Below are 47,305 nucleotides of genomic sequence, written 5' to 3' on the forward strand. Positions count from 1 at the left end.
TTGAAGATTTGAGTGAGTTACTTTTTGATTTATCTAGTTCAGATAAACCTGTTAAATGCCTCGCATGATGTCAGTCAATAGCCTTCATAGCCTTGATTTAACCTCTCGACAATTAATCCACCCTGCCTAGCCCCCCTTAAGAAGGGGGGGACAAGATGTGCATTTAAATTTTGGGGGAAGGGGCGATATTTAGGGAATAGTTTCAGAATTAGTTTATCTTAAATCATGCCTACTTGACAACTAGGGCGATCGCCCCTTTTGGAAGGAGTCAAAAAGTGCGATCGCCCTTTACAACTTTTTCTCAACCAAGGGCGATCTCTACCAATTAATTACCGTTAAACTTGTTACCTTTCCAAACTCTCGATCGGCTGTCACCAAAGTTGCTGAATTTTGGATTGCCATTGCTGCAATAACCGCATCTGGAAGTTTCAAGCGATGTTGCTGGCGAATTTCAATTATTTTATCAATCAAAATAGCATCCATCGCCCCTAAACCAAGAACCTCCACTCGTTGCAGAAACTGCTCAAAAATCTGACGATCGTCTTGAGTCAGCCCAGGAAATACCAGAAACTCTATTTTGCTAATAACTGAAACTCCGATCCAATCAGCATCTTTAAGCAATTCAACCAGTTGAATATTCCCTTGAAGCAAAGCTACGATCGCATTCGTATCCAACACATAGCGATTACCACTCATCGCGTAGATTCCTCTGCATTGTTACTGCATCTCCCTGCCAGGTTAATCGCCCCACCAAATCAGAGAAATCATAGCTGGGTTTCTGGTTCCCATCTGACGAAACCGGATTCAAAACAACTAAAATTTCCCGTTCTTTTAGCAATCGTAACGCAGCCAGAATCACTTCAGAAGCAGATGAGTACCTACCGTTTTTGATTGTTGATTGAACAAATTTCTCTAGTTCAGGAGTTAAGGATATATTCATGATGTTGAGTCACCTATTTGAGTCAACTACTCTTCCCATAATAACAAAAATTATCCAATTTTGTTATTTAACATTTTTGGCTGCGGGAAGATGGCGCGATCGCCTTGCTTGTAAGCGCAGATTAGGGAGATCCCCTTTGGAATAAATCAAAAAGGGCGATCGCCTTTTTGGTATGGAAAGGTCGATCGCACAACACAATCTAGTCAAACAGCATTTTGAGCAGAGGGAAAGCTTAACAATAGAGAATTACTGCTGAATAATTTTAACAATCTTAGCGATCGGCAATTCTCTGGCTAGTAATTTGACAAAGAATTAGATCGTCTCCTGCCAAAGTTGCGATAACCAAAGCCGGTCGGCGCTTGGCTTGTGTTAAATCGGAAAATGGGAATGGAACAACTACTACATCACCTTTTACAAATTCTGCCATGCTTCATCCTCTTCTAACTTTAGCCAGTCTTTTTCCAAAGAAGATTCACTGAGCAAGCTTGCTTCTAACTTATCTTTATTGTATTTTAATTTGAGGAATTGCAGGAAATTCCAAACTTCTTCTAATATAGATTCGGGAATATTCTCTACTTCCTTAATGAGTAATTCTTTAGCGTTCATCTCATTTACCTATAAAAACATACTAATTGAGGTCATGCGTAACTTCTGTCTATTATAGCATCGTTGAGATTATCAGCTCATGGCGCAGATTCCTCTGCCTTCTCCGGCTCAACATCACGAACTTTAGCCAACTATAGCGCGATCGCCTTGCTTGTAAGCGCAGATAAGCGAGATCCCTTTTGGAATAAGTCAAAAAGTGCGATCGCTCAGCACGTCGATCGTTATTACTCAACCAGCAACAAGACGAATAGATTCAATGTGTCGATCGATTTCCTCATCCGTGCAACCGACTCCATTCTGCCACAGTTCATATTCACTGAGGTCGATATCTTCATTCCAAACCAGTGCATAACCACCAGGTTCAATTTTAAAATTCTTGAAAAACCCAGGATTGTGCAAGCTCAAAAACATCGGATTGTCTAATAACTTAGAGATGTCATACTTCTTGATTTCCTGATTGGTAAACTTAACTATCAAGGTGCGATCGTCAATAACTTTAGCAGAAACAATGCGCTCAGGTTTCATAAAACAATCACAGTTATTTTAATGGTGGCAGTTTACTAAATTCTTGGCTATTCCACATATCCAGCAGTTCTTTCTGGTACAACGTAGCCCATTCTATTACCAGCTTTTGAGCCAGATTCGGTAAATCTCCTTCAATAATCTCTAGAGATTCAATCCCAATTAAAGCATTGTACTCACCGTAAACTGCGTGAAAATGAGGAGGTGGACGATCTCCAAAGAAGATTTTGATAATTATTCCGTAAAATCGTGCAACTTCTGGCATAAAGCTCTGCTAAACGACGATATGAGGATTATTGTATATGAAGCAGGAACAAGAATAACTAACAACTACCACTGCGGCCGCAAAGCCATCAAAGCAGTAGCTTCTTCGCTCGGTAATGGCTTAGCAAAAAAATAACCTTGACCGTATTCGCAGCCGATCGCCCTTAACTTAGCTAATTGCGCCGCCGTCTCCACACCCTCAGCAATCACATCCATCCCCAAAGCGTGGGCTAGGGTGACTATTGTTCGGACGATCGCCACATTTTCCCCCTCGCCCAATTCCATCAGCCCGACAAATGACTTATCAACCTTCAAAGTATCCGTCGGAAACCGACTCAAATAACTTAGCGACGAATAACCAGTGCCAAAATCATCAATTCCCAATTTGACATTTAACGCTTTCATTTGCTTCAAAACTTCGATCGCCGATTCGACATCATCCATCACTACACTCTCTGTAATCTCCAACTTCAAACTCTCGGCACTCAAACCCGTTTCTGCCAAAATAGCCTGAATGCGATCGACCAAATCCGGCTGAGCAAACTGCTTCCCAGATAAATTTACACTCATAATCAAAGGGCGATCGAAATTAAACATTTCCTCCCACAGCCGCAACTGCCGGCAAGCTTCCTCCAGTACCCACTCACCAAGCTGCACAATTGCCCCCGTTTCCTCAGCCACCGGAATAAACTTGAGCGGCGAAATCAATCCCCGCTGGGGGTGCTGCCACCGCACCAAAGCCTCAAACCCAATAATCTTCCCGCTAGCCAAACACACAAAAGGCTGGTAGTGCAGCAAAAACTCCCGACGCTTTAGGGCCATCCGCAAATCTGTTTCCAACCGCAACCTCTCCAAGGCCAAATCGTGCATCGAAGCATTAAACACCTGATACCTTCCCGTTCCCAAAGCCTTCGCCCGGTACATCGCCGTGTGGGCGTCTCGCAGCAAGTGTTCCGGCTGTTCCCGGGTGGTAGCAGCGGGTTCGCCTCCCACTGCAATTCCGATACTCGCCGTGACAAACACCTCCTGCCCTCTCACTTCAAAAGGCACAATTAAAGCTTGGTGAATGCGATCGGTCAAATCGATCGCACTCCCGAGATCGACATTCCTCGCCAAAATCGCAAAATCGTCACCCCCCACCCGCGCCACAGTATCCGCGCGAGCAATACTTGCCCTCAGCCTCCGCACCACGGCGATCAACAGTTCGTCCCCTACCAAATGACCTAGAGAATCATTAATTACCTTAAATCGGTCTAAATCAATAAACAGCACTGCAAACAGATAGCTGTGGTGGCCTTTATTGTGGGCGATCGCCCGCCCCAAACATTCCACAAACAAATCCCGGTTCGGCAAACCCGTCAGACAGTCGTGAAAAGCATCGTAAAGCTTCCTGTAAGCGCTGATGCAGACACCAGTCACTACCAAACCCAAACCGGGCGACACCAGCGGCACCCACCCACCCCCAATAAAAATCGCAAAACTAATTCCCAACAGCCCCATCAACAGCGCACCCCCAACCAATGCTGCCCTCGCCGGGTGCTGAATCCGCCAAGCCACAACCCCGCCAAGCACAGCCCAAGAAGCGTTCCACAAAATTTCTGCCCATTGCGGCCAGATCCAAAACAGCGATCGCCCCTCCAAAACGGCACTCAATATTTGGCTGAGCATTTGGGCGTGCAGGATCACCCCCGGCATTTTCGGAGTTTGTTTTTGAACCGGACTGTAGGGCGTCAGAAACACGTCTCTGGTACTAGGTGCAGTCGTTCCGATCAGCACAATTTTGTCCTTGATCCAGGTTGGGTCAATTTCCCCCTTCAATACCTGCGAGATACTGACTTGTCGCGCTACATTATTGGCAGAACGGTATTTGAGCAGAATTTGGTAGCCTCTGGCATCAAGATTTGCATAGCCGCCGCTGTCAGATTTTAAAGGCACAAATTCTGCTTTGCCCCAGTTGATTTGGTGGGGATGGACAGGGCTATCTGTCGGCTGCACGCTGTTTTTGAGATACAGCAAAGCCAGTTGCAGAGAAAACGACGAAACAGTAGTCTTGTTTGCTTGCGAGACTGAGAGTAAATGGCGGCGCACCACGCCGTCAGCGTCGAGCACGAAGTCGTTAAAACCGATTCGATCGCGCGGTATTCCTTGGGGCGCCGGGACTCCCGGACTTTCTGCATCGCTCATTTTGGCGATCGCCACTACATTCGGTGCTTTCAGTTGGGCCAGCAATTCTTCGTTTCCCGGTGGTTGTGGCAAATCTCGGTACAAGTCCAAACCGATGACTTTTGGCTGGTACTTTTGCAATTTTGTCAAGGTTTGGGCGATCGCACCGTCGGAAACCGGAAATCTCCCCAAAGCTTGAATATCGGCCTCGGAAATTCCCACGATCAGCAGCCTCGGATCGGGGCCCGCATCGGACTGCAAGCGTACTAACGAGTCAAAACTGCCCAATTCCCAGCTTTGCAGCCATCCCAACCGTTGAACTCCCAGATTCAGCAGCGTTACAGTAGCACCCGCCAGCATTGCAGGCAAAATTCTGACCCGGCGGCCTGGAGAACTCAGATCGAGGCCAGTGGCGACAGACAGTACAGAACGAAGATTTCGAGAGAATTTGGGAGTCACAGAAAAAATATATGGGTGCAAATTCGCTTCGCACAAGTCTGTTCCACAGAATTGAGCTTATTATGAGATTGAGTGTAATTTTTTCAGAAATTGTGCCGAAACCGAGTTTATTTAAGTTAATCACTCGATTTTGTCAAGTATTTCGGGAGGGGAAACCGGGTTGTTGAAGATTTGCCGACAAGTCCTGTTTTTTATTCCCCTGTTTCCCCAAATTCCCACAAGCGTTAAAATTTAGTCGATCGAAGTTTCAGGATATTTTTGAGATTATGGCGAATCAACTTCCGATTCCGGTGATTGTTAACGGTGCTGGCGGCAAGATGGGCCGCGAAGTAATTAAGGCGATCGCAAATGCTGATGACATGACTTTATTTGGGGCTGTAGACCGTTCTCCTGAGTGCCTCAACGCCGATGCGGGGGAATTAGCCGGATGCGGCCCGTTAGAAGTTCCGGTAACAGACGACTTGCAAGGAATGCTGGTATTAGCATCTCAGGAAAAGCAATTAGGCGTGATGGTAGATTTTACGCACCCTTCGTCTGTTTATGAAAATGTGCGATCGGCTATAGCTTATGGTATACGGCCAGTAGTTGGGACTACAGGATTGAGCAGCAAGCAAATTGATAAGTTAGGTGAATTCGCTGACAAAGCCAGCATCGGCTGTTTGATTATACCCAATTTCTCGATCGGCATGGTTTTGCTACAACAAGCAGCCGTCACCGCATCTCAGTATTTTGAACACGTAGAAATTATCGAGCTGCACCACAATCAAAAAGCCGACGCTCCCAGCGGCACGGCGATTCAAACTGCTCAAATGCTAGCAGAATTGGGAAAAACTTTCAATGTGCCAGAAGTTGAGGAAACCGAAAAAATAGCTGGAGCTCGCGGTTCTGTAGCCGATGAAGGGATTCGGATTCACAGCATCCGTTTGCCCGGTTTAATTGCTCATCAAGAGGTAATTTTTGGCGGTGCAGGCCAAGTTTATACTTTACGACACGATACGAGCGATCGGGCTTGTTATATGCCGGGAGTTTTGTTATCGGTGCGAAAAGTGCTGGAATTGCGATCGCTCGTTTACGGATTGGAAAAAATCTTGTAGTCAGTTGACAGTTGTCAGTTGTCAGTTGACAAACGTTGATGGTTGATAGCTGACAGTTGATAGTTATTGTAGGGTGCGTCAGGGCTGAATGTTTTAACAACAGACTAATAACTTTCCCTGACAAACCTAAGTTTAATTAGCTTCTTCGTTCTTAAGTTATTGTAGGGTGCGTCAGGGCTGAATGTTTTAACAACAGACTAATAACTTTCCTTGACGCACCTAAGGTTAATTAGATTCTCCCCTCTTACTTTTTCCTTTTCTATATTGCCTTTTCCTTCTTCCTTCTTCACTCTTCCTTCTTCCTTCTTATTATGCTAATTCCCTTAACTCGCGAAACTTTTCAAGAACTAATTCCCCCCGTGGCTACCGGAGCACAATACAAACATATTTGGGGGAAACCGCCCGATTTTTTAAGGCGAATGTTAATTTCTGCGGTAGCTGTAGTTTTGTTGCTAGTAGTTTATAATTTTGCCGGTTCCGATGTCGGGCCTCTAGTTTTAATTGTCGGATTGATTGCTGGTTTGTACTGGCTGTGGGGGCCGATTTTCTGGGCGAGTTTGCGGAATGCAGAATGTCGTAAATATAAATACTGCGGCTTTTGGCAAGGGCGAGTATTGGATATTTATATCACCGATGAAGTCACAAGTCAAGAAGAAACAGTCAATCAAAAAGGACAACTTGTAATTGTTGACAACCTAGAACCGCGAATTAATTTAGAAGTTGGCGACAAAACCGGATTTACTACTACGCTTCGAGCTCCATTGCTGAAAAGTCATCAAGGAATTGTCCCCGGTCAAGCTGCTTTAATGTTAATCATGTCGAATCAAGAAGATTTGGGCAGAATTGCCAAAGTTTCGGATATTTACATTCCCAGCCGCGATGTGTGGGTGAGCGATTATCCTTATTTGCGTAAGGATTTGTTTGTGGAAATGAGCCAGCAGATTAAAAAAGGCAGACAGAAAAAAGGGCGAGATACTGATGATAATCAAACTAGAGGCGTGAAAAGGCGATCGTCCGCTGATTATTGAACAAAAAAGGTTCGTAGTGAGGACTTTAGTCCGCATCAGGTTCGTAGTGAGGACTTTAGTCCGCATCAGGTTCGTAGTGAGGACTTTAGTCCGCATCAGGTTCGTAGTGAGGACTTTAGTCCGCATCAGGTTCGTAGTGAGGACTTTAGTCCGCATCAGGTTCGTAGTGAGGACTTTAGTCCGCATCAGGTTCGTAGTGAGGACTTTAGTCCGCATCAGGTTCGTAGTGAGGACTTTAGTCCGCATCAGGTTCGTAGTGAGGACTTTAGTCCGCATCCAAATCAAATGAATTGAGGCTGTGGCGTTGTCAATCGTGTTGTTCACAAAGGACAGGGTGCGTCAGACAAAACAACCAGCAATGCAAAAAAATTAGCTTGCTGACGCACCCTACAAAAACCCAAAAACCTTATAATTGCGATCGCACAAAACGTGCTTTCACGACATTACTGCGGCTTAGTTTCCGATGATTTTTGAAGGTTTTGGGCGGCGCGAGGATAAAGATCCTTGATAATCGCCTTAACTTTTGGCTTCTGTTCGGCAGTCAGATTAATTTCAGTCAAAGCTTTACGCATTTTTTTGCCAGACTTCAGCTTAGCATTCAACTCTTTGTATTGCTCAACAGTGAGTACCTTTGCGAGTTGTTTACTAACTTCCTTGCGCTTCTGTGCTCTTTCGGCATTAGAAAGCTTCGGTTTCTGGGAATCTGTTGGATTTGCAGCCACCGTGTCAGATTTAGCATCTTTGGAAGTAGCAGTATCTGCGTCAGATTTAGCATCTTTGGAAGCAGCAGTATCTGCGTCAGATTTAGCATCTTTGGAAGCAGCAGTATCTGCGTCAGATTTAGCATCTTTAGAAGTAGTAGCATCCGCCTTGGTTTCCGATGAAGTGACTGGATTCGCCGCAGTCGCATCGGGCTTAGTAGCATCGGAGGAAACAGCATCCGCCTTTGGTTTCTCTAAACTTACGGTATCTTCCTTAGCTGGATTAGATTCCGAGGCTTCCGGCGGGTTAGGTGGCGCACAAGCAGACAAACCGCCAATTAACATGACACCGGCGAGAATAAATGCTGGTGCGATCGTACTTTTCATGATTTACTCCCTCAAATTAACCTTGTTTCACCAATGTTATAGCGTAAAATCGATAACCGTTCGATCGTTTCGATCGCCACTCTTGCGCGCGGGCGCGATCGCGATCGCACTTTTCGGCCTCATCGGGTTGCGTTTAGCAACAGTGCGGCTGGGTAGAAAACTTTTATTTACCGCCCTCGAATTCAGTTTAATCTTACTGCCGATTGAATCCAAATAGAAATAGGCACGTAGTTGGGATGCGAGCTCTCTTTATATATACGTCTAAAGAGGGCTGAAGCCCAACTACATACCTTTGTTACATTAACTTTCGATGCTTGATATTACTTCTCGGAATTGCCGCGATCGGACTTGTCAAAAAACGCCGTTAGCGAGTTCCAAGCAGACTTGGCAGTCTCTTTCAATCGAGCACCAATCGACTCAATTTCTCCCACAACGACGTGCCAATTCTTTTCAGTTTCCTTGTTAATGTGCTCGACAGCTTGTTCGATGCGATCGCGTTCGACTAATTTATTTTGTTCCACCGCTTCTCGCGCTTGTCGAACCGCCTTCAAATAAGCTTCGCGACTGACTTCGCCGGCATCTTGCACCTGGGCTTGGGCTCGCGTTTTAATCGCATCCACCACCAGCCAATTTTTCTCGGATTCCTTTTTGAGTAGGCTGACAGCCTCAGTCATTCTCTCTTTGGCGATCGACTTATTTTGTTCGATCGCACTTGAAGCCTTCTGGAGGGCTTTCAAATAAGCTTCGCGGGTGAGATCGCCCGCTGCTTGGACTTCGGCGGCGGCGCGTTTTTTAATTGCTTCAAACAAAGCGGCTGTTTCTGCGATCGCCTCCGGCGTAGCATCCGGCATCTCTTTTTTAACAATCGCCGTCGTTTCGGGAGTAGCCTCTACAACTGTTACTTCTACTTCAGTCAAATTTGGTTCAGTCATTGCGATGTCTCCTTTTGTATTCCGCAAACGCAGAATTTGTATGTGTGGCGCCAGAATTAATTCTGGCCTTTAAGACTTTTTACCTGAAAGAATTGGTTGAAAGCCCGCCCGCCGGATCGGGATCAATTAAAATCAGACTATTCATTATTCGATTCCTCGGACTTAACGGTAGAGTTAGCTTTCAAACTGTCAACTGTCAACTGTCAACTGTCAACTGTTGAACCTAGCACCAGAACTCATGCTGGCTGTTAAAACGTTCGATCGATCTGTAGCGCCAGAATTAATCCTAACACTTAATAAGAACCAGGCAATTCTTGTTCCAGCTTCATCAAATTTTCAATCCGCGATTCGGTAGTTGGATGAGTCGAAAACAAACTTCTAAACCAATCACCAGCAGACGAATTCACAATCAACAGCGGTGCAAAAGCTGGATTACCATCTAAGGGCATTTGGCGCGCCCCACTTTCCAACCGCTGCAAAGCCCTCGCCAAAGCCCTTGGATTGCCCGTTAACCGGGCAGCCCCCGCATCCGCCGAAAACTCCCGCGTGCGCGAAATGGCTAGCTGAATGACGGAAGCAGCCACCGGTGCGAGGATAATTGTCAGCAGCAACCCCACAGGATTCGGGCTGTTGCGATCGTCCCTACCCCCAAACCACATACTGTAACTCGCCATTTGCGCCAACCACGAAATCGCCCCCGCCACCGTAGCCGCCACCGCTTGCGTCAGCGTATCGCGGTTGTTAATGTGAGTAAGTTCGTGGGCGATAACTCCTTCGAGTTCGTCCTCTGACAGGATATTCATAATCCCTTCAGTGACTGCAACCGCCGCGTGTTCGGGATCGCGCCCGGTAGCAAAAGCGTTAGCAGACTGAGTAGGAATAATATAAACTCCTGGCATCGGTAAATTAGCCCGCTGCGCCAGTCTTTCCACCATTGTATAAAGTCCCGGCGCTTGGCTGGCAGTTACCGGCACAGCCCCGTAGGCCGCCAAAGCGATTTTATCCGAGTAAAACCACGAACCTAAGTTCATGGCGGCGGCCAAACCAATGCCGATAATTGCACCTCCCGAACCGCCGATTACCCAATAGCTAACGGTAATTAACAGCGCACTTAACAAACCTAACAAAGCAGCAGTTTTAATTTGATTCATTTCGGGACTCTCCCTGAAATCACTAAATTAAGCAATAATCTCGATCGACATTCAATAGTTGTTTGCATGGCATTTCGCCACCGCCTACCAATAACCCGCTTTCTAGTGCAGTATTTGGTGGCATCACAGATAAATTTTGGTTTTGAGTATTTCGATCTGTTCTCCTACATTCTATCTACCCAAGTTGAGCTCGCGTGTAGAATACCGCCAATTTGCAGGTACGGTTTAGCGTACTTTAGTTTTTAGTTGAGTGCATCTGGGTTTTGCACGTATGTGTGTAGGGGCTTTCGCATGACCTCCGTCAATATGAGATTATAACTAATAATTTATATGCGGTCATGCTATAGCCCTATTCAAAAACCAGATGCACCCCTTTAATTTCTGATAAATCGCTCCACCTCAAAATACAGACTACCAAGAAATCCGCTTGCTAAATCTAGAAATTTGAGATTTGGGCTTTTCAATTTTCCAGCGGCCACTGTCCGGCACCGCCAGCATATAACAAGTGGTGAGATTTTTGAGCATCCAGCCAAGATTTAGGAAATTGATATTGAGATAGGAGGATATCTTGAAGCGCGACTTGCATCTGATGCGCGCAGATATCGGGTGGCACTTTACCTGTGCCCGTACCCATGCCGGGAATCGCGATCGTTTCAATGATATGTTTGACCGGCGTTCCGTCTGGAACCGTGCCAAATTTTACGAGAGTTAAAATAGCCCTAGTTGCTAGATAAACATTGACTGTGTCTGTTAAAATTGTCGGTACGCGCATGGTTGGGGCAGCGATTAAATAGGGAATTTCGTCATGATCGGTATCGACAACTTCGGCTAATCCTACCAATAGTTCGCCGTGATGGCGACTCTGAATTAGTTTTTGTAAGCGTTCTTGAACGTGACCACCAAAATATTCCAAAATAGCTAAATCTAAACCGCCGTCCATAAAGCCAAAACTATTCGCTGGACTCACAATCGCATCGCATTTCACACTAAAGATTGAGCCGTGATGTATTTTGACATTATCGATATTGCCGCAAGTGCTTTCCCACGCTCTAACTAAGTCATCATCTACGGCAGCCAGCACAATTTGCATACATACTCTCTATAATTTTTTAAATGGCGATTGCTCTGGCGATCGCCATTTTAATCATACAATATTTTAGATGAGTCCGCTCAATCTAAAATCTAAAATCCTTTGATGCTGCAAGACCCCAATCTCCGCCACCCGATCGCAATTAGTTTCGGTGCCATTGCCGGCGCATTGAGTCGGTATTATATCACCTTGTGGTTTGCCAACCGTTTCGGTACCGCATTTCCCTACGGAACTTTTTTTATCAACATCACCGGTTGCTTGGCTATGGGATTTTTTATCACCCTGATTTTTGAACGGGTGCCGGCGGTTCCGTCAGAGGTGCGGTTAATGATAGCAACAGGATTTTTGGGGGCTTATACTACTTTTTCGACTTACGGTTTAGAGACAACTGTCTTGTTGCGCGATCGGTTTTACAGCTTGGCCACTTTTTACTGGGCTGGCAGTGCCATACTCGGAGTAATTGCCGTTCAGTTAGGCAGCATTTTAGCACGAATTGGCAAATAGATAAAATATCGTTTACCTCTTTCATTAGATATAATCGAGCACCCGTAGGGACAGGGCATTACCAGAAAGAATTGGTTGAAAGCCTCTCCCGGAGCGGGAGAAATTAAAATCAGACTATTCATTACTCCAATCCTCTTCCTTCTAGGTAGAGGTCGCTCTCCCATGGTCAACTGTCAACTGTCAACTGTCAACTGTTGAACGTATCCGGCTTGCGGCTCGTCTAATGAAAAATAATTTATATGAAATCAGTAATTGTAGCAAGAAATTTGAAAATTAATCTAAAAATTAAGTTTTTTCAGCTCGACCAGGTTTTGGCGATCGCTCCTGATTTCAGCTTTAATTGATATCTGGCAGATTTTACCAGAAAGCATTGGTTTAAAGCCCCAAGCCCGATCGCGATAAATTAAAAGAAGAGGATTCATTACTCCAATCCTCTTCCTTCCTTTGTCAAGTGCTGTCAACTGTCAACTGTCAACTGTCAACTGTCAACTGAATGAAGCATTCCCGCCAGCAGGTCTTGCTAAAAATGAGTTAATGAGGTATACGTATGGAAACCCAAGAATCTATTTTAAGACCAACGGACGCAAACTCGTGTCTGCCGACAAATATCAGTTGTGAGTTTGTGAAAATTTTTGGGTAATGACTAATGTTCGCGAGTTCTTAAGCTCGCACTTCTGATGACTGATGATTACTGTTCGCGATCGGGGACAGCACTGATGAATGATGACTTATGACTGCTGACTGATGACTAATGACTAATAACTAATAACTAAAGTTAAATAACAAGCGAGGGAGTTTAGTTGTGGTAGTTAAAATAGCAACAGAGTGCCTCATTACCTTAAAAGGTGTTAGCAAAGCTTACCAGCAGCCCAACGGTCAAAAAATATCTATTTTAGAGCCAATAAATTTAGAACTGCGATCGGGCGAAATAGTAGCTTTGCTCGGCCCTTCCGGTTCTGGCAAATCTACATTAATGCGGATGATTGCCGGATTAATCCCCCCCAGCGATGGTCAAGTTCTCTATCACAATCGTCCGTTAGTCGGCTTAAATCCTGGGATAGCAATTGTCTTTCAAAACTTTGCCCTTTATCCCTGGCTGACGGTACTAGAAAATGTAGAATTAGGCTTAAAAGCTAAAGGAGAATTGCCAGAACCGCGCCGCCAAAAAGCCTTGCGAATGATTGATATTATCGGTTTGGATGGATTTGAAAATGCTTATCCGAAAGAACTGTCCGGCGGAATGCGGCAGCGAGTGGGATTTGCTAGGGCTTTGGCGGTAGAACCGGAATTGCTGTGCATGGATGAACCGTTTTCAGCTTTAGATGTGTTGACAGCAGAAAACTTGCGGTTTGAGTTATTAGATTTGTGGCTAGAAAAAAAGATTCCGACTCAAGCTGTATTAATCGTAACTCACGGGATTGAGGAAGCGGTAATTTTAGCCGATCGCATTGTAGTCCTCGGCCGCAATCCCGGACGAATTCGCGCTGAACTAACCGTGACTTTGCCGCATTACCGCGATCGCAAAACAGCAGCATTCCAAGCCCTCGTAGACCAAGTGTACAAAATTCTGACGAATCCAGAGTTAAGCTGCGAAACAGTGGCTGCACCAACTCAAAGTACCGCTACTGCTGTATCTCAGCCTCAACCCGCCCCCAGCCCTAAATACCAATCTCTGCCGCAAGTCCGCACAGGTGCGATCGCAGGTTTGTTAGAACTCCTCGAAGATCGCAAAGAGAAAGACCTCTACCGCCTCGGTCAAGAATTAATGTTAGAGGTAGACGACATTTTGCCGATCGTCGAAGCCGCCAAATTAATGGAATTCCTAGTAATTCAAGAAGGCGACCTTCTATTAACACCAGTTGGCATTCAATTCATAGCCGGCGGAATTGACCAGCGCAAACAAATTGTTCGCACCCAAATTCTCACCAATATTCGCCTCGTACAGCAAGTTTCTCGAATGCTTCAGGCCAAGCGCAATCACCGCATTTCTGAAGAATTGATTTTGGACATTCTCGAAGCCCACTTTAGCCCCCAAGAAGCAATGAGGCAATTGAAAACTGCTATTGACTGGGGTCGCTATGCAGAATTATACAGCTACGACGAACCAGGGGGTGAAATATTCCTAGAATCGGAAGAAAAAGATGAGTAGTTATTGGTTATTTGAGAGTTAACTGTTAACTGTTGACTGTTGACTGTTGACATTAGTTACCAATTCCCAATGCCCTGTTTGGCCAATGCCCTGTTTGCCCAATTCCCAATTCCCTGTTTGGCCTTCTTCCCAATGCCCTGTTTGGCCAATGCCCCATGCTCAATGCCCAATTCCCTGTTTGGCCTTCTTCCCAATTCCCTGTTTGCCCAATGCCCAATAACTAATTATTATGACAAGACCCCTAACACCAGCCAATAAAACATTAGAAAGATCGACTTGGACTTGGCAAGACGGCTTGCTGATTCTAGCAATCTTCTCTCTAATTTTAGTAATAGTCCAAACAGCTTCTCAATTCAACAGTGACTACAACCCAAACTTTAAAATAGAGACTACGCTAAATGTCTTGCCAGCCTATACAGCCCAGACTCTTTTACGCATGACAGCGGCTTATCTTTTATCCTTGCTATTTACCTTAGTTTATGCTTATTCAGCTTACCGCTTTCCTCTCGCAGCAAAAATTTTAATTCCCTTACTAGATATTTTGCAATCAATTCCGGTTTTATCCTTCTTGCCCGGAGTAGTTTTAGCGCTAGTTACGTTATTTCCCGGTCAAAGAATCGGCGTAGAACTCGCATCGATTATCTTAATATTTACTGGAATGACTTGGAATATGACCTTTAGTTTCTATCAGTCGCTTTCCGGAATTCCGCAAGAACTGAAAGAAGCTGCTCAAGTTTATCGGCTGAATGCTTGGCAGCAATTTTGGACGTTAGAATTGCCCGCTGGCGCGATCGGGCTGGTGTGGAACAGCGTCATGTCAGTGGCTGGTGGCTGGTTCTTTTTGATTGCGATCGAATCTTTTACCTTGGGTGCTAAAAACTTTCATCTGCCCGGACTCGGTTCCTATTTGGGGAAGGCAGCCAATGAAGGCAATTTTGGGGCGATCGGCTGGGGTTTAGCAGTATTAATTGGTGTGATTGTAGCCATAGATTTTTTCATTTGGCAGCCTTTGATTGCTTGGGTGGAAAAGTTTAAATATCAAGCCGTAGAAGCGACCAATGTACCGCAGTCCAAGGTGTTGGATTTTTTAAGGCGATCGGCGACGCTGCGGGTGTTGAAGTCGCGCATATCGCCCGTAGGTGACAGTTTCGATCGCGCTTTGGCAAGAGGTTTTGCACCTGCTCATTTACCAACAAGCCCTCGCCGCCAAAGCCGCCTCGGCAATTGGATCAATTGGCTGTTTGTCAGCGGGTTTGCTGCGATCGTCCTTTGGGGAACCTGGGAAGCCGTGCTGCTGCTGAGGTTCCTGAGTGTATCTGATTGGCAAAAAGTCGTAGGAGGTGCATTTTTTACGGCTTTGCGAGTCATTTGCGCGCTATTTTTATCGCTGTTGTGGACTGTACCTGTCGGAGTGGCGATCGGTCGAAATCCGCGTTTAGCTCAGATTTTGCAGCCCTTAGTGCAAATAGCCGCTTCTGTACCAGCAACGGCTTTATTTCCCGTATTGCTACTAGCTCTAATTCACGCTGGAGGCGGGTTGCAAATTGGTTCTGTAGCGCTGATGATGTTGGGTACAATGTGGTATTTGCTGTTTAACGTAATTGCGGGCGCTCAAGCCATACCTTCGGAGTTGTTTGAAGCCGCGCAAGTTTACAAACTTTCCCTAATTGGGCGCTGGAAAACTTTAATTTTGCCGGGAATATTCCCTTATTTAATCACAGGAATTATTACGGCGGTTGGCGGAGCTTGGAATGCAAGTATTGTCAGCGAATACGTGCAGTTTAAAGGTGAAATAATTAGAACGAGCGGTTTGGGAGAGACGATTTCTGAAGCAACGGCATCGGGTAATTTTCCTTTACTGTTAGCGGCTACTTCTGTGATGTCGCTGTTGGTTGTATTGACTAACCGTTTGGTGTGGCGCCCGCTTTACCGTTTGGCACAAGAAAAATACCAGTTATTGGTTTGAGTTGACAGTTGACAGTTGACAGTTGACAGTTGACAGTTGACAGTTTTCAGTTGACAGCTTGTTATGAGCGAAGCCGAAGGGTTGAGAGTATACCCATTCTCAAAGGTAATTAGTAATTGGGAATTAGTAATTAGTAATTGGTAATCGGTAATTGGTAAGCTGTTGTGCATTTAAATTGTATATTTCGAGTCCCGATCAAAAATTCTCTCCCCCGATCCCCATCGGCCCCTCTCCTCTTCTCCCTCTCTAATACCATAGGCAATCTAGATGCAACACAGCTTAATTGGTAATTGGTAATCGGTAATCGATCGCACTTTCCCGAACTCACACTGGCGTTGCACTAGAGCGAAAACATCCTACCAAGAAACTCGGTTTCGAGAATACAGCTTGGTTTTGGTGGTGCCGCATCTGCCAAAAAATTCCGTTGCTGGCGCTGCCCGTGTAAATCGTAATAACTGCAACCAGTGGTGTCAATAGGCTATAAACTGGATTCAGGAAGGCGTGCAGCACAGGTTGATACCAGTTACCACAAAAATGCAACTGTAGGTCAAGTTCAAATCTGCTGACTTAGTAAGTCATTCCCAATCCTTTAATCCCAAATCCCAAATCTAAAATCTAAAATCTAAAATCTAAAATCTAAAATTGCATGAGGAGGGTCATCAGTGACAGAAAACAATTATCAATCGTCTTCTCTACCCACCTACGCGCGAAAAGAACTCCGGGAATTAGTTCGATCGCAGTTAAAGGCTTTGTTGGAACAAGGAGACTTTCAAGGAGCAAAAGCGATTTTGCAGCCGGTGCAGGAAGCAGACATCGCTGAAGCTATCGAAGGCCTGCCGGAAACCATGCAAGTAATAGCTTTCCGGTTGCTTTCTAAAGACGAGGCGATCGCAGTTTACGAATATCTCGACTCCAGCGTTCAGCAGTCCCTCTGCGAAAAATTCAAACGCCAAGAAGTCATCGATATTGTAGACAAAATGTCCCCGGACGATCGAGCTAAACTATTTGACGAACTGCCGGCCATCTTAGTCCGCCGCCTCTTAGGTGAATTGAGCCCAACGGAACGCGAAGCGACGGCCCAACTCTTGGGTTACGAAGCCAGTAGCGCCGGCCGGATTATGACCCCAGAATACATTTCTCTCAAAGAAAGCTTTACCGTTGCTCAAGCTTTAGACAGAATTCGCTCTTTAGCTAAAACTACCGAAACCATTTATTCTCTTTACGTCACTGATGCGGCACGACGGTTGAGTGGCATTTTATCCTTGCGGGATTTAGTCACTTCTCCCCTCGACAAAACTGTCGGCGAAATTATGACCCGCGAGGTAGTTTCTGTGCAAACGGGAACGGATCGAGAAGAAGTAGCTAGGCTGATCCAGCGTTACGATTTTTTAGCTGTGCCCGTTGTAGACCGCGAACAGCGTTTGGTGGGGATCATTACAGTTGACGACGCGATCGACATTTTAGAACAAGAAGCAGCCAAAGATATTTATACCTTGGGTGGCGTCCAGTCCGGCGGCGACAATTATTTTCAGACCGATTTAATCACCGTCGCCCGCAAAAGGGTCGTCTGGCTGTTTGTTCTGCTGTTGACCAATACTGTCACCGGAGCAATTATTAGAGCTCAAGAAGATATTTTGCACCAAGTAGTCGCCCTAGCAGCCTTTATTCCGCTGCTGACTGGCACTGGAGGCAATGTCGGAGCCCAGTCCTCAACTGTGGTAATTCGCGGTTTGAATACTGATGAAATTACAGCAATGGGCCCCTTTCAAGTAATTGTGCGTGAGGGGATGGCGGGAGCGCTCCTAGGCGCTATATTGGGGACGGTAGCGACGGGCTGGGCTTACACTCTGCAAGGGAATTTAGCCGTGGCAATCGCGGTGGGGGTGAGTTTGCTGGCGATCGCAATTTTAGCTTCTATTGCCGGTTCAGCTCTGCCATTTCTCTTTCGTTCTTTGGGTTTAGACCCCGCTTTAATGTCTGCTCCTTTTATTACCACCGCAGTTGATGTCCTCGGAGTCTTAATTTATTTCACTTTAGCTCGACTAATTTTGCAATTATAATATATTTAATTAGATTCGCATAAATTAAAAACCCATAGTAATTTTAAATTCCGTGATGTACAGCCTCCCAACTACCAATGCCCAATGCCCTGTTTGCCCAATGCCCTGTTTGCCCAATTCCTAATTACTAATTACTAATTCCTAATTAACTTATGTCATCATCTAATTCATCAACCAAAATTCAAAATCCCAAATCGAGCAATTTGTTAGAAACTGCTGAATTAATCTTTCTTGCTGCCTCGGCTGTAGGATTGGCTGCTAGTTTGGTTTTGCAGCAGAGCATTTATGTCGAAGTTCCTGTAGTAATTTCGCTGGTGTTGAATTTTGTGAACCGCCAGAAGTTTCGCGGGCAAGTTAAAACAAGTACCGCGGCAGTGTTCGATCGCGTAAACCAACAAGCAGCTACGAGCGATCGGGCGATCGAGCAATTACAACTTGCTGTAAGTTCTTTAGATACAGCTCTTGCCCAAACATCTCGCGAAAATCTCAATGTTGGCCAGGCAGAAAATTCCCACTCTATAATTTCAGCAATTGAGAACCTGCGCCAGCGGATCATAATTTTAGAAAAAACTATTAAAATGATTCAAAGCGAGATCGAAATCACCAGCCGCCAATTCAAACAACGGCCTGAGTTGCAACAAGTAGAAACTTTGACAACAATCATTCTGGACTTGCAGGAGTTTATCAACGAACTGCCGCAATGGGGAAATTTGCAGCAGCGACAGCTAACAGAACTTCAGCAACAAGTAGATAATGCTTTGGCTCAGCTTGCTCAAGAAATTGCTGTGATTCCCACCCGGGTGCAGGAGGCTGTAACTAGCCGCGCCGGGGAAATCAACCAAAACTTGGGTTCTGGTTTGAATGCCGATCCCAAAAATGCCGATCGATCTAAAACCCAGAATGAGAAAATTCGCCAGAAATATCCCAGGGCTTACGTAAAGTGGAGTCGGGAGGAAGACGAGAATTTGCAGAAAGAATATGCAAACTGCCAAGAAGTTAGTGAATTAGCTCAGAAATTTCAGCGACAACCTGTTGCCATTCGTTCGCGCTTGCAAAAATTAGGATTGATTGAATAATTTCGAGGGAATTGGGAATTGGGAATTGGGAATTGGGCATAGGGCATAGGGCATAGGGCATAGGGCATAGGGCATTGTTGGCTGACAACTGACAACTAATAACTGACAACTGACAACTGGGCATTAAGAGGGCGGACACTCTTGGCACCGCCCCTACTAACTGACCAATTACTAATAACGTTCGATCGCGGGGAATCTCGCACTAATAACCAATAACTAATAACCAATAACTAATAACTAATGACTAATAACCAATAATATCGTGTCCGGTCGATTGACCGCGATAAGATCCGTTCGTAGTGCGGACTTCAGTCCGCAGCATATTGCGGACTGAAGTCCGCACTACGAACAGTTTTTTGTTATAGTAATCGACCGAACATGATATAACCAATCACCAATCACCAATAACTAATAACCAATCACCAATAACTAATAACCAATCACCAATAACTAATAACCAATCACCAATAACTAATAACCAATCACCAATAACTAATAACCAATCACCAATAACAAAGCGATCGCCCTTTTTTTCAAAAGAGCGATCGCTTTGTTTATTTATTCAGTACCTGCTGCCAACAGCGGGCCACTAACATCACATCTCAAGGCTTTTTAGCCTTGCTCTACCTCATTCTAGAAATCTTGCGGTAACAAAGAACTTAAACGCTCCAATAAAGGATCGGACTCCCGACGAGGAGCAACCTCAGCATCAGAAACTAAATCGTTCGCTACAGACTCAGACTCGATCGGATCGGGCTCTACTACTTTTGAAACTTGGGCAAAAGAAACTTGAGCAAACTTACTGTCAACACTCCCCTGCAACTGATCCAACTGCGCGCCCAATTGACTCAGGTGATGTTCCAGTCCTTCCAAACGGCTTAATTCCTCAGCAGAAACATTGCGCTCAAACTCAGCAAATCTGACCGCAAGTTCAGCAATACGCTGTTCCAACCGCTCAGAGCTATCTGTAGAGCTAGCAGACTCAGATACAGACAAAAACTGCCACAAAGCTTGCTTGCAGAGATTGCTGAAAGTCTGATACTTCGTAAAAGCCAACTCTTTTTCAATAGCCGCCAGCAAAGTTTGATCGGCAGCATCTTCCGTAAACGCCACCGAGAAATTCGCCTTATTTTTTGCCCACAGTGCCATAGGGTTCAAGCCTTAATGCGTTACTTTATCGTGGCTAGCTGAGCCTCAGCATAAATAAACTGTCCCAAAGCATTAGCTTTCCGAGAAGGCTGAGCCAAGTGAGCCTTAAGATTGGCGTCTTTCAGCAAAGGTTGGAGTACCTCCCAGAAAAATTCGCCGCCACCGCCAGTCAGAACTACGTCCGTCACCCGTTCCGGCAACCACTGTACCAAACGTTCGGACAGTTCGTTAGCGAAAGCCTCCCGTAAATCCTTAATAATCGGATCTAAATTAGTCGGCTTAGTCGCTCCTCTAGGACGGTAGAAACGCTGCCCTTCGGGTTTATTTACCCCTTCCAATAAAGACAGGGATTGAGGGTCTGCCCCCGGAATTTTTGAGGCAACTTGTTCGTAGAATTTGTTCATGGCGAAGGAATCGCTCTTAGAAGCGGCTCGGGCGAACCGGAAACGATCGACCATTAACAAATCCGTAGTTTGGTGTCCGATATCGACCACAGCTACCGACAGTTCCGGCAACTCCGGCGTAAACTCCTTGTTGTCTTGAGCTTCGCACCAAATCAGGCTGCCGAATCCTTCCGGCATCACCCAAACGTGGCGAATGTCAATTTCCAAACGCTCGCCGCGGTATACGACAACGTGGGGAGAGCGCAGTTGGCTGATAATCTCTTCCTTTTCTTTCTCAAACTGATCCTGCGAATAAAAAGGCAAACCCAGCACTACTGCCATTTCGCCCTTCATCTGGAAATATCCAGCACAGGAAAAGACCTTAACCAAAGCATCTACTACTTTCGACTGGTCAGCCCCACCGAGATTAGCGCCAAAGTCAGCGGCCAGTTGGCCGATGGCGTACCCCTTGCCCTGGTGCTCCAGCCACATATCCAACAGAGGGTCTGTTGCTTTTGACTCAAAGCTGCCGCCCCGCACCTTTTCCACGGGCATAGTAGCCACGTTGGCAGGGATGAAAACAACACCATTTGGGTTGCGACTCACGCAAGCTTTAGTTGCTGTACGACCCAAATCAGCACTAATAATCGATTTGTGAGAAGCGATCTTAGTCTGCTGCGTCAGCATAGCCGAATTAGGAACAAGCTGTCTAGTTGTCATTGAAATGTGTTACCTCACTGAGCCTCACCATTATCATGCCTTATCCCTGGACACTGCCGCGCTTAAAGACAGTGGGTTTTGAGGCGCTTCTTCTAACTCTACCTAGATTGGTATTGAAATCAGCACCAAACATTATATTCGGGACGATCGCCGTTACCGTAACTAACCTAACTTTTTCTCGATCGCCACGATCGCCGACATCTTGCTCGATCGTGCATTGTTAAGTTAAATTTAGTTAAGATTCTGAGTGTAAACTTTTGTCACACTAATCCGAGACCGCCAGCTTCCCCGATCTATCCCCAATTCAAGGCACCCGCATTTATGAAAATTTCTTGGCAAACTATACTACTTTGGACTTTACCCGCCCTAGTCATCGGCTTTTTCCTGTGGCAGGGAGCCTTCGCCGCGTCCCCAGCAGAAATGAGCAAGAACACCGCCAGCACGCGCCTGAGCTACGGTAGATTCTTAGATTACTTAAACGCCGATCGAGTCACCAGTGTTGATTTATACGACGGAGGCCGCACTGCGATCATCCTAGCCGTCGATCCCGAACTGGACAATCACGAGCAGCGGTGGCGGGTAGACTTGCCGTCAAATGCTCCGGAACTCGTTTCTAGACTCAGAGACTCCAAAATTAGCTTCGACACTCACCCCCTCCGCAACGACGGCGCCATCTGGGGAGTGTTAGGCAATCTAGTATTTCCTCTCTTATTAGTAGGAGGGCTGTTCTTCCTGTTCCGCCGCGGCGGCAACGTGCCGGGGGGCCCAGGCCAAGCCATGAATTTTGGCAAATCCAAAGCACGCTTTCAAATGGAAGCTAAAACAGGCGTACTGTTCGACGACGTAGCAGGCGTAGAAGAAGCCAAAGAAGAACTTGCCGAAGTCGTGACTTTCCTCAAAAAACCCGAACGCTTCACCGCAGTCGGCGCCAAGATTCCCAAAGGCGTACTGCTAGTAGGCCCTCCCGGAACAGGCAAAACCATGCTGGCAAAAGCGATCGCAGGTGAAGCCGCCGTCCCTTTCTTCAGCATCTCCGGTTCGGAATTTGTGGAAATGTTTGTCGGTGTTGGCGCATCCCGCGTCCGCGACTTGTTCAAGAAAGCTAAAGAAAATGCTCCTTGTATAATTTTTATCGATGAAATCGATGCAGTGGGCCGCCAGCGCGGCGCCGGTATCGGTGGCGGTAACGATGAACGGGAACAAACCCTGAACCAGTTGCTGACCGAAATGGACGGTTTTGAGGGCAATACTGGCATCATCATCATTGCTGCTACGAACCGCCCTGACGTGCTCGACTCGGCGTTGCTACGTCCGGGACGTTTTGACCGCCAAGTTAGCGTTGATACACCGGATATCAAAGGCAGGTTGGAAATTTTAGAAGTTCACGCGCGCAACAAGAAGCTGTCTGAGGAGATTTCTTTGGATGCGATCGCCCGCCGCACTCCTGGCTTTACCGGTGCTGATTTGGCTAACTTGCTCAACGAAGCTGCTATTTTGACAGCAAGACGCCGCAAAGATGCGATTACGATGCTGGAAATTGACGATGCAGTCGATCGCGTCGTCGCAGGTATGGAAGGCACACCGTTGGTAGACAGCAAGAGCAAACGCTTGATTGCATACCACGAAATCGGCCACGCGATCGTCGGTACAGTCATTCAAGCCCACGATCCCGTACAAAAAGTTACCTTAGTTCCTCGCGGACAAGCCCGCGGTTTAACCTGGTTCATGCCCAGCGAAGACCAAGGTTTGATTTCAAGATCCCAAATCCTAGCCCGGATTAGCGGTGCTTTGGGCGGCCGCGCAGCCGAAGAAGTAGTTTTCGGCGACGCTGAAGTTACCACTGGTGCCGGCAACGACTTGCAGCAAGTCAGCGGTATGGCCCGCCAAATGGTTACTCGCTACGGGATGTCTACCTTGGGCCCGATCGCCCTAGAAGCTCAACAAAGCGAGATTTTCCTCGGCCGGGACTACACGGCGCGATCGGAATATTCCGAAGAAATTGCCTCTCGGATTGACGGACAAGTGCGGGAAATTGTCGATCGTTGTTACGACGAAGCCCGCCGAATTATTCGCGACAATCGTACCGTAGTCGATCGGCTAGTCGATTTGTTAATCGAAAAAGAAACTATCGACGGCGAAGAGTTGCGCCTAATCGTCTCTGAATACACTTTTGTTCCTGAAAAAGAACAATACGTTCCTCAGCTTTAAAAACTCAGGGCGAATAGAATTCGCACGCCAAACAAACAAAGTCCGCCGAGTTAATTGAAGAAATTCAACCCGCTCCCGGCGGGTTTTGTCTGTGTAGAAGCGGTTTCAACCGCCGAGTTAATTGAAGAAATTCAACCCGCGCAGGCGGGTTTTGTCTGTGTAGAAGCGGTTTCAACCGCCGAGTTAATTGAAGAAATTCAACCCGCTCCCGTCGGGTTTTGTCTGTGTAGAAGCGGTTTCAACCGCCGAGTTAATTGAAGAAATTCAACCCGCTCCCGTCGGGTTTTGTCTGTGTAGAAGCGGTTTCAACCGCCGAGTTAATTGAAGAAATTCAACCCGCTCCCGTCGGGTTTTGTCTGTGTAGAAGCGGTTTCAACCGCCGAGTTAATTGAAGAAATTCAACCCGCTCCCGTCGGGTTTTGTCTGTGTAGAAGCGGTTTCAACCGCCGAGTTAATTGAAGAAATTCAACCCGCTCCCGTCGGGTTTTGTCTGTGTAGAAGCGGTTTCAACCGCCGAGTTAATTGAAGAAATTCAACCCGCTCCCGTCGGGTTTTGTCTGTGTAGAAGCGGTTTCAACCGCCGAGTTAATTGAAGAAATTCAACCCGCTCCCGTCGGGTTTTGTCTGTGTAGAAGCGGTTTCAACCGAGTTAATTGAAGAAATTCAACCCGCGCAGGCGGGTTTTGTCTGTGTAGAAGCGGTTTCAACCGCCGAGTTAATTGAAGAAATTCAACCCGCTCCCGTCGGGTTTTGTCTGTGTAGAAGCGGTTTCAACCGCCGAGTTAATTTTTGATAGAATAACCAAAGATGAACGCAAATTAACGCAGATGAAAACTAGATTTTACAAGCATACAACTAAGAACTTGTCAATAGTTTTAATAGCGACTTTAATTTTTATTCCCCTCAATACTTTGAGCGCCCGCGCCGAAAAATTAAGATGTTTTGTAGATATTTGCATTGACCCCAGCAGCGTAAAATTAAGTAAATCAAATTTTCCCGGTGCTCCCTCTTATGCTGTGAGAACTGTTTTAGGAACTCAGCAGTTTAGTAACGAAAAAATGCAGGCGCAGATGGAAGTTGATTGTCGGCTGCGACAGTTTAGAACTGTCCGAGTTAGCCAAGATGGTGAAAATTGGTCAAAGTTCGATCCCAGGTGGACTTTAGTCGATCGCAACTCATCTTTGTCACGGATGGTTGACTATAGTTGTAAATTGGCGATCGAATAAGTCTAATATCATGTCCGGTCGATTACTATAACAAAAAAACTGTTCGTAGTGCGGACTTCAGTCCGCAATATGCTGCGGACTGAAGTCCGCACTACGAACGAACGGATATTATCGCGGTCAACCGACCGGACACGATATAAAATGTCGATCGAGATAGAAGACTCAGTTTTGCAAAAAGCATTTGTTGTTGTAGTGCTGTCCCCGCTCGCGAGCGGGGACAGCACTATAAATGCTTGCACGCTTTGCTCCCTCTCGATACTTAGGCCGCAATCCAAGATCCCAAATCTAAAATCTAAAATCGAATGACCAACCCCAGCGAATACCGGCAAAGACGCGAACAGTTAATGGCAAAAATTGGCAGCGGGACAGCAATATTTCGCAGCGCGCCCGCAGCCGTCATGCACAACGATGTTGAATACGCCTACCGACAAGATAGCGATTTTTTCTATTTAACCGGTTTCAACGAAGCTGCGGCGGTAGCAGTTTTGGCCCCGCACCACGAAGAACACAAATTTGTTTTGTTTGTTCAGCCAAAAGACTTGGAAAAAGAAACTTGGCACGGTTATCGCGCTGGAGTTGAAGGCGCTAAGGAGTTGTACGGCGCCGATGAAGCGTTTCCCATCGCCGAACTTGCCGAAAAACTACCCAAATATTTAGAAAAAGCCGATCGCATATATTATCACTTCGGGCGCGATCGCAATTTCGACCAAACAGTCCTCAAGCACTGGCAAAGCTTGATGGCAACCTACCCGAAACGCGGTACAGGCCCCACTGCGATCGAAGATTCCAACATCATATTACACCCGATGCGGCTGGTAAAAAGCGAAACAGAATTAGCCTTAATGCGAAAAGCCGCTAATATCTCCGTTACCGCCCACAACCGCGCCCGAGAATTTGCCAAACCAGGCAGGTACGAATACGAAATTCAAGCAGAAATCGAACATATTTTCGGCAGGAACGGCGCCACTCCCGCCTACCCTTCAATTGTTGCATCCGGTTACAATTCCTGCGTCCTCCACTACATCGAAAACAACCGCCAAATGCAGGAAAACGATTTGCTGTTAATAGATGCCGGTTGTGCTTGCGGCTACTACAATGCCGACATTACTCGCACCTTTCCCGTCAGCGGCAAATTCACCACCGAACAACAGACTATTTACGACTTAGTTTTGCAAGCACAAACCCAGGCAATTAGTCAAGTATATCCCGGAAATCCTTACAGCAAAATTCACGAAACCGCAGTGCGCGTTTTGGTGGAAGGTTTAATGGATTTAAAACTTTTGGTCGGCGACATTGAAGAGATAATTAAAGAAGAGAAATACAAGCCGTTTTATATGCACCGCACTGGTCACTGGCTGGGATTGGACGTGCACGATGTCGGTGTTTATCAGTACGGCGAAAATCCGCAACTTTTGCAAGCAGGACAAGTTCTGACGGTCGAACCGGGGATTTATATTTCTCCTTATATTAAACCCGTTGAAGGACAGCCGGAGGTTCCTGAAAAATGGCGCGGTATAGGTGTGAGAATTGAAGATGATGTTTTGGTGACAATTGACAGTCATGAAGTTTTGACCGCCGGAGCTCCTAAATGAAGGCAGCTATGTTTCAACAGTTGACAGTTGACAGTTGACAGTTGACAGTTGACCGCTTGAGGGCAACCTCTACCTGGAAGTCCGAGGATGGGAGTAATGAATCGTCTTCTTTTAATTTCTACGCCAAACCCAGAGGCTTTCAACCAATTATTTCTGGTAACAAGGCAGAAGTTAATAAATCTTTTGTCTGGCGGCAGTCAATTTTACAAACAGTTTGTAGTGGGGACTTGAGTCCGCTCTTAAGCTGCGGACTCAAGTCCGCACTACGAACCGTTTTGCTTGTGGTAATCGACCGGACATGATATTTTTTAAATAAAATAGCCTTTTCTGGGTAAAACTTAATATATTTGTAAATTTTGTGTGAAATCGTGCTAGTTTGCAGTCAAGACTGGAGCCTTCTAATGTTAGGCTAGACACAACTCTAGTCCGCAACTGCCAATTAATAACTTACTATGTGTAGTGAGCCCACAGAGATCGATCGCGCCCTCACAACCTGCGAAGCGCTAGTAGCAGAGCAAAAAGCAAAAATTCGGCAACTCGAAGAAAATTTGCAGGAAGAAATAGAATTGCGGCGCAAATTAGAAGCACAACTGAAAAGAGATATCGTTGAGTTAACTCAAACAGAAGATTCTTTGCGACAAAATCAAGAATTTATGCAAAGGGTAGCTGATACTACCCCCGGTGTTTTATACATTTACGACCTCATAGAAAACCGCAATCTCTATGGAAATCGCTACATCGGCGAGTTTTATGGTCGCACGGCGGCACAAGTTCAGGAAATGGGAAACGATGCCTTTTCTTTGCTAGTTTATGCTGAAGATATAGAGAAACTTATAGTTCACGTCGAAACAGAAATAGCCCTAGCTAAAGATGGAGAAATTCTGGAAACAGAGTACCGAATTGTCCAACCTAGCGGCGAATTGCGGTGGTTTCACGATCGGCACGCAATTTTTTCTCGCACTCCTGACGGCAGGCCAAAACAAATAGTCGGAGTTGCCCAAGATATCACCGAGCGAATTGAGGCAGAAGCCGCTCTCCGAGAAAATCAAAAGTTTATTCACAGTATAACCGAAGCACTTCCAGGTCTTGCTTACATTTACGATATTACTGAAAATCGAAATATTTATACCAACAACCAAGTTAACCAAATTCTCGGCTATTCCTCCGAACAAGTTCAACAGTTAGGAGACGCACTTTTTGCCACAATTATGCACCCCGATGATTTGCTGAAAATCCCGGAAATCCAAGCAAAAATATCAACACTTAAGGACGGCGAAATATTTGAGTGCGAGTACAGGCTGAGAAATGCTCGGGGTGAATGGCGCTGGTTTATGGGCAGAGATATTGTTTTCTTGAGAAACTCTGACGGTTCGCCGAAACAAACTCTCGGTATTGTTATAGATATTACTGAACACAAGCGAGTCGCCCTAGATCGAATTGAGTTAATCGCATCTCTTGAAAAAAGCCAGGAAATGTACCGAACTCTCATCAAGCATTATCCGAATGGATCGGTATTTTTGTTCGATCCCGATCTGCGCTATATTTTGGTTGACGGTCAAGGTTTGGCAGTAGTTGGTTTGTCCAAAGAACTGGTGGAAGGCAAAACCTTGTCGGAAATATCGCCGCCAGAAGATTTGGAATTTTTTGAGACCAAATATCGCGCAGCTTTAGCAGGAGAAGAGAATAATTTTGAATATAAATATCGCGATCGATTTTATTCAACAACAGTTTCTCCAGTCAAAAACGACCAGGCAGAAATTTTTGCAGGCATGGTAGTTACTCAAGATATTACAGAAAACAAACAGTCAGAATTCGTGCTGCAACGCCTGAAAAATGAGCTAGAAATAAAATATCACAAGCGTACTGAAGATTTAAGAATAGCTAACCAACACTTGCGGGAAGAAATTATCAATCGCTGGCGTACCGAAGAATTTTTGCGGGAAAGCCAGCAACAGCTAGAATTGTTTTTTTCGCAATCTTTAGATGGTTTTTTCTTTGTGATGCTGGACGAACCCGTGTACTGGCGCGATACCTCTGACAAAGAAAAAGTTTTGGATTACGTATTTTCTAACGGGCGGGTAACGAAGGCAAATGATGCTTTGATCGCTCAATACGGAGCTACTAGGGAAGAGTTTATTGGCGTGACGCTTAACTCTTTCTTGTTCCACAACTTGGCTGGTGACAGAGAAATTATCAGGCAATTTTTTGATGCTGGCAGAATTCACATCGAAACTGACAATCGCAAGTTTGATGGTGAGCTAATGTGGGTCGAAGGCGATTATATTTGCATTGACGATTCCCAGGGCAGAATTGTCGGGTATTTTGGCGTGCAGCGCGATATTAGCGATCGCAAAAAAGCAGAAGCTGCCCTTAGAGATAGTGAAGAACGTTTTCGCGCAACCGTCGAACAAGCAGCAGTCGGCATTACTCACTGCGATAAAAATGGCCGCTATTTGCGAGTCAACCAAAAGTTCTGTAATATTTTGGGATATACTGCGGAAGAGTTGCTGTGCGGAACTTGGATGGATGTCAGTTACTGTGAAGATCTAGATCCAGACTTAGCAAAAAATCACAGATTGTTTGCCAGGGAAATTGACTGTTTCAACATGGAAAAACGCTTGGTGCGTCGAGACGCTTCTTTAATTTGGGTAAATATCACTGTTTCGCTCGTGCAAGAACCGTTGAGCGGAGCAATTTATAATGTAGCAGTCATAGAAGATATTAGCGATCGCAAACAAGCTGAAGCAGCACTGAAGGAAAGCGAAGAAAGGTTCCGACAGCTAGCAGAAAATATTGAAAGCGTGTTTTGGATGGTAGGCGTTCAGCCCCAAGAATTTATTTATGTCAGTCCGGGTTACGAAAAAATTTGGGGGAGAAGCAGTGCTGATTTGTATGCTTCCGGGCGCTTTTTTGCAGAGTCACTGCATCCAGAAGATCGCGCTCGGGTGATTGCTACATTCACTAAACAAGTTCTAGCTGAAGACGAGATTGAATATCGCATTGTCAGGCCGGACGGCGAAATTCGCTGGATTCGCGATCGGGCTTTTCCGATTAGAAATCAAGGTGGTGAAATTTACCGCATTGTTGGGATTGCAGAAGATATTAGCGATCGCAAACAGGCAGAAAAAGCGATCCGTGAAAGTGAAGAACGCTTCCGCCAGCTTGCCGAAAATATCCAAGATTCCTTCTGGCTAGTTGCTGCTGACTTTACCGATTTATTGTATCTGAGCCCAGCTTACGAGCAAATCTGGGGGCGCAGCCGCGAAGAATTGTATGCCGAGCCGATAAAATGGATGGAGTGGGTGCATCCAGAGGATATACATTTGCTACAAGAGGGAATTCCGCGAGTGTTGCAGGGCGAGTCCACCAGTATCGAATATCGGATTTTGTTGCCAGACGGCACAATTCGCTGGGTGTGCGATCGAGCTTTTCCCATTTATGACGAAGCGGGCAAAATTTATCGGCTGGCGGGTATTTGCGAAGATATTAGCGATCGCAAATTGACCGAGGCCCGCATCCAAGCGGCACTCCGCGAAAAAGAAGTATTGCTCAAAGAAATTCACCACCGAGTCAAAAATAATATGCAGGTAGTTTCCAGCCTGCTGCAACTTCAAGCTCAATACATTGAAGACGAACCGACGCTTGCTTTATTTGAAGAAAGCCAAACCCGCATCCATTCAATGGCTCTGATTCACGAGCAACTTTATCAATCGGAAAATATCGATCGAATCCACCTCCCCCCTTACGTTGAAAACTTGATTGCTAATTTGTATCAATCTTTTGGTTGTGGTAAAAATTCTATCAAATTCAATCTCAATGTCGATCCCATACATTTAAATATAGAAACAGCAATTCCTTGCGGTTTAATTATCAATGAACTGGTTTCAAACTCCTTAAAGTATGCTTTCAATCAAAGTTCATCGGGAGAAATTACTATTAATTTTAATGGAAGTAAATTTCCTGAATTTCATTTAAGTATTCAAGACAACGGCAGCGGATTTCCGGCGGACTTTGATGTGGAAAGTAGCGAAACATTAGGATTGCGATTAGTGCGGATGTTAACTCAGCAATTAGAAGGAAATCTGGTTATTGACACTGAGTGCGGAACTTGTTACCATATTACTTTCCTTGAGTTAAATTATCGGCGTCGCATTTAATAAAAAAAGATGAATCCTATAAAAATTTTGGTAGTAGAAGACGAAATAATTGTCGCCCAGGACATAGCAGGCAGATTAAAAAAGCTGGGTTATGCAGTAACAGCTATTGTTGCTTCAGGAGAAGAAGCTCTAGAAAAAGTAGACGAAAGTCCGCCAGATTTAGTGCTGATGGATATCGTGCTTAAAGGTGAGATGGACGGCGTGACAGCCGCCGAAAAAATCAGAAATAAGATAGATATACCGACAGTATTTTTAACAGCTTATGCCGACGATAAAACGATGCAGAGAGCGAAAATTACAGACCCATTCGGTTACATTATCAAACCATTTCAACAAAATGATTTGCGGGTGGCGATCGAGATTGCCCTCCACAGGCACGAAATCGAAACCAAAATGCGAGCAGCTCTCAAAGCTTCGGAAGCAGCCAGAGAGTCGGTGGAAGAAAAAGCGCACCGCCAAAACCAGTATATATCAATGGCTGCCCACGAATTGCGCAACCCGCTGAACACGATTTTAATCTCTGCCGAGCTCCTAGAGCTCGATCGCACTCGCAGCAGTGACGAATCTCAAGTCAAAACCCTGCGCCTAGTGCACTCAGCTACCCAAAAGATGAACCAGCTAATCGAGGATATGCTGTTCATGGGCCGAGCAGAAGCAGGGAGACTCAAATGCAATCCATTACCGATAAATTTACTCGAATTTTGTCAAGATTTGCTGGATCAATTGCAGCTAGGAAATGAAGCCAAACACAAACTAAGATTCAGCCCGTCTGCCGTTACCAGCGCGATGTTAGATCAACAATTGCTGCACGGCATTATTTCTAACTTAATCGTCAACGCCATAAAATATTCTCCCGACGGCGGGCAAATAACCTTAGAATTGGAATGCCGTCAACCAGGCGAGGGAGACAAAGAAGCTATTTTCTGCTTGTCTACTCAGTCTTTGTTTGCCAATTCCCCATTTAAAAATATTAACTCTCCTTTACTAATTATTCGCATCCGAGACGAAGGTATGGGCATCCCAGAAACCGAAGTAGGGAAAATATTTGAAATGTTTTACCGTTGCAAGAATAGTGGAAAGATTAAAGGTAACGGTTTGGGATTGACGATTGTTAAAAAAGCTGTGGATTTGCAAGGAGGTGCGATCGCCTGCGAAAGCAAAATCGGGGTTGGTACTACCTTTACAGTCGCCCTTCCTTACGTAGCTCTTTCCTGCAAAATGCCCTAGACTTATAGCCTTTCTCAAAAAGATGAGGTAAATAAGGCATAGGGCATAGGACATAGGGCATAGGGCATAGGGCATAGGGCATACCTCACTTTTTCGATAACCGCTATATTTCATGAATCTTAGATTGAATTCATACAAATTATAGAGTGCGTTAGAGGGCTGAAGGTTTTGGCTGCGGGTTGCTCATTCCATCCCCGCTGACGCACCTGACGCTTAGCTTTCTACTGTCAACTGTCTACTGTCAACTGTCAATCGTAATCCACCGGAGATGATATTAATCATCATATTAATCATCAAAATGTTGCAAAATCCACTCAACCCCCGCAGCTAAATTTGCAGCAATAAAATCAGGTTTAGTATGGTGCTGATACTCCCCACTCAACACGCTTTCCCCGTAACCAGTCTGCACCAAAATACCCGTACAACCGGCATTGTGAGCCATATCAACATCCGTCGCTTTATCCCCCACCATAAAACTATTCGCCAAATCCAAATCGTGTTCCCAAGCCGCCGCTACCAACATCCCCGTATTCGGTTTTCGCCAAGTCGTATACCGGGTAAATTCTGGATTTGTTCCGCCTTCCGCTGCGCTCAAATAAGGACAATAATAAAGAGCATCTAACCGGGCTCCCGCTGCGGTTTCTAATAACAAACACAGGCGTTTGTGCAAAGCTTCAACGTGGGCCACAGGATAATAACCCCTCGCCGGCCCCGATTGATTGGAAACCAAACAGCAAAATATTTGTCGGTCATTTAAACGACGTACAGCTTCAGCTATGCCGGGAATTAAATGCAAATCTTCTAGTTTGTGAATGTAGCCAGCTTCGATATTGAGAACGCCATCGCGGTCGAGAAATACTGCTCGTTTCATAGAATTGCGATCGGATTGTAGATACTGTCTGGAACTGTCAAGGAGTAGCGCTCAAATAATTGGGGATGAAGGCTTTTTGGATTTTTAAAACCCCAAACCCGTGCGACTCCAATTATACTCTAGCTACCCTGAAAAATCAAGACAGTATCTACAGATATTGCAATTAATTTATCCGCCCCATCACTACTTTTTGTACCAAGCTTGGCGCCACTGTTTCATTTCTTCAATCTCTTGCTTTTGCGAAGTCAGAATCTCTTGAGATAATTTCTTCATTTCCGGCCGTTTCGACTTCTGCAACGCATCTTGGGCCATCACTAAAGCTCCTTCGTGATGGGGAATCATCGCATTCAGAAATCGGAGGTCAAATTCAGCATCAGCCGCTCCTAAATCCATGCTCATCATCATGGCTTGCATTTGTTCGGGAGTCATTGGCATCATATGATTCATTTGAGCGTGATAAGCCATTGGCGTACTGTCGGCTTTGGCATACCAAGTTTTTCGCCACTCTTTCATTTGATTGATTTCGCGGTTTTGAGCGGCAATAATGTTATTAGCTAGTTTTTTCATTTCCGGGCGCTTCGACTTGTTGAGCACCTCTTTCGCCATGTTTACAGCACCTTGATGGTGTACTGTCATGCCATCAATAAATCGCAAATCGTAGTCGGCATCAGCCGGGCCTAAATCCATTGACATATTGTGATTCATGCCATGATTCATACCACCCATGCCGCCACTTTGTGCCGCGTCTTGCTTGTTGTTCGCTTGGGTTGTTGCGGTAACATTTGGGGCTTGAGTTGGGCTGGTAGGAGATTTTGAACAAGCTGCTAGAATTCCGCTGGTTGCGGTGGCTGTGGCGGTCAAGATTAGCACTGCCAAGCCTGTTTTTAATGAAATTGGTTTCATAGATTTTATATCCTTAAAACTGCCACGTTTATTCAGTCTCTCACATATAAATGAAATTAGCATGAAATTCTTGAGTCTAAGTTGTAAAAAAATCTTGCCGTGCCATCAATTAGATAAAGCATGAGTTTCAGTAAAACTTAATAATTAATTTGGGATTTACCCTTGACTCTCCTGCTAGCTGGAGACTTTATAATGGAGTTAATTCATCTATGAAGCAGAGTAGTTTCTGCTGAGGTTGCAATTATGACTTTAGAGCTAAAAGTCCCCAAAATGGCTTGTTCGGCTTGTGTGAATACAATCACAAAAGCAGTCCAAGCTATTGACTCAGCCGCTGCTGTTGAGGCGGATCTCAAGACAAAAATGGTCGCGATTCAAACGGCTAAGCCGGAAAGTGATGTTAGAAAAGCGATCGCATCTGCTGGCTATCCAGCAAGTTGATTTTAGATTTTAGATTTTAGATTTATATCATGTCCGCAGAGAACGACCATGATAAGATTTGTTTGTAGTGAGGACTTCAGTCCTCTGAATTATGAGGACTGAAGTCCTCACTACAAACCGTTTTTATTATGGTAATTTACAGGACATAATATTACTCCACAGATGAATCTAGGAGATTGGACAATAGTCAAATTCTTTTGACTGTCCACGACAGAATTCCGGGGCTTGTATCCTTTTTTTTTCTGGCCATTTGAAGCCGGGAAGTAATTGTCTAATTTAGGAGGGCATTTATGGACAATCTCACACTTAAATTGCGGGGCATGAGTTGTGCTGCTTGTGCTTCCTCTATCGAACAAGCAATTAAATCTGTCCCCGGCGTAATTGGGTGCAGCGTCAATTTTGGGATGGAACAAGCAACCATCCAATATGACTCGAAGGAAACCAACTTAACAATTATTCAAGAAGCTGTTGATGCGGCGGGATACGAAGCTTTACCGCTGCAAGAAATGGCAGAGGATGATGCAGAAAAAGCCGATCGCAAATCCGCATCTCAAAACTTGCAGCGAAAACTCTGGATCGCAGGCAGCATCAGCATTATACTGGTTTTGGGTGGCATTCCAACCATGACAGGCTGGCACCTGCCATTCATTCCCGCATGGCTGCACAATTTTTGGCTGCAATTAGTGCTGACATCACCAGTACAGTTTTGGTGCGGTAAATCGTTTTATGTGGGGGCTTGGAAATCGTTAAAACGGCGCGTCGCCACAATGGATACCCTGATTGCTTTGGGGACAAGTGCTGCTTACTTTTATTCGGTATTTGTGACATTTTTGCCCGGTTTATTTACCGCCCAAGGTTTGACTCCTAGCGTTTATTACGAAGTTGCGGCCAGCGTGATCGCGTTAATTTTGTTGGGGAAAAACCTCGAAAATAGAGCGAAGGGAGAGACTTCGGAAGCAATTCGCAAACTCATGGGTTTGCAAGCAAAAACTGCTCGAATTATTCGCAAGGGGGAAGAGTTAGAAGTACCCATCGCCGAAGTGGCAATTGGCGACATTGTGCAGGTGCGTCCGGGCGAGCAAATCCCCGTAGATGGAGAGGTAATTGAAGGTGCTTCGACGGTAGATGAAGCAATGGTTACGGGGGAAAGTTTGCCTGTCAAAAAGCAACTTGGCGATGAAGTTATTGGAGCGACAATTAACAAAACAGGCAGCTTTCGGTTTCGCGCTACCAGAGTTGGCAAAGATACATTTTTAGCTCAAATTGTTAAGATGGTGCAGGATGCCCAAGCTTCAAAAGCACCGATTCAAAAGTTAGCAGACCAAGTAACTGGTTGGTTTGTTCCTGTAGTAATTGCCATCGCTTTAGCTACTTTTATTATTTGGTTTAACGCGATGGGTAACTTCACTTTGGCGACGGTGACAATGGTGGAAGTGTTGATTATTGCCTGTCCCTGCGCTTTGGGTTTGGCGACTCCCACTGCTGTGATGGTTGGCACGGGTAAAGGTGCAGAAAATGGGATTTTAATTAAAGGAGCCGATAGTTTAGAATTGGCTCACAAAATTCAAATTATCGTGTTAGATAAAACTGGAACGCTTACGGAAGGGAAGCCGACTGTTACTGATTTTGTGACAATTAAAGGAACCGCCCAGAGCAATGAGTTAAAGTTGCTGCAATTGGCGGCGTCTGTAGAGCGAAATTCGGAGCATCCTGTAGGGGAAGCTGTGGTTAGATACGCTCAATCTCAAGAGGTGAAGCTGACAGATATTCAGGATTTTGAGGCTGTGGCGGGGAGCGGCGTGCGAGGGGTTTCGGGGGGAAAGTCGATCGCCCTGGGAAGCTTCAGGTGGATGCAGGAACTAGGCTGCGATACTGAATATCTGGAGCTGCGCGCGCGAGCTTTTGAAGCTGCGAGCAAAACGGTGGTTTGGATGGCTGTAGAGGGCAAAATTGAGGCAATTATGGCCATTGCCGATGCTCTGAAACCGTCGTCGGCGCGGGCGGTAAAAGCGCTGCAAAAACTCGGTTTAGAGGTGGCGATGCTGACTGGGGATAACCGCGCGACTGCGGAGTCGATCGCCCAATCGGTAGGAATTACTCGGATTTTTGCCGAAGTTAGACCCCACCAAAAAGCTGCTCAAATCCAAGCGCTGCAAGGAGAAGGCAAAATTGTGGCGATGGTGGGAGACGGGATTAACGATGCTCCTGCTTTGGCCGCTTCGGATGTGGGAATTGCGATCGGTACCGGCACTGATGTGGCGATCGCAGCCAGCGACATTACCTTAATTTCCGGCGATTTGCAAGGCATAGTTACAGCAATTCAACTTTCCCGCGCCACCATGCGGAACATCCGCGAAAATCTGTTTTTTGCCTTTATTTACAACATCGCAGGCATCCCGATCGCAGCGGGCATTTTATACCCGATTTTTGGCTGGTTGCTCAATCCGATTATCGCTGGTGCAGCAATGGCTTTTAGTTCGCTTTCGGTAGTGACTAATGCTTTGCGGTTGCGGAATTTTAAAGTCAAAGTTATTGCATAATTTAGGAGGAATTTGATAAATGTTTAGCCAGCGTCAAGTTTTAGGAAGTCTCGCAGGTTTAGGAATTGTGCTCGGACTTGCATCGGGAGTTCGAGCCAATCAAATATCAAATCATCCGGCAAAATCAACTGCTAAATTTCTGAAAATAGAACAACCGCTAAGTTTAAAAATTGGCATAACAGCAGGCGGATTGAGCTTAATTGGTTTAGAATTGTGGTGGTTTTTGTTGAGTAAAAATCAAGCTAAAACGCAATCTGCTTCAGTTAAGGCAGATCCCCCCTAGCCCCCCTTAAAAAAGGGGGGGACAAGAGAATTGTCAAAGTCCCCCTTCTTAAGGAGGATTTAGGGGATCTCCGGGGGGAATAAGAGAATTGTCAAAGTCCCCCTTCTTAAGGGGGATTTAGGGGGATCTCCGGGGCATAAACAGTTTTAACCCAAGCGTATCGAGCCTAAAATCAAGTAAATTTTCCCGTCGCGGTTTTTTCCACCAAGATCTCGGTAAAATTAAAAAAGCTTAAAAAATTTGGAGTGAGCTAAATGCAACTACTACACACGATGCTCCGAGTCGGAAACCTGGAAGAGTCCCTCACATTTTACACTGAGGTTCTGGGGATGAGATTGCTGCGACAAAAGGACTATCCAGACGGTAAATTTACTCTGGCTTTTGTGGGCTACGGCGACGAATCCGACACTACAGTTTTGGAATTAACCTACAATTGGGGCGTCGCAGAGTACAATTTGGGTGATGCTTACGGTCATATTGCGATCGGCGTTGACGACATTTACGGTACTTGCGAAGCAATTAAAGCCCGCGGCGGCAAAGTTATTCGCGAACCGGGCCCGATGAAGCACGGTTCAACAGTCATTGCTTTTGTCCAAGATCCAGATGGATATAAAGTTGAATTAATTCAACTGAAAAATCAAGGTAGCAGCAGTCAGAAACTAACTGCGGAAGCAGCATCTTAGTCGTAGTAGGACGATGCTAAGAGCAACGTCCCGGCAAAGGTATGTTGTTGCGCTTCAGCGCTCTTTATAAGATTAGGGAAGAGCGAAGACAGCGCAACTACGTACATAATTTGTCGTTGCACAAATAGTGCTCTTTATCATATCCTATTAGGGAAGAGCGCTGAAGCGCAACTACGTACCTCGGAGCGCTGAAGCGCAACTACGTACCTCGGAGCGCTGAAGCGCAACTACGTACCCAAGAGCGCTGAAGCGCAACTACGTACCTCTTTTGTCTGACGACAATAAAACTGCTCTGCTACTGACAGAATGCTAAGGGGTTTTCCACACTTTTAATTCGATCGCACTGACGGTACAAATTGCTGCAAGTAACTCTTTTGCCACAAAATAGAAAAACTGTTCCCTATTTGGCTTAAACTATCAAATTTAGGAATTAATTTAGATTCTCGGCGCTTGTCTAAGGCAGCGAGCGTCGCAAAGAATATAGCTAATACTAACAAAAATACCACCATCACAATAAAGAACATAGTCCAATAGACTAGAAATTCACTTTGGTAGTAGTTGACGGTCAATATCGAGTTAATCACTGCATCGGATAAATACAAAACTAGCCCTATTGAAAACCACACTCCTAACAATAGCCACGTCCACTTAAACATCTGTGTTGCAGTCTTGTTATTTTTGGACGCCGAAAGTTCTAAATCTCTAATTTTGCTGTTAATTTTTGATGTGACTTCATACAAAGTAGACTGCAAAGAATCTCTGATTAAATTCAAATCGTTGTCGAGGTTTATGCACTGCTCGGATGTGCTTTTGTCAACACTCACGTTTTGGAGTTTGTTGCGGTGCCCAGCCAGTTTATTGCCAAGGGTCTGATCCCATTCTTGCAGCCGCTCTACTGTCAAATACAAAAGTTCCCTATTCGCATCTAACAAGCTCTGACAATCTAGAATCGACTTAACTAACTTGCTCAAATTGTTAATATGCTCGTCTACAGTATTTTGGTATTCCCTCTGTTTCTCTGACAAGAAATTTGCCATTGCGACATCATCGCCGCACAGCGACACAGCATCAGAATACACGCCGTCAATTTCCTTTTTACCTAGATATAGTGAGGCTTTGCACTCCTCAATTTCGGGAATGGTCAGAGATTCTAAAGACTGATGTTCTACATGAAATTTATATAGCAGCGCTGTCATAATTTGCGCCGATTTTCGGTCTAGCCGATCTTGGTAAGGTTCTAAAATAATTGCCGCTCGATTTTTGATCGCCGCCTCTGGGTGGTGCAGGAACTCAAAAACTTTGGCAACTATTTGGGAGAATTCCCATTCCTTAAAATTATTTTTCGCCACATCCAAAAAGTTTGTGATGGCTGCATCCTTTTCGGCATGAAATTTGTAGCCATTATCCGTAATTGCGATCGCAGGAAATACGCGATCGACCCAAAACAGATATTCCTCGCAATCCATTAACACACCCAGCAGCAGCCAGCTAGGGCCGTATACCCAAAAATCGAGACAATTCTCGTATTCCTTACCGCTGTCCATTCTGCTGTTGTCGTTCAAAGCAAATTTATTGCTGGCTAACAGTTTAATTTGCTCTTCTACAACCCGCTGCTCAATTTCTGCTGCATTAATTGTGACATGGCCAGCAGATTCCTTGCCTTGCGCTTGCCATTCATCCAACAAAATTGACTGAATGCTAACAGCAGCACACCACCGAATTAAAGGAGTCGATCCCCCTAGCGCTTCCTGTTCCAACACCGCTAGCTTATTTTCGCTAAAATCACTTGATACAGGTTCCTCACTTGATATAATACCCTCTCGCACCTTGCCCAATGCTTGAATTGCCAAAGCCCGAAACAGCAAATTTGGATGCGGTTTTCTAGCGGATTCTGGTATATCTTGCCCTAATATTCCGCTTTTGGGTACGTCCAGAACTTCAGCAAAAGGAGCGATTCCGCATTGTTGCAAGATGCCTTCAACGGTGTTTATTCTTTCCCAAGGTTGAGTATATTTGGTGAGACTGAAGATGAGCGCTGTGTCGCTGCACTCCATTGACTCAGGGATGCTAGTGCGATCGAGTTTCCAGAGATTGCTTGTCATAATTTGTCGCCATGACAATTGCTAGATCTTAACGTCGTTGTCCGATGCTGAATGCAACTCTACATCTACTGCTGCTTTTTGTCAATATTAGTCCCGAACGGTATGGTTAGTTAATATAGCAATCCTAAATGATTCAGATAAATTTGTAGGGGTAGCGCCCCCGTGCCTACCCCCTATCTATCCGGTTCTTCACGAGGGGTAAGAGCCCCTACAAGAATTACACAAATGATTTAGGATCGCTATAAAACCGATATTTTCTATAGCAACCGAGTTGAGCAACGCAAATATCTGTCGGCGACTAGGTATATAATTTTACACAAATCCGATAAAATGTCTAATTTGCAGGCTATTTTTTTTGACTCGAATCAACCTAGGATGCTGGTTTCTTTTTCGGGAGTTTTAAAATTTTGTCCTTCGCCATTTTGTCAACAATTAAGTCGCTGATAATTTGAGCTCCGTGGGATGTAAAGTGCACGCCATCATTAATTTTTACATAACCTCGCTTGCCGGATTTGTCAGCAACTACGGGGACAAAATTCCCTGCTTCAGCAAAAGCATCCCAAGTAGAAATAAATTCTATTTTTGATGAAGACTTGCTGGCATTTTTATAGATGTCGTTCATGATGGGAAAAGCTTTGAGATACGAAGATTTGTTAGATATCGATTGACCAACCCAATACACTTTTTTTACTGTGGAAGAGCCAAGTAATTTGGCATATTTATCTACTCTTGCTTGATAAGCTTTTTGCCATTCTGGGGTTAAAATAGCCCGATATTTTCCTTGGTTATCGGTGATATCTTGAGTGTCATTGCCTCCGAACAAAATTATTACTACGTCTGGCCCGTAATCCTGGATGATTTGACTGGTTCTAGCGTACCAGTCATAATAATCTATCCGATTTAATCCGCTCGATACTTTGTAGTCGATTTTGGTATTTGAGATATTGTATTTTTCTTTAAGAGTGTACTGGAGTTGAGTTCCTAAATCGAACATTACGGAATCTCCAATAAATAAAAATTTGCGATAAGCTACGGTTAGTTTTGGTTTGGATGGAGTGGGTTTCTTGGCAGGCTTTGGGAGGATGACTGCCGATTTTGTTGCGGTTTTGACCGGAGTTTTGTCGGGGTTCTTGGAAATGCTATCGAAGTTAATATCTTTGATTTTGCTCCAAAAATCTTGTTCGGATTTCCTGAAACCGTCTATTTCGATCTGTCGCGCTGCTTGTTTGATTTCGGTACTGGCTAAAGGAGTTGAAGAAAAGCTTTTCAGAAATAAGGATAAGTTGGAAAATATTAAGGTGAGAATTACAGAGGTAACTATTAACAAAATTTCTCGGTCTTTCATAAGAAGTTATTTGTTATTTGTTATTTGTCATCATAAAGGAAGGAGAAAGAACGTAATAAGATAAAAAAAGTCTTTTTTGTGCTTTATATATAGCAGTTCTCAAAAAAGCCAGGTATGCCCTATTCCCTATTCCCTATTCCCTATTCCCATGAGTGAGAACTCGAAAGGCTATACTTGTTTGTTAGAAGTTAAAGTAAATAAAAGGCGGAACCGTACTTGGGCCTAACATTAAGATAGCATACACGAGCAGGGAAACTAAGACAACCCGAAAGAATAGGTTTTTTAATGACAATAGTGTTTGCAATACTTGGGAAATGATGTCGCCCCAGAGGTTGATTGCGCCAATGACTGCAATTACTAGATACAATTGCCAAAAGTTGAATTGAACAGTTGCAGCGGAAAAACGAAAGATTCCTTGAAAAAACCTCATTGCAGTTTCCCAGTTGGGTGTGCCGAAAAATACCCAGCTACAGGTAACAAAGGTAAAGGTTAACAACCAACTGCAAAATTTGGCAAATCTTGGAAAGGCATAGTCTAATTTGAGATGGATAGCTTGGGGAATATCTTTACATAGATGGTTGACAATCAGTCCTAAACCGTGAATGGCTCCCCAGAAAATAAAGTTTAATCCTGCGCCGTGCCAAAATCCGCCGATCGCCATTGTTATCAGTAAATTTACGTACTTCCGCAATTTGCCGTATTTATTGCCACCTAAGGGAAAGTAAAGGTAATCCCTCAACCACTCGGAAAGACTGATGTGCCACCTTTTCCAAAATTCTTGCAAGCTGAGCGATCGGTATGGCATATTGAAATTGGCGATCGGTTTGAAACCCAGCAAGCAAGAGATACCGTTAGCTAAATCTGAGTAGCCGCTGAAATCTACGTAAATCAAACAAGAATAGGAAATTGCCGCCAGGATTAAATCTATGCTGCTGTACTGCTGGGGGACTTTGAAGGGTAGTTGAGTGAAATTAAACAAAAAGCTCGCCAAAGTATATTTTTTAAAGAGTCCCGACAAAATCAAAACGATAACTTCTTCGATTTTATAGTCATATTTATTTGGTGAATTTAGCTGCGTATAAAATTCGTGAGGGCGGGAGATTGGGCCGGAGGCAATTTGGGGAAAGTAGGTAATGTAGGTGGCGTAGTCTATAAATTTAGGACAGGGAATTTTTTGTTGGTAGCAGTCGATTAAATGAGAAATTATTCTAAATGTGTAGAATGATATGCCAACGGGGGCGATTATTTGTAATATTTGAAAATTGGCGGGAATTTTGAGCTGGTTTAGTATCTCAAATAATGAGGTTACAAAGAAGTTGCAATATTTGAAAATGCCGAGATTGACAATGTTGACAACTATGCCGAAGATAAAGGCAAGTTTTGGCTGTTTGCTGCGATCGACTGCTCGGAGAATGATATAATTGTAGACTGTACTTAACATCAGGAGTCCGAGAAAGTCTAAGCTCCAAAAAGAATAAAATAATAAACTGGAAATTAGCAAGACAATTTTATACAAGTCAACCTTGGGCTTTAAGGAGAGGATGGCGCTAAAAATAATTAGGAAAAATACTAAAAATTGGTAAGTAGGAAATAGCATAGATGTCAATAAAGTAAAAATTTTAGTACATCAATAAAGAGGTTTGTAGTGAGGACTTTAGTCCGCATCAATTTCTGCGGACTAAAGTCCTCACTACGAACGAAGACATAATCTGGAAATTAGCAAGACAATTTTATACAAGTCAACCTTGGGCTTTAAGGAGAGGATGGCGCTAAAAATAATTAGGAAAAATACTAAAAATTGGTAAGTAGGAAATAACATAAATGTCAATAAAGTCTAATTTTTATCAATTCAATAAAAAGGTTGGTAGTGAGGACTTTAGTCCGCAAAAATTGATGCGGACTAAAGTCCTCACTACGAACGAAGACATAATTATGAGGTGGCAGCGCTGTGTCCGTACAGTATTATAGGTAATGGATAACCTGTATATTTTCATAAGTTCGATCGCCCGATCCGGTCGTACTACACAAATTTTTGCGGTGGATTGCGGGCTGTAAGCTTGTACAAGCAGTCAATTGTGTTGCAACTTCCGCGCTCGTTAACCGCACTCATAGATTCACAATCGTGTTTCAAGATTAAGATAGTTGTGAGACCATGTATGAACGGATAACAACAGGAATCCCCTTGATTGCGAGGAACGAACGTGCAGCCAACAGACCCTAGCAAATTTACAGATGAAGCCTGGGAAGCCATAGTCAAATCCCAGGATGTAGCCCGCCGCTTTGCCAATCAGCAGCTAGAGGTTGAACATTTAGCGATCGCCATTCTAGAACAGCAAGCCCTAGCAAACAGCATTCTCAGCAAGGCTGGAGTCGATGTCGCCCGCTTGGCGCAGCAGTTAGATGCTTTTGCCAAACGACAGCCGAGAGTTGCCAACGCTGACCAACTATACCTCGGCCGCGGCTTAGAAGTGATGTTAGATGCTGCTGAGTCTGCCAGACAGGCTTGGCAAGATAATTTTATCGCCGTTGAACATTTATTAATAGGCTTGCTAGAAGATGAACGAGTTGGTAGGCGATTGCTGACTAGGGGCGACGGGCCGCCGGGCCGCCCCGGATACGATCGCAAACCGGCGCCCGGTACGATCGATCGCGCGAAACTCGAAGAAGCAATCAAATCAATTCGCGCTACTACCAAAGTCAAAGATCAAAAACAAAGCCAAAACCAAAGCCAAAGTCAAAACCAAAATTCTGACGCCAACTCCGACGCCCTCAGCAAATACGGGCGCGATTTGACAGAAGCTGCAAAAGCAGGCAAACTCGACCCAGTAATCGGCCGCGACGAGGAAATTCGCCGCGTCGTGCAAGTTCTTTCCCGCCGTCAAAAAAACAATCCGGTGTTAATTGGCGATCCCGGAGTCGGAAAAACTGCGATCGCCGAAGGTTTGGCCCAGCGCATTGTCAACGGCGATGTACCGGAATCTTTGAAAAATCGCCAACTATTCAGCCTCGATATGGGCAGTTTAATTGCTGGGGCAAAATTCCGGGGCGAATTTGAAGAACGGTTGCGATCGGTATTGCGAGAAGTTATCGATTCCGACGGGCAAATTGTCCTATTTATTGATGAATTGCACACGGTTGTTGGCACTGGCGGCGGCGGTAGTTCCGGTTCGGGAATGGATGCGGGAAATTTGTTGAAACCAATGTTAGCCCGAGGTGAATTGCGCTGTATCGGCGCTACAACTCTCGATGAATTCCGCAAAAATATTGAAAAAGATCCGGCACTGGAACGCCGCTTTCAACAAGTATTTGTCGGGGAACCGACTGTGGAAGATACTGTTTCAATTTTGCGCGGATTGAAAGACCGTTACGAACGCCACCACGGGGTGAAAATTACCGATTCGGCGCTGGTTGCTGCTGCTACTCTGTCTTTTCGCTATATTTCCGATCGCTTTTTGCCGGACAAGGCGATCGACCTTGTAGACGAAGCAGCCGCCCATTTGAAAATGGAGATTACCTCCAAACCCGTGGAATTGGAAGGGATCGACCGCCGGGTGATGCAGTTGGAAATGGAAAAATTGTCGATCGAAGGTGAGGGAAAAGGTTCTCCCACCGCCACCATCAGCCCCCGCATCGAACGCATCAAAGCTGAGATTGACATTTTAAAAGCCAAGCAAGAAAAACTATCTTCGCAGTGGTTGGGCGAAAAGCAGTTGTTGGATGCAATCAATAAATTGAAAGCCGAAGAAGACCAACTGCGAGTTCAAATCGAACAGGCAGAAAGAGCTTACGATTTGAATAAAGCGGCGCAGTTGAAGTACGGTAAATTGGAGACTGCGGTGCGCGATCGCGAAGCCAAGGAAGCCGAACTTTTGAAACAGCAAGCTCAAGGTTCTTCGCTGCTGCGGGAAAAAGTTACTGAGGGCGATATTGCAGAAATTGTGGCGAAATGGACGGGAATTCCGGTCAATCGGTTGTTAGAATCGGAGCGCCAAAAATTGCTGCAATTGGAAAGCCATTTGCACAAGAAAGTTATCGGTCAAGAAGAGGCTGTAACGGCGGTTGCTGCGGCGATTCGGCGGGCGCGGGCGGGGATGAAAGATCCCGGTAGACCGATCGGCTCTTTCTTGTTCATGGGCCCCACAGGCGTCGGAAAAACTGAGTTAGCGCGGGCGTTGGCCGAGTTTTTGTTTGATAGCGACGATGCGATCGTCCGCATCGATATGTCGGAATATATGGAGAAGCACAGCGTCTCCCGGTTAGTCGGAGCTCCCCCCGGATACGTCGGCTATGACGAAGGCGGACAACTTTCCGAAGCAGTGCGGAGACATCCTTATTCGGTAGTGCTGTTTGACGAAGTGGAAAAAGCGCACCCGGATGTATTTAACATTTTGCTGCAAGTGTTGGATGACGGCAGAATTACCGATTCTCAAGGTCGAGTGGTTGACTTTAGAAATACCGTCATTGTAATGACTAGCAATATCGGTAGCGACCACATTTTAGAAGTGTTTGCTAAGAAGGGGAAAACTACCAAAAAACCTGCTGCTAGGAAGCAGGAACCGAAGGAGGTATCAATTCCCAAGACTGATTATAAAGTTGCTGATGATGGTACTGTCGAGGTGTCTGCCCAGCGAGTTGATATTGACAGTGAAGGTAAGACGGAAATTAAGATTGAAAGTAAGTCTGAAAACAAGTCTGAAAATGAAAAATCCTTGACTCAAGAACGGGAGACAGACGAAGAGTACGAGCAAATGTTGAAACGGGTGATGACTGCTTTGCGATCGCACTTCCGGCCAGAATTTCTCAATCGGGTGGACGAGATCATTTTGTTCCACACGTTGAGCAAGACGGAACTGCGGCAAATCGTCACCATTCAAGTCAAGCGGATCGAGCGGTTGTTGGCGGAACAGAAAATCACTTTGGAACTGTCCGATGCTGCGAAAAACCATATCACAGATGTCGGTTACGACCCAGTTTACGGTGCTCGTCCCCTGAAACGCGCCATCCAGCGGGAGTTGGAAAACCCGCTAGCTAACAAAATTCTGGAAAATGCGTTTGTTGAAGGTGACACAATTGCGATCGACTGCGTAAATAACCATTTGCAGTTTCGCAAAAAAGACCCTCTCCCCGCGCTGGTAGGTAACAGTTTGTAGTTGCATTTAGGAACAGGCTTTCTGGCCATTGGTGTCAACTTAAATTCAAAGGTACTCAGAGGCTGCTGTTTGGCGATTAAAGGCCAGATCCCCCCTAACCCCCCTTAACAAGGGGGGGACAAGAGTCTTCTCTTGCGTCAACCTCTACTCCCCTTTTTAAAAGTCTTCTCAAAGTCCCCCGACCTAAGGGGGATTTAGGGGGATCTAGCCTAGTCTATAAACGAGAGATACAACAGCTTTCAGGCTTAAGGGACAAGAATCTTCTCTTGCGTCAACCCCTACTCCCCTTTTTAAAAGTCTTCTCAAAGTCCCCCGACCTAAGGGGGATTTAGGGGGATCTGGCCTAGTCTATAAACGAAAGATACAAAAGTTTTCTGGGTTAAGTTGACACCAATAACTTTATAGCCTGTTTCACCCAAAATTAATCTTCTTGTTTCCCAGAAAGCCTGGTAATTTAAAATTATGAAACAACTAAGTAGAATCACTCTGAATCCAGAAGTAATGGGAGGAAAACCCTGCATTCGCGGCTTGCGAGTCACTGTTGGAACAATAGTCGGACTGATGGCATCGGCACACTCACCGTCAGGCATTTTGCAGGCTTATCCCTACCTGGAAGAAGCAGATATATATGAAGCGCTTGCCTATGCAGCGTGGCGAGTTGAAGAAGTAGAAATTCCTCTCAAAATAGCGTTATTCAAAAATTAAAAACAGGCTTTCTGGCCTGTTCCACAAAAATTAATCTGCTTGTGGAACAGGCCAGAAAGCCTGTTATTCAGAGAGCATCTCACTTTTGCAAAAAAACAATTTCTTTACAGTGCGAGCGTCCCCGCTCGCGAGTGTTGGATAGATCGCGAGCGGGGACAGCACTATAAAATCAAAACAGAGATGCTCCCGTTATTCAAAATAGTCAAGCCTGCTGCTTAATATTACTAATTGCCCATCGTGCGACTGGTGTAAGCATCCATGCTGTAGGCGGGAACGCGAACAGTGTAATCGATTTCTGTTCCAGTCACCGATTTTGCCAGTTGTTCAAAAGATTGATTGCTCCAATTGCGATCGTGAATTGGCTTGGACTGTTCGCCCAAAAAATATGCTTGAGTGCCAATTAACGCTCTTTCATCACTCTGGACAAAGTAAAACAATGGCATACCAACTTTATCCAGAGTCTAATGTTGTATATCCACGAAATTTATTCATGATATTTAATAGTTCTATAAATCCTGCTTTAAGACATGG

General features: G+C 45.1%; 45 protein-coding genes. 23 read left to right on the forward strand and 22 right to left on the reverse strand.

Annotated elements, in window-relative coordinates; genetic code table 11:
* Positions 1–318: 318 nt before the first annotated feature.
* The 8 genes from QZW82_RS26290 to QZW82_RS26325 form a co-directional block, all read right to left on the reverse strand.
* The gene (locus tag QZW82_RS26290) at positions 319–696 is read right to left on the reverse strand and encodes a type II toxin-antitoxin system VapC family toxin (RefSeq protein WP_293155219.1); all 378 of its coding nucleotides are present in this window, start codon (positions 694–696) and stop codon (positions 319–321) included.
* A complete protein-coding gene (locus QZW82_RS26295) occupies positions 686–940 on the reverse strand; it encodes a type II toxin-antitoxin system ParD family antitoxin (RefSeq protein WP_293155222.1) in 255 nt (84 codons plus the stop codon). Before QZW82_RS26295 ends, QZW82_RS26290 begins: the two co-directional genes overlap by 11 nt.
* Before the next feature lie 63 nt (positions 941–1,003).
* On the reverse strand, positions 1,004–1,147 hold the full coding sequence (locus QZW82_RS26300; protein ID WP_293155225.1) for a hypothetical protein: 144 nt from the start codon (positions 1,145–1,147) through the stop codon (positions 1,004–1,006).
* A 64-nt stretch (positions 1,148–1,211) separates the two neighbouring features.
* Positions 1,212–1,367, reverse strand: coding sequence for a type II toxin-antitoxin system PemK/MazF family toxin (locus QZW82_RS26305; protein ID WP_293155228.1), 156 nt, complete (start codon positions 1,365–1,367; stop codon positions 1,212–1,214).
* The gene (locus QZW82_RS26310; protein ID WP_293155231.1) at positions 1,352–1,546 is read right to left on the reverse strand and encodes a hypothetical protein; all 195 of its coding nucleotides are present in this window, start codon (positions 1,544–1,546) and stop codon (positions 1,352–1,354) included. The genes QZW82_RS26305 and QZW82_RS26310 overlap by 16 nt, the downstream gene beginning before the upstream one ends.
* Positions 1,547–1,774: 228 nt before the next feature.
* Positions 1,775–2,071 carry a DUF2442 domain-containing protein gene (locus tag QZW82_RS26315; RefSeq protein ID WP_293155234.1) on the reverse strand — a complete coding sequence of 99 codons (297 nt, stop codon included), beginning with the start codon at positions 2,069–2,071 and terminating at the stop codon, positions 1,775–1,777.
* 13 nt (positions 2,072–2,084) lie between these two features.
* Positions 2,085–2,333 carry a DUF4160 domain-containing protein gene (locus tag QZW82_RS26320; protein ID WP_293155237.1) on the reverse strand — a complete coding sequence of 83 codons (249 nt, stop codon included), beginning with the start codon at positions 2,331–2,333 and terminating at the stop codon, positions 2,085–2,087.
* Positions 2,334–2,398: 65 nt separating this feature from the next.
* Positions 2,399–4,954, reverse strand: a complete 2,556-nt coding sequence (locus QZW82_RS26325) for an EAL domain-containing protein (RefSeq protein ID WP_293155240.1) — start codon at positions 4,952–4,954, stop codon at positions 2,399–2,401.
* A 266-nt stretch (positions 4,955–5,220) separates the two neighbouring features.
* On the opposite strand from QZW82_RS26325, the gene dapB reads away from it, so the two are divergent.
* From dapB to QZW82_RS26340, 3 genes are all read left to right on the forward strand, one after another.
* The gene (gene dapB, locus QZW82_RS26330) at positions 5,221–6,048 is read left to right on the forward strand and encodes a 4-hydroxy-tetrahydrodipicolinate reductase (RefSeq protein WP_293155243.1); all 828 of its coding nucleotides are present in this window, start codon (positions 5,221–5,223) and stop codon (positions 6,046–6,048) included.
* Positions 6,049–6,359: 311 nt separating this feature from the next.
* A complete protein-coding gene (locus QZW82_RS26335) occupies positions 6,360–7,076 on the forward strand; it encodes a phosphate ABC transporter permease (protein ID WP_293155246.1) in 717 nt (238 codons plus the stop codon).
* A 16-nt stretch (positions 7,077–7,092) separates the two neighbouring features.
* Positions 7,093–7,365 (forward strand): hypothetical protein, encoded by a 273-nt coding sequence (locus tag QZW82_RS26340; protein ID WP_293155249.1) that lies wholly within the window; start codon positions 7,093–7,095, stop codon positions 7,363–7,365.
* 154 nt (positions 7,366–7,519) lie between these two features.
* Here the strand turns inward: QZW82_RS26340 and QZW82_RS26345 are convergent, their stop codons facing one another.
* Positions 7,520–8,164 carry a hypothetical protein gene (locus QZW82_RS26345; protein WP_293155252.1) on the reverse strand — a complete coding sequence of 215 codons (645 nt, stop codon included), beginning with the start codon at positions 8,162–8,164 and terminating at the stop codon, positions 7,520–7,522.
* Between QZW82_RS26345 and QZW82_RS26350 the strand changes: the two genes are divergently transcribed.
* Positions 8,163–8,381: a hypothetical protein gene (locus tag QZW82_RS26350; RefSeq protein WP_293155255.1), complete on the forward strand. Its 219-nt coding sequence runs from the start codon at positions 8,163–8,165 to the stop codon at positions 8,379–8,381. The two genes, QZW82_RS26345 and QZW82_RS26350, sit on opposite strands and share 2 nt — an antisense overlap.
* Before the next feature lie 103 nt (positions 8,382–8,484).
* Here QZW82_RS26350 and QZW82_RS26355 read toward each other — a convergent pair whose 3' ends face one another.
* Complete coding sequence (locus QZW82_RS26355) at positions 8,485–9,096, reverse strand: hypothetical protein (protein ID WP_293155258.1); 612 nt, start codon at positions 9,094–9,096, stop codon at positions 8,485–8,487.
* 44 nt (positions 9,097–9,140) lie between these two features.
* Between QZW82_RS26355 and QZW82_RS26360 the strand changes: the two genes are divergently transcribed.
* A complete protein-coding gene (locus tag QZW82_RS26360; protein ID WP_293155261.1) occupies positions 9,141–9,317 on the forward strand; it encodes a hypothetical protein in 177 nt (58 codons plus the stop codon).
* A gap of 72 nt (positions 9,318–9,389) precedes the next feature.
* Here the strand turns inward: QZW82_RS26360 and QZW82_RS26365 are convergent, their stop codons facing one another.
* Positions 9,390–10,247 (reverse strand): M48 family metalloprotease, encoded by an 858-nt coding sequence (locus QZW82_RS26365; protein WP_293155265.1) that lies wholly within the window; start codon positions 10,245–10,247, stop codon positions 9,390–9,392.
* Positions 10,248–10,707: 460 nt separating this feature from the next.
* A complete protein-coding gene (locus QZW82_RS26370) occupies positions 10,708–11,337 on the reverse strand; it encodes a macro domain-containing protein (RefSeq protein WP_293155268.1) in 630 nt (209 codons plus the stop codon).
* 105 nt (positions 11,338–11,442) lie between these two features.
* Here QZW82_RS26370 and crcB point away from each other — a divergent pair, with 105 nt between their 5' ends.
* Entirely contained in the window at positions 11,443–11,841 is a 399-nt protein-coding gene (gene crcB / locus QZW82_RS26375) for a fluoride efflux transporter CrcB (protein WP_293155271.1), read from the forward strand.
* Positions 11,842–12,119: 278 nt separating this feature from the next.
* On the opposite strand, the gene QZW82_RS26380 is transcribed toward crcB, so the two are convergent.
* The gene (locus QZW82_RS26380; RefSeq protein ID WP_293155274.1) at positions 12,120–12,263 is read right to left on the reverse strand and encodes a hypothetical protein; all 144 of its coding nucleotides are present in this window, start codon (positions 12,261–12,263) and stop codon (positions 12,120–12,122) included.
* A gap of 380 nt (positions 12,264–12,643) precedes the next feature.
* Between QZW82_RS26380 and QZW82_RS26385 the strand changes: the two genes are divergently transcribed.
* Both QZW82_RS26385 and QZW82_RS26390 read left to right on the forward strand, forming a co-directional pair.
* Positions 12,644–13,990, forward strand: a complete 1,347-nt coding sequence (locus QZW82_RS26385) for a nitrate/sulfonate/bicarbonate ABC transporter ATP-binding protein (RefSeq protein WP_293155277.1) — start codon at positions 12,644–12,646, stop codon at positions 13,988–13,990.
* Positions 13,991–14,219: 229 nt separating this feature from the next.
* Positions 14,220–15,956 (forward strand): ABC transporter permease subunit, encoded by a 1,737-nt coding sequence (locus QZW82_RS26390; RefSeq protein WP_293155280.1) that lies wholly within the window; start codon positions 14,220–14,222, stop codon positions 15,954–15,956.
* Here QZW82_RS26390 and QZW82_RS26395 read toward each other — a convergent pair.
* Positions 15,917–16,126 carry a hypothetical protein gene (locus QZW82_RS26395; protein ID WP_293155283.1) on the reverse strand — a complete coding sequence of 70 codons (210 nt, stop codon included), beginning with the start codon at positions 16,124–16,126 and terminating at the stop codon, positions 15,917–15,919. The genes QZW82_RS26390 and QZW82_RS26395 overlap by 40 nt on opposite strands.
* Positions 16,127–16,618: 492 nt before the next feature.
* On the opposite strand from QZW82_RS26395, the gene mgtE reads away from it, so the two are divergent.
* Both mgtE and QZW82_RS26405 read left to right on the forward strand, forming a co-directional pair.
* Positions 16,619–18,016 carry a magnesium transporter gene (gene mgtE, locus QZW82_RS26400; RefSeq protein ID WP_293155286.1) on the forward strand — a complete coding sequence of 466 codons (1,398 nt, stop codon included), beginning with the start codon at positions 16,619–16,621 and terminating at the stop codon, positions 18,014–18,016.
* Between the two features lie 152 nt (positions 18,017–18,168).
* Positions 18,169–19,092, forward strand: coding sequence for a hypothetical protein (locus QZW82_RS26405; protein ID WP_293155289.1), 924 nt, complete (start codon positions 18,169–18,171; stop codon positions 19,090–19,092).
* Positions 19,093–19,725: 633 nt separating this feature from the next.
* Here the strand turns inward: QZW82_RS26405 and QZW82_RS26410 are convergent.
* Together QZW82_RS26410 and QZW82_RS26415 are read right to left on the reverse strand one after the other, a co-directional pair.
* Positions 19,726–20,241 carry a hypothetical protein gene (locus QZW82_RS26410; RefSeq protein WP_293155292.1) on the reverse strand — a complete coding sequence of 172 codons (516 nt, stop codon included), beginning with the start codon at positions 20,239–20,241 and terminating at the stop codon, positions 19,726–19,728.
* Between the two features lie 20 nt (positions 20,242–20,261).
* Positions 20,262–21,344 carry a ParM/StbA family protein gene (locus QZW82_RS26415; protein ID WP_293155295.1) on the reverse strand — a complete coding sequence of 361 codons (1,083 nt, stop codon included), beginning with the start codon at positions 21,342–21,344 and terminating at the stop codon, positions 20,262–20,264.
* A gap of 321 nt (positions 21,345–21,665) precedes the next feature.
* Here QZW82_RS26415 and ftsH2 point away from each other — a divergent pair, with 321 nt between their 5' ends.
* The 7 genes from ftsH2 to QZW82_RS26450 all read left to right on the forward strand — a co-directional run bounded on the left by ftsH2 (position 21,666) and on the right by QZW82_RS26450 (position 31,754).
* The gene (ftsH2, locus tag QZW82_RS26420; protein WP_293155298.1) at positions 21,666–23,552 is read left to right on the forward strand and encodes an ATP-dependent zinc metalloprotease FtsH2; all 1,887 of its coding nucleotides are present in this window, start codon (positions 21,666–21,668) and stop codon (positions 23,550–23,552) included.
* Positions 23,553–23,606: 54 nt separating this feature from the next.
* Positions 23,607–23,810 (forward strand): hypothetical protein, encoded by a 204-nt coding sequence (locus QZW82_RS26425; protein ID WP_293155301.1) that lies wholly within the window; start codon positions 23,607–23,609, stop codon positions 23,808–23,810.
* A 331-nt stretch (positions 23,811–24,141) separates the two neighbouring features.
* The gene (locus QZW82_RS26430; protein WP_293155304.1) at positions 24,142–24,345 is read left to right on the forward strand and encodes a hypothetical protein; all 204 of its coding nucleotides are present in this window, start codon (positions 24,142–24,144) and stop codon (positions 24,343–24,345) included.
* Positions 24,346–24,379: 34 nt separating this feature from the next.
* Positions 24,380–24,778, forward strand: coding sequence for a hypothetical protein (locus QZW82_RS26435; RefSeq protein ID WP_293155307.1), 399 nt, complete (start codon positions 24,380–24,382; stop codon positions 24,776–24,778).
* Between the two features lie 302 nt (positions 24,779–25,080).
* The gene (locus tag QZW82_RS26440; RefSeq protein ID WP_293155310.1) at positions 25,081–26,370 is read left to right on the forward strand and encodes an aminopeptidase P N-terminal domain-containing protein; all 1,290 of its coding nucleotides are present in this window, start codon (positions 25,081–25,083) and stop codon (positions 26,368–26,370) included.
* Positions 26,371–26,822: 452 nt separating this feature from the next.
* Positions 26,823–30,527, forward strand: coding sequence for a PAS domain S-box protein (locus tag QZW82_RS26445; protein ID WP_293155313.1), 3,705 nt, complete (start codon positions 26,823–26,825; stop codon positions 30,525–30,527).
* A gap of 9 nt (positions 30,528–30,536) precedes the next feature.
* On the forward strand, positions 30,537–31,754 hold the full coding sequence (locus tag QZW82_RS26450; protein WP_293155316.1) for an ATP-binding protein: 1,218 nt from the start codon (positions 30,537–30,539) through the stop codon (positions 31,752–31,754).
* A 286-nt stretch (positions 31,755–32,040) separates the two neighbouring features.
* On the opposite strand, the gene QZW82_RS26455 is transcribed toward QZW82_RS26450, so the two are convergent.
* On the reverse strand, positions 32,041–32,625 hold the full coding sequence (locus QZW82_RS26455; protein ID WP_293155319.1) for an HAD family hydrolase: 585 nt from the start codon (positions 32,623–32,625) through the stop codon (positions 32,041–32,043).
* Positions 32,626–32,808: 183 nt separating this feature from the next.
* Positions 32,809–33,528, reverse strand: coding sequence for a DUF305 domain-containing protein (locus QZW82_RS26460; protein WP_293155322.1), 720 nt, complete (start codon positions 33,526–33,528; stop codon positions 32,809–32,811).
* Positions 33,529–33,771: 243 nt separating this feature from the next.
* On the opposite strand from QZW82_RS26460, the gene QZW82_RS26465 reads away from it, so the two are divergent.
* The 4 genes from QZW82_RS26465 to gloA all read left to right on the forward strand — a co-directional run bounded on the left by QZW82_RS26465 (position 33,772) and on the right by gloA (position 37,472).
* Positions 33,772–33,966: a heavy-metal-associated domain-containing protein gene (locus QZW82_RS26465; RefSeq protein ID WP_293155325.1), complete on the forward strand. Its 195-nt coding sequence runs from the start codon at positions 33,772–33,774 to the stop codon at positions 33,964–33,966.
* 290 nt (positions 33,967–34,256) lie between these two features.
* Positions 34,257–36,506, forward strand: coding sequence for a heavy metal translocating P-type ATPase (locus QZW82_RS26470; protein ID WP_293155328.1), 2,250 nt, complete (start codon positions 34,257–34,259; stop codon positions 36,504–36,506).
* Between the two features lie 19 nt (positions 36,507–36,525).
* Positions 36,526–36,789, forward strand: a complete 264-nt coding sequence (locus QZW82_RS26475; RefSeq protein ID WP_293155331.1) for a hypothetical protein — start codon at positions 36,526–36,528, stop codon at positions 36,787–36,789.
* Between the two features lie 254 nt (positions 36,790–37,043).
* Entirely contained in the window at positions 37,044–37,472 is a 429-nt protein-coding gene (gene gloA / locus QZW82_RS26480) for a lactoylglutathione lyase (protein ID WP_293155334.1), read from the forward strand.
* Positions 37,473–37,801: 329 nt separating this feature from the next.
* On the opposite strand, the gene QZW82_RS26485 is transcribed toward gloA, so the two are convergent.
* From QZW82_RS26485 to QZW82_RS26495, 3 genes are all read right to left on the reverse strand, one after another.
* Positions 37,802–39,574: a hypothetical protein gene (locus QZW82_RS26485; RefSeq protein ID WP_293155336.1), complete on the reverse strand. Its 1,773-nt coding sequence runs from the start codon at positions 39,572–39,574 to the stop codon at positions 37,802–37,804.
* A 370-nt stretch (positions 39,575–39,944) separates the two neighbouring features.
* Positions 39,945–40,919: a DUF459 domain-containing protein gene (locus QZW82_RS26490; RefSeq protein WP_293155339.1), complete on the reverse strand. Its 975-nt coding sequence runs from the start codon at positions 40,917–40,919 to the stop codon at positions 39,945–39,947.
* 181 nt (positions 40,920–41,100) lie between these two features.
* The gene (locus QZW82_RS26495; protein WP_293155341.1) at positions 41,101–42,516 is read right to left on the reverse strand and encodes an MBOAT family O-acyltransferase; all 1,416 of its coding nucleotides are present in this window, start codon (positions 42,514–42,516) and stop codon (positions 41,101–41,103) included.
* 604 nt (positions 42,517–43,120) lie between these two features.
* Between QZW82_RS26495 and QZW82_RS26500 the strand changes: the two genes are divergently transcribed.
* Positions 43,121–46,069: an AAA family ATPase gene (locus QZW82_RS26500; protein WP_293155344.1), complete on the forward strand. Its 2,949-nt coding sequence runs from the start codon at positions 43,121–43,123 to the stop codon at positions 46,067–46,069.
* Between the two features lie 462 nt (positions 46,070–46,531).
* Positions 46,532–46,774: a DUF433 domain-containing protein gene (locus QZW82_RS26505; protein WP_293155347.1), complete on the forward strand. Its 243-nt coding sequence runs from the start codon at positions 46,532–46,534 to the stop codon at positions 46,772–46,774.
* A gap of 224 nt (positions 46,775–46,998) precedes the next feature.
* On the opposite strand, the gene QZW82_RS26510 is transcribed toward QZW82_RS26505, so the two are convergent.
* Complete coding sequence (locus tag QZW82_RS26510) at positions 46,999–47,217, reverse strand: hypothetical protein (protein ID WP_293155350.1); 219 nt, start codon at positions 47,215–47,217, stop codon at positions 46,999–47,001.
* Positions 47,218–47,305: the final 88 nt, after the last annotated feature.

The sequence above is a fragment of the Microcoleus sp. bin48.metabat.b7b8b9.023 genome, assembly GCF_013299185.1.
Taxonomy (GTDB): domain Bacteria; phylum Cyanobacteriota; class Cyanobacteriia; order Cyanobacteriales; family Microcoleaceae; genus Microcoleus.

What these genes read in the sequence shown, in the direction of transcription:
- QZW82_RS26290 (WP_293155219.1), bottom strand. Translation starts at nt 696, where the DNA reads ATGAGTGGTAATCGCTATGTGTTGGATACGAATGCGATCGTAGCTTTG.
- QZW82_RS26295 (WP_293155222.1), bottom strand. Translation starts at nt 940, where the DNA reads ATGAATATATCCTTAACTCCTGAACTAGAGAAATTTGTTCAATCAACA.
- QZW82_RS26305 (WP_293155228.1), bottom strand. Translation starts at nt 1,367, where the DNA reads ATGGCAGAATTTGTAAAAGGTGATGTAGTAGTTGTTCCATTCCCATTT.
- QZW82_RS26310 (WP_293155231.1), bottom strand. Translation starts at nt 1,546, where the DNA reads ATGAACGCTAAAGAATTACTCATTAAGGAAGTAGAGAATATTCCCGAA.
- QZW82_RS26315 (WP_293155234.1), bottom strand. Translation starts at nt 2,071, where the DNA reads ATGAAACCTGAGCGCATTGTTTCTGCTAAAGTTATTGACGATCGCACC.
- QZW82_RS26320 (WP_293155237.1), bottom strand. Translation starts at nt 2,333, where the DNA reads ATGCCAGAAGTTGCACGATTTTACGGAATAATTATCAAAATCTTCTTT.
- dapB (WP_293155243.1), top strand. Translation starts at nt 5,221, where the DNA reads ATGGCGAATCAACTTCCGATTCCGGTGATTGTTAACGGTGCTGGCGGC.
- QZW82_RS26335 (WP_293155246.1), top strand. Translation starts at nt 6,360, where the DNA reads ATGCTAATTCCCTTAACTCGCGAAACTTTTCAAGAACTAATTCCCCCC.
- QZW82_RS26350 (WP_293155255.1), top strand. Translation starts at nt 8,163, where the DNA reads ATGATTTACTCCCTCAAATTAACCTTGTTTCACCAATGTTATAGCGTA.
- QZW82_RS26345 (WP_293155252.1), bottom strand. Translation starts at nt 8,164, where the DNA reads ATGAAAAGTACGATCGCACCAGCATTTATTCTCGCCGGTGTCATGTTA.
- QZW82_RS26355 (WP_293155258.1), bottom strand. Translation starts at nt 9,096, where the DNA reads ATGACTGAACCAAATTTGACTGAAGTAGAAGTAACAGTTGTAGAGGCT.
- QZW82_RS26365 (WP_293155265.1), bottom strand. Translation starts at nt 10,247, where the DNA reads ATGAATCAAATTAAAACTGCTGCTTTGTTAGGTTTGTTAAGTGCGCTG.
- QZW82_RS26370 (WP_293155268.1), bottom strand. Translation starts at nt 11,337, where the DNA reads ATGCAAATTGTGCTGGCTGCCGTAGATGATGACTTAGTTAGAGCGTGG.
- crcB (WP_293155271.1), top strand. Translation starts at nt 11,443, where the DNA reads ATGCTGCAAGACCCCAATCTCCGCCACCCGATCGCAATTAGTTTCGGT.
- QZW82_RS26380 (WP_293155274.1), bottom strand. Translation starts at nt 12,263, where the DNA reads ATGAATCCTCTTCTTTTAATTTATCGCGATCGGGCTTGGGGCTTTAAA.
- QZW82_RS26390 (WP_293155280.1), top strand. Translation starts at nt 14,220, where the DNA reads ATGACAAGACCCCTAACACCAGCCAATAAAACATTAGAAAGATCGACT.
- QZW82_RS26395 (WP_293155283.1), bottom strand. Translation starts at nt 16,126, where the DNA reads ATGCACAACAGCTTACCAATTACCGATTACCAATTACTAATTACTAAT.
- QZW82_RS26405 (WP_293155289.1), top strand. Translation starts at nt 18,169, where the DNA reads ATGTCATCATCTAATTCATCAACCAAAATTCAAAATCCCAAATCGAGC.
- QZW82_RS26410 (WP_293155292.1), bottom strand. Translation starts at nt 20,241, where the DNA reads ATGGCACTGTGGGCAAAAAATAAGGCGAATTTCTCGGTGGCGTTTACG.
- QZW82_RS26415 (WP_293155295.1), bottom strand. Translation starts at nt 21,344, where the DNA reads ATGACAACTAGACAGCTTGTTCCTAATTCGGCTATGCTGACGCAGCAG.
- ftsH2 (WP_293155298.1), top strand. Translation starts at nt 21,666, where the DNA reads ATGAAAATTTCTTGGCAAACTATACTACTTTGGACTTTACCCGCCCTA.
- QZW82_RS26435 (WP_293155307.1), top strand. Translation starts at nt 24,380, where the DNA reads ATGAAAACTAGATTTTACAAGCATACAACTAAGAACTTGTCAATAGTT.
- QZW82_RS26440 (WP_293155310.1), top strand. Translation starts at nt 25,081, where the DNA reads ATGACCAACCCCAGCGAATACCGGCAAAGACGCGAACAGTTAATGGCA.
- QZW82_RS26445 (WP_293155313.1), top strand. Translation starts at nt 26,823, where the DNA reads ATGTGTAGTGAGCCCACAGAGATCGATCGCGCCCTCACAACCTGCGAA.
- QZW82_RS26450 (WP_293155316.1), top strand. Translation starts at nt 30,537, where the DNA reads ATGAATCCTATAAAAATTTTGGTAGTAGAAGACGAAATAATTGTCGCC.
- QZW82_RS26455 (WP_293155319.1), bottom strand. Translation starts at nt 32,625, where the DNA reads ATGAAACGAGCAGTATTTCTCGACCGCGATGGCGTTCTCAATATCGAA.
- QZW82_RS26460 (WP_293155322.1), bottom strand. Translation starts at nt 33,528, where the DNA reads ATGAAACCAATTTCATTAAAAACAGGCTTGGCAGTGCTAATCTTGACC.
- QZW82_RS26465 (WP_293155325.1), top strand. Translation starts at nt 33,772, where the DNA reads ATGACTTTAGAGCTAAAAGTCCCCAAAATGGCTTGTTCGGCTTGTGTG.
- QZW82_RS26470 (WP_293155328.1), top strand. Translation starts at nt 34,257, where the DNA reads ATGGACAATCTCACACTTAAATTGCGGGGCATGAGTTGTGCTGCTTGT.
- QZW82_RS26475 (WP_293155331.1), top strand. Translation starts at nt 36,526, where the DNA reads ATGTTTAGCCAGCGTCAAGTTTTAGGAAGTCTCGCAGGTTTAGGAATT.
- gloA (WP_293155334.1), top strand. Translation starts at nt 37,044, where the DNA reads ATGCAACTACTACACACGATGCTCCGAGTCGGAAACCTGGAAGAGTCC.
- QZW82_RS26485 (WP_293155336.1), bottom strand. Translation starts at nt 39,574, where the DNA reads ATGACAAGCAATCTCTGGAAACTCGATCGCACTAGCATCCCTGAGTCA.
- QZW82_RS26490 (WP_293155339.1), bottom strand. Translation starts at nt 40,919, where the DNA reads ATGAAAGACCGAGAAATTTTGTTAATAGTTACCTCTGTAATTCTCACC.
- QZW82_RS26495 (WP_293155341.1), bottom strand. Translation starts at nt 42,516, where the DNA reads ATGCTATTTCCTACTTACCAATTTTTAGTATTTTTCCTAATTATTTTT.
- QZW82_RS26505 (WP_293155347.1), top strand. Translation starts at nt 46,532, where the DNA reads ATGAAACAACTAAGTAGAATCACTCTGAATCCAGAAGTAATGGGAGGA.
- QZW82_RS26510 (WP_293155350.1), bottom strand. Translation starts at nt 47,217, where the DNA reads ATGCCATTGTTTTACTTTGTCCAGAGTGATGAAAGAGCGTTAATTGGC.